General features: G+C 29.7%; 43 protein-coding genes, 1 pseudogene and 1 riboswitch (2 of these 45 running past the window's edge). Of the genes and pseudogenes, 6 read left to right on the forward strand and 38 right to left on the reverse strand.

Going from position 1 to position 57,671, the window contains the following annotated elements; genetic code table 11:
- From EV214_RS02185 to EV214_RS02200, 4 genes are all read right to left on the reverse strand, one after another.
- Positions 1-217: the beginning of an ATP-binding protein gene (locus EV214_RS02185; RefSeq protein ID WP_132242250.1), read on the reverse strand. 1,061 nt of this gene lie to the left of the window's left edge; the window shows 217 of its 1,278 coding nt (coding positions 1-217); it begins with the start codon at positions 215-217; the stop codon falls past the left edge of the window.
- Positions 218-505: 288 nt separating this feature from the next.
- Complete coding sequence (locus EV214_RS02190; RefSeq protein ID WP_132242252.1) at positions 506-1,042, reverse strand: flavin reductase family protein; 537 nt, start codon at positions 1,040-1,042, stop codon at positions 506-508.
- A gap of 175 nt (positions 1,043-1,217) precedes the next feature.
- Positions 1,218-1,946: a YebC/PmpR family DNA-binding transcriptional regulator gene (locus EV214_RS02195; RefSeq protein WP_132242254.1), complete on the reverse strand. Its 729-nt coding sequence runs from the start codon at positions 1,944-1,946 to the stop codon at positions 1,218-1,220.
- 118 nt (positions 1,947-2,064) lie between these two features.
- A complete protein-coding gene (locus EV214_RS02200; RefSeq protein WP_132242256.1) occupies positions 2,065-2,295 on the reverse strand; it encodes a hypothetical protein in 231 nt (76 codons plus the stop codon).
- 400 nt (positions 2,296-2,695) lie between these two features.
- Between EV214_RS02200 and EV214_RS02205 the strand changes: the two genes are divergently transcribed.
- On the forward strand, positions 2,696-3,799 hold the full coding sequence (locus EV214_RS02205; protein ID WP_207669605.1) for a DUF3810 domain-containing protein: 1,104 nt from the start codon (positions 2,696-2,698) through the stop codon (positions 3,797-3,799).
- A gap of 111 nt (positions 3,800-3,910) precedes the next feature.
- Entirely contained in the window at positions 3,911-4,807 is an 897-nt protein-coding gene (locus EV214_RS02210; RefSeq protein ID WP_132242258.1) for a fumarylacetoacetate hydrolase family protein, read from the forward strand.
- A 184-nt stretch (positions 4,808-4,991) separates the two neighbouring features.
- On the opposite strand, the gene EV214_RS02215 is transcribed toward EV214_RS02210, so the two are convergent.
- The 3 genes from EV214_RS02215 to EV214_RS02225 are packed head-to-tail and all read right to left on the reverse strand — an operon-like array spanning position 4,992 to position 8,644.
- The gene (locus EV214_RS02215; RefSeq protein ID WP_132242260.1) at positions 4,992-6,518 is read right to left on the reverse strand and encodes a hypothetical protein; all 1,527 of its coding nucleotides are present in this window, start codon (positions 6,516-6,518) and stop codon (positions 4,992-4,994) included.
- Positions 6,519-6,534: 16 nt separating this feature from the next.
- Positions 6,535-7,926, reverse strand: coding sequence for an ATP-binding protein (locus tag EV214_RS02220; RefSeq protein ID WP_132242262.1), 1,392 nt, complete (start codon positions 7,924-7,926; stop codon positions 6,535-6,537).
- A gap of 19 nt (positions 7,927-7,945) precedes the next feature.
- Positions 7,946-8,644 carry a response regulator transcription factor gene (locus EV214_RS02225; RefSeq protein ID WP_132242264.1) on the reverse strand — a complete coding sequence of 233 codons (699 nt, stop codon included), beginning with the start codon at positions 8,642-8,644 and terminating at the stop codon, positions 7,946-7,948.
- Between the two features lie 910 nt (positions 8,645-9,554).
- Between EV214_RS02225 and EV214_RS02235 the strand changes: the two genes are divergently transcribed.
- Positions 9,555-10,373, forward strand: coding sequence for a purine-nucleoside phosphorylase (locus EV214_RS02235; protein WP_132242266.1), 819 nt, complete (start codon positions 9,555-9,557; stop codon positions 10,371-10,373).
- A gap of 247 nt (positions 10,374-10,620) precedes the next feature.
- On the opposite strand, the gene EV214_RS02240 is transcribed toward EV214_RS02235, so the two are convergent.
- Entirely contained in the window at positions 10,621-11,613 is a 993-nt protein-coding gene (locus tag EV214_RS02240) for a 2-hydroxyacid dehydrogenase (RefSeq protein WP_132242268.1), read from the reverse strand.
- 244 nt (positions 11,614-11,857) lie between these two features.
- Positions 11,858-15,103 (reverse strand): DEAD/DEAH box helicase, encoded by a 3,246-nt coding sequence (locus tag EV214_RS02245; protein WP_132242270.1) that lies wholly within the window; start codon positions 15,101-15,103, stop codon positions 11,858-11,860.
- 278 nt (positions 15,104-15,381) lie between these two features.
- Positions 15,382-15,516: riboswitch (cyclic di-AMP (ydaO/yuaA leader) on the forward strand.
- A gap of 8 nt (positions 15,517-15,524) precedes the next feature.
- Here EV214_RS02245 and EV214_RS02250 point away from each other — a divergent pair.
- Positions 15,525-16,220 carry a cell wall hydrolase gene (locus EV214_RS02250; protein ID WP_132242272.1) on the forward strand — a complete coding sequence of 232 codons (696 nt, stop codon included), beginning with the start codon at positions 15,525-15,527 and terminating at the stop codon, positions 16,218-16,220.
- Between the two features lie 158 nt (positions 16,221-16,378).
- Here the strand turns inward: EV214_RS02250 and EV214_RS02255 are convergent, their stop codons facing one another.
- From EV214_RS02255 to EV214_RS18585, 3 genes are all read right to left on the reverse strand, one after another.
- Positions 16,379-18,031 carry a M20/M25/M40 family metallo-hydrolase gene (locus tag EV214_RS02255; protein ID WP_132242274.1) on the reverse strand — a complete coding sequence of 551 codons (1,653 nt, stop codon included), beginning with the start codon at positions 18,029-18,031 and terminating at the stop codon, positions 16,379-16,381.
- 284 nt (positions 18,032-18,315) lie between these two features.
- The gene (gene topB, locus EV214_RS02260; RefSeq protein ID WP_132242276.1) at positions 18,316-19,998 is read right to left on the reverse strand and encodes a DNA topoisomerase III; all 1,683 of its coding nucleotides are present in this window, start codon (positions 19,996-19,998) and stop codon (positions 18,316-18,318) included.
- 624 nt (positions 19,999-20,622) lie between these two features.
- Entirely contained in the window at positions 20,623-20,796 is a 174-nt protein-coding gene (locus tag EV214_RS18585; RefSeq protein WP_165916182.1) for a hypothetical protein, read from the reverse strand.
- A gap of 215 nt (positions 20,797-21,011) precedes the next feature.
- On the opposite strand from EV214_RS18585, the gene EV214_RS19595 reads away from it, so the two are divergent.
- On the forward strand, positions 21,012-21,323 hold the full coding sequence (locus tag EV214_RS19595) for a DDE-type integrase/transposase/recombinase (RefSeq protein ID WP_279233095.1): 312 nt from the start codon (positions 21,012-21,014) through the stop codon (positions 21,321-21,323).
- Between the two features lie 249 nt (positions 21,324-21,572).
- On the opposite strand, the gene EV214_RS02270 is transcribed toward EV214_RS19595, so the two are convergent.
- From EV214_RS02270 to EV214_RS02305, 8 genes are all read right to left on the reverse strand, one after another.
- Positions 21,573-22,904 (reverse strand): ion channel, encoded by a 1,332-nt coding sequence (locus tag EV214_RS02270; protein ID WP_132242278.1) that lies wholly within the window; start codon positions 22,902-22,904, stop codon positions 21,573-21,575.
- A gap of 913 nt (positions 22,905-23,817) precedes the next feature.
- Entirely contained in the window at positions 23,818-24,999 is a 1,182-nt protein-coding gene (locus EV214_RS02275) for a hypothetical protein (protein WP_132242280.1), read from the reverse strand.
- Between the two features lie 426 nt (positions 25,000-25,425).
- The gene (locus tag EV214_RS02280) at positions 25,426-26,967 is read right to left on the reverse strand and encodes an AAA family ATPase (RefSeq protein ID WP_132242282.1); all 1,542 of its coding nucleotides are present in this window, start codon (positions 26,965-26,967) and stop codon (positions 25,426-25,428) included.
- Positions 26,960-28,246 (reverse strand): hypothetical protein, encoded by a 1,287-nt coding sequence (locus EV214_RS02285; protein WP_132242284.1) that lies wholly within the window; start codon positions 28,244-28,246, stop codon positions 26,960-26,962. The genes EV214_RS02280 and EV214_RS02285 overlap by 8 nt, the downstream gene beginning before the upstream one ends.
- A gap of 56 nt (positions 28,247-28,302) precedes the next feature.
- Positions 28,303-28,701, reverse strand: coding sequence for a hypothetical protein (locus EV214_RS02290; RefSeq protein WP_132242286.1), 399 nt, complete (start codon positions 28,699-28,701; stop codon positions 28,303-28,305).
- 250 nt (positions 28,702-28,951) lie between these two features.
- Positions 28,952-29,404 carry a hypothetical protein gene (locus tag EV214_RS02295; protein ID WP_132242288.1) on the reverse strand — a complete coding sequence of 151 codons (453 nt, stop codon included), beginning with the start codon at positions 29,402-29,404 and terminating at the stop codon, positions 28,952-28,954.
- 75 nt (positions 29,405-29,479) lie between these two features.
- Entirely contained in the window at positions 29,480-30,658 is a 1,179-nt protein-coding gene (locus tag EV214_RS02300) for an SEC-C domain-containing protein (RefSeq protein ID WP_132242290.1), read from the reverse strand.
- Between the two features lie 545 nt (positions 30,659-31,203).
- On the reverse strand, positions 31,204-32,835 hold the full coding sequence (locus tag EV214_RS02305) for an ATP-binding protein (protein WP_132242292.1): 1,632 nt from the start codon (positions 32,833-32,835) through the stop codon (positions 31,204-31,206).
- Between the two features lie 127 nt (positions 32,836-32,962).
- Between EV214_RS02305 and EV214_RS02310 the strand changes: the two genes are divergently transcribed.
- Positions 32,963-33,184, forward strand: a complete 222-nt coding sequence (locus EV214_RS02310) for a helix-turn-helix domain-containing protein (protein ID WP_243116530.1) — start codon at positions 32,963-32,965, stop codon at positions 33,182-33,184.
- A 124-nt stretch (positions 33,185-33,308) separates the two neighbouring features.
- On the opposite strand, the gene EV214_RS02315 is transcribed toward EV214_RS02310, so the two are convergent.
- The 18 genes and pseudogenes from EV214_RS02315 to EV214_RS02400 all read right to left on the reverse strand — a co-directional run.
- Positions 33,309-35,498, reverse strand: coding sequence for a DNA topoisomerase III (locus EV214_RS02315; protein ID WP_132242296.1), 2,190 nt, complete (start codon positions 35,496-35,498; stop codon positions 33,309-33,311).
- A 230-nt stretch (positions 35,499-35,728) separates the two neighbouring features.
- A complete protein-coding gene (locus EV214_RS02320) occupies positions 35,729-36,328 on the reverse strand; it encodes a hypothetical protein (RefSeq protein WP_132242298.1) in 600 nt (199 codons plus the stop codon).
- Positions 36,318-38,045: a site-specific integrase gene (locus EV214_RS02325; RefSeq protein WP_132242300.1), complete on the reverse strand. Its 1,728-nt coding sequence runs from the start codon at positions 38,043-38,045 to the stop codon at positions 36,318-36,320. Before EV214_RS02325 ends, EV214_RS02320 begins: the two co-directional genes overlap by 11 nt.
- A gap of 9 nt (positions 38,046-38,054) precedes the next feature.
- Positions 38,055-42,350, reverse strand: a complete 4,296-nt coding sequence (locus tag EV214_RS02330) for a MerR family transcriptional regulator (RefSeq protein ID WP_132242302.1) — start codon at positions 42,348-42,350, stop codon at positions 38,055-38,057.
- 45 nt (positions 42,351-42,395) lie between these two features.
- Positions 42,396-43,634: a site-specific integrase gene (locus tag EV214_RS02335; RefSeq protein WP_132242304.1), complete on the reverse strand. Its 1,239-nt coding sequence runs from the start codon at positions 43,632-43,634 to the stop codon at positions 42,396-42,398.
- A 155-nt stretch (positions 43,635-43,789) separates the two neighbouring features.
- Positions 43,790-44,302, reverse strand: a pseudogene (locus EV214_RS02340) (toprim domain-containing protein); the annotation flags it as partial.
- Between the two features lie 67 nt (positions 44,303-44,369).
- The gene (locus tag EV214_RS02345; protein ID WP_132242529.1) at positions 44,370-46,052 is read right to left on the reverse strand and encodes an ABC transporter permease; all 1,683 of its coding nucleotides are present in this window, start codon (positions 46,050-46,052) and stop codon (positions 44,370-44,372) included.
- Between the two features lies 1 nt (position 46,053).
- Positions 46,054-46,932 (reverse strand): hypothetical protein, encoded by an 879-nt coding sequence (locus EV214_RS02350; protein WP_165916183.1) that lies wholly within the window; start codon positions 46,930-46,932, stop codon positions 46,054-46,056.
- 82 nt (positions 46,933-47,014) lie between these two features.
- Complete coding sequence (locus EV214_RS02355; RefSeq protein ID WP_132242308.1) at positions 47,015-48,061, reverse strand: ABC transporter ATP-binding protein; 1,047 nt, start codon at positions 48,059-48,061, stop codon at positions 47,015-47,017.
- Positions 48,062-48,137: 76 nt separating this feature from the next.
- Entirely contained in the window at positions 48,138-49,229 is a 1,092-nt protein-coding gene (locus EV214_RS02360) for an extracellular solute-binding protein (RefSeq protein ID WP_132242310.1), read from the reverse strand.
- 130 nt (positions 49,230-49,359) lie between these two features.
- Positions 49,360-50,151, reverse strand: a complete 792-nt coding sequence (locus EV214_RS02365) for a M15 family metallopeptidase (RefSeq protein ID WP_165916184.1) — start codon at positions 50,149-50,151, stop codon at positions 49,360-49,362.
- A gap of 160 nt (positions 50,152-50,311) precedes the next feature.
- Entirely contained in the window at positions 50,312-51,559 is a 1,248-nt protein-coding gene (locus tag EV214_RS02370) for a M16 family metallopeptidase (protein ID WP_132242314.1), read from the reverse strand.
- A gap of 99 nt (positions 51,560-51,658) precedes the next feature.
- Positions 51,659-51,889 (reverse strand): hypothetical protein, encoded by a 231-nt coding sequence (locus EV214_RS02375; protein ID WP_132242316.1) that lies wholly within the window; start codon positions 51,887-51,889, stop codon positions 51,659-51,661.
- Positions 51,890-51,922: 33 nt separating this feature from the next.
- Positions 51,923-52,369: a YaiI/YqxD family protein gene (locus EV214_RS02380; RefSeq protein ID WP_132242318.1), complete on the reverse strand. Its 447-nt coding sequence runs from the start codon at positions 52,367-52,369 to the stop codon at positions 51,923-51,925.
- Positions 52,370-52,398: 29 nt separating this feature from the next.
- Positions 52,399-53,655 carry an amidohydrolase family protein gene (locus EV214_RS02385; protein ID WP_132242320.1) on the reverse strand — a complete coding sequence of 419 codons (1,257 nt, stop codon included), beginning with the start codon at positions 53,653-53,655 and terminating at the stop codon, positions 52,399-52,401.
- Between the two features lie 166 nt (positions 53,656-53,821).
- Positions 53,822-54,898: a CapA family protein gene (locus EV214_RS02390; RefSeq protein WP_132242322.1), complete on the reverse strand. Its 1,077-nt coding sequence runs from the start codon at positions 54,896-54,898 to the stop codon at positions 53,822-53,824.
- 8 nt (positions 54,899-54,906) lie between these two features.
- Positions 54,907-57,195: a DUF3160 domain-containing protein gene (locus EV214_RS02395; protein WP_132242324.1), complete on the reverse strand. Its 2,289-nt coding sequence runs from the start codon at positions 57,193-57,195 to the stop codon at positions 54,907-54,909.
- 18 nt (positions 57,196-57,213) lie between these two features.
- Positions 57,214-57,671, reverse strand: partial view of an FG-GAP repeat domain-containing protein gene (locus EV214_RS02400; protein ID WP_165916185.1) — the final stretch only. It continues 523 nt past the right edge of the window; 458 of the gene's 981 nt are visible here — the last part of the coding sequence; its start codon lies off the right edge, out of view — the gene reads right to left on this strand; its stop codon occupies positions 57,214-57,216.

Consider the following 57,671-nt stretch of genomic DNA (forward strand, 5'->3'; position numbering starts at 1 on the left):
TTACAATTCCATCAGAAACTATTCTACCCAAATAAACCATGCCACCTGCAAGTATACCCGTCGGAATCACGTATAGATCACGAAATATATAAAGGAATATTGGAAATAATATAACAGCAAATGAAATTTTGAAATCTGAAACAAACAAATTTACACTAATTTGCGAAGCAAATGCTACAACAACTGAAACAATCACCATTTTCTTGAAATTTTTCATGACCTTTTATCCTCAACAATCATAATCTTTTCTTATTCTGTATTCTATTCACTATTTTATTAAAAATCATACCATATATGCGCCTATTTGAACAACATAAAATGAATGCTTTAAAGAAACAAATACAAAAGCCAAGCTTTTATGCCATTTTCATATGCAAAAACAGTATCTATACTTACAGATACTGTTTAAAACATATGAAAAGTTTGTGATCTTTTTACACGCTATGACGCTAATGATGATAGCAATAAATTCATTCCTTTTATAATTTTCTACTCTTTTTTAGTACTATTTTTCTGGTATATATCCATACATATCCATAATCTCTCCAAAATAAAATGTATGAGGAACATTTTCAGCATTTACACTTATATCATATTTTTGCTGAATAATAGATTTTTCAAGAAAGTCTAAATTCAGCTCATCCTTATAGATGGTTTTACACTCCATATTAATCATCGCTTCTTTAATTACAGCTGTATCTATGCTTTTACCTTTTACTGGCGTTAAATTGATTTCTTTCCATTTATCATAATCTCGTCCTGATTTCGTTCCACAAAACTTCATCGCTTCACTATGTCTTTTGCCAAAGAAGTTTACTGTAAAGGTATCGCATTCTTCCATTAGTTTATATGTATATCTTGAGTTTCTCACCATCGCAACAAAAATAGGTTTATTCCAAGAAAACATAATACTTCCCCAAGCAATGGTCATAGGGTTAGGCAATCCATCCTTTCCTTGCCCCACTAATAGCACACGTCCCGCCTTTAAAATTTCTATCATTTCTGTAGTATATTGAGGAAATTCTATTTTTTGTTTTTCCATGTCCCCTCACCCTTTCTTAATTATTTACTTCCTATGATAATAGAAGTAAATAAACTTTACAAGGGATATAGCAAAAATCTTCTAATTCTAATCGTATAAAAAAACACACCTTCTGTAGTTTTAAACGAACTACATAAAAGATGTGTTTATCATTTTTAATGAGTTATGGAATATATTATTCCTCTGTGATCTCCCAGTTATGATAAATCTGTTGCACGTCATCATCATCTTCAAGGGCATCAACAAGCTTATTCATTGCTTTTATTTGTCCTTCTTGATCGAGTTGTACCATTGTTTGAGGAATCATAGCTACATCTGCTTCTAGCAATTCATATTCTTTTTCTGATAATGCATTTTTTACATCATAGAAATCTTCTGGTGCTGTAAGGATTTCAAATACTTCTTCATCATCTGTTACAAAATCTTCAGCTCCTGATTCTAATGCTACTTCCATTAGCTCATCTTCGTTATATTCCTCTTTCTTTTCAATAAGAATTTGTCCTTTTCTATCAAACATATATCCTACACATCCTGGTGTTCCTAAATTTCCACCATTTTTATCAAAATAATATCTTACATTACTACCTGTTCTGTTTCTGTTGTCTGTAAGCACTTCAACAATAACAGCTGTACCATTTGGACCATATCCTTCGTATGTAATTCTTTCGAAGTTATCCCCATCTGTTCCACCTGCACCTTTTTTTATGGCTCTATTAATATTGTCATTCGGCATATTAATAGATTTTGCTTTGTCTATTGCATTTTTTAGAGATGCATTATACTCTGGATCTGCGCCACCCTCTTTTGCAGCAACAATAATCAATCTTGCATATTTTGTGAAAATCTGTGCTCTTTTTGAATCTTGTTTATCTTTTCTGTTGGCAATCGTTCCATGTCTACCCATATTTTAATATCACTCCTTAAGCTTTCGTAGCAATTACAACCATAATTTTATCATAAAAAGAAATTTAAGTAAATAAAAGTCAAACTTAATCACAGGGCAATTTCTCCCACAATAACGCTTAAATTATATTAATTACCTTATTGAGATATTCTACATCTAGTACACATTCATACATTTCACCCCAAATACCTCTCTTACAAGTTTTTTCAGCTGTTACATCTTTCATACTATAAATAAAATAGCTATTTTCTAAGCTTGTAATTCCTAAAATTTCACGTTTAGATACAATCACACCAATTCCTGAAATCCCTTTCCAATCTTTTTTTGTGCTAGCAATCAATATCTTCACAAATATAACATTCTCTAGTCTCTATTCTTCCGTAACTTTTCTCTGTCGTTTTAAAGTACTTATTATTTTTTCTTAATTCATTTTCATTTTTTGACATCACAGTATGTCTCGTGTCATAGTAAATAACAATATATCTGTACTATAATAAACATAGCTTTTATGTCTTTTGTCTTTAACATTTTGGGATTAATTTATCTTGAAAAATTTTTACGCGTTAAAACTGATATTCAGAGGCGCTTCTCTTATGATTTGGCTATTGATTTCATGATTTTCCCTCTTTTCAAATATTTTTATGAATATTTCCGTATGTTTTAGACATCATTTTCAAAATATATTACACATTTATTCATATTATGCATATAATAGTAATATCTAATATTTTAGAAAGGAGCAAAAGGTAATGAAAAAGTTCAAAAGTCCTTATAAATTCATGTGTATCTTATTGTTCCCTATTTCCATATTACTATCTTATATCGCTTCTTTTACCCCTCTTTTTATTGAGAAGATATATTCTAATTATCTCTATAGATTCATCGGACAGAGCTTAAGTATTATTTTTGGTTTTTTACCATTTTCAATTTTTGAATTTATGCTCTTATTTCTTCTCTTTTTCATTGTATGGAAGATCATTGGCATCATTTTAAAAATCATCAAAGAAAAATCCCATAGAAAATATTTGGTTATCCATTTTCTCACAAATATCTTTATTTTTATTAGTATTGCTTATTTTTTATTTATTGTTTTATGGGGGCTAAATTATTATCGTCTACCCTTCTCTAAAATTGCTAAACTAGATGTAAAACCAGCTTCCTCTATGGAATTAGAAATTGTATGTGAAGACCTTATAGATCGTACAAATAAACTAAGAAATATGGTACATGAAAATAAAGATGGCATCATGAATCTTTCTACAAGCTATGTGGACATGTTTAATCGTGCTTCTAAGGGATATGAAATAGCTATACATATTTATCCTGAACTTAGTGGCAAATATGGAAACCCGAAAGGGGTTGTATTTTCACAAGCACTATCTTTTGCAGGCATAGGAGGAATTTACTCTCCCTTTACAGGAGAGGCCAATGTAAATATAGCCATGCCTGATTCTATCCTTCCAAGTACAGCATGCCACGAGATGGCCCATCAACGGGGGTTTGCTAGAGAAGATGAAGCCAACTATATTGCTTATCTTGCATGTAATATGCATCCTGATGTGGATTTTCAATATTCAGGAACATTGCTCGCATTAATCCATTCCATGAATGCCCTATTTCGATATGATCCAGAAAAATATATTATACTGCATAAAAGTTATAGTAAAGGTTTACTACAAGATTTATCTGCGATCAAAACCTTTTGGCAGCAATACGAGGGACCTATTGAACGCGCATCTTCTGAAATTAATAACGCTTATCTTAAATCCAACAGACAAAATGATGGTGTGCAAAGTTATGGTAGAATGGTTGATTTATTAATCGCAGAATATCGTTTAAAAATGTCGAAATAAATAAAGGATTTGACTATTCAGTATAGAACTTTACTATAATAAAATCACTTTTTTGAATATTCAAATGGATTTTATTTATGTATAAACAGAAATATAGAAAGGAGCAACCATATGTATTTTGCAACATTTGCTTACAACAATATAGAACAAACTGGTATTTTAAGTAAAGATCAAGAGGTTATCATTCCAATGAAAGAAATCTTTAATAAACTTAATAAAGAAGCCCCACAAACTTTAAAAGAATTTGTAGAAACATCCGATGATCATCTAATACAAAGCATAAAAGATATACTAGAGATTTCTGATTTCGAAGGTATTCCTGTAGATCAAATTAAATTATGTGCACCAATTCCTTATCCTAGCAGAAATTTAATATGCCTAGGAAAAAATTATATAGATCACGCAAAAGAGGTTGTGGGATTGCCAGGGGCAAATGATGAAATTCCTAAGTTTCCAATATACTTTTCAAAAATTGCTCATCCTGCTATAGGCCATCAGGATATGATTAAAAATCATAAAGCATTAACAGACATGATAGATTATGAAGTTGAATTAGCTGTTGTTATAGGACGCGATGGGATCAATATCAAAATAGAAGAGGTAGAAGAATATATCTTTGGCTATACAATCGTAAACGATGTATCTGCAAGAAATCTACAAAGAAAGCATGAACAATGGTTCAGGGGGAAATGTCTTGAAACCTTTTGCCCAATGGGCCCTTATTTAGTACATAAAAGTGAAATTCCATTTCCTGTAACATTGGATCTCAAATGTAGCATAAATGGAGAAATCAGGCAAAATTCTAATACAGAAAATTTAATATTCGATATTCCATACATTATTAGTGACCTTTCAAAAGGCATGTACTTAAGAACAGGAGATATTATTATTACAGGAACCCCTTCAGGAGTCGGTTTAGGATTTAAACCTTTTAAGTTCTTAAAATCAGGTGATGTGGTTGAATGTTATATTGAAAAAATTGGAACTTTGACAAATACAGTTGAATAGTAAGGATTCGTTCTTATAATAAAGTAGCATTAGGTCTATCAGCCTGAAAAGATCGTACAGAGGATAAAAATAAAGGAAAGAATAAATAATCGTACTGAAAATGAACATAAAGATATCGCCTACAGATGGTTAGAAATTCATACTACTTTGACATCATAATAAAGACCAGCTATTTTGCTGGTCTTTATTTGATCATCAAGCCTATATTAGTAATAGTATTGTTCCACCGCTCAACATAGCTTCCAGTTGCCCATTCTGCCATCACCACAGTCTCCCCTTCTTTTAGCTTTATCTTTTTCATGTATTTATGAGAAAGCTGATTACTTCTCAACCCATATATATAGACTTCTTCTTTTGTAACAATAATGGCAAAATCCTTATTAGGTGATGTATATACATCCAATGCTTTTGGTACTTTTGCTTTTACTTCATTCCATGATACATATAATTTATCATACTGAACGATCTTTTTAGGCGGTAGCATACTAATATTGAATTCTAAGAATTCATTTTCCCTATCCGCTTCTTTGTAATATAATCTTCCTTTTATAATCCAATGTCCGTTTCTTCTCGATAATGTAAAGTGCTCTTCTCCCAGTTTATTTAAACTATTTGCTTCACTCTTACTACGGGTCGTAAGATAGCCTTTCGCTGAGTTAAGTAAGGCATCTTTTCCTAACTCCCCTGAAATATCTGAAATCTTTATACCTACATTCTTTCTAATATTATCAATAGGTCGAACCTGTAGTCCCACCAATTCATCTATTTGTGAATTTTCTAATTGTCCATATGCTGTTGCAATATAGTCATTCCCAACAAATAGTATTTTTCTAAGAGTATTTTTATTTGTATCATATGTTATTTTTTCATCTTGACTCTTTTCATACATGTACTCCTGCTCAATACTTCCTTTTTCTATAGTATTTTGTTTATACGGATAAGCAAATAATCGATCCTTTATCTCTCCTTCTTCTATAAACCGATCTTTTCCTACAATCCAAAAGCCACTTTTCCTTGGTACAAATAAATTTCGTTTTTCTAATACGGGATAAAGTATCCTATTTTTTGTTGCAATCCACAAGGTTCTATAGGTTTCACTTTCTTGATTTGTATTATTACCTGAAGAACGCATACCAACTAAAACCCCCGAACGTAGTAAATTGGGTTCCTCTTGATTTTCTGTATTGGCAAACGCCTTACTTTCATTATTTTTTTGCACAATTACACCATCTGTTGTATCAGAAATTTTGCTTAAATAATAAAATACATCATCTATATAAATGATCAATTGGTTCTCTTTTACTTTCATAAAATCATAAAAATGTTTTTCCTTTGAGGTTATTGAAATGACTTCAATACTTTTATTCGTAATCCCTAAATCTTTATAATTTTTTTTATACGTATACAAAAAATAATCTTCCACATGAATGTTTTTCATTTTGTATTCTGGATTTCTACAAATTTCTTCTCCAAAATTAACACATTCTTCATTAAATCTAGCTGTCTTCCCTATCAAATCATTAATTTTTTCTTTTTTCAGTGCATAATTTTTTGTATGATATTTTTCTATTTTCCATGTTCCTTTAATTGGAATCAGCTTATTTTTAGGTGCCGCAATACTTTCTCCAATATCTAATTTTATCTCCACACATCCTTGCAAAAACAATGTACACATCAACAAAATGATCCAAACATGTTTTGTTTTTTTCATATTTTCTCCTAAGCTTTCAGCATTTTTTAATGGGCAATCGAATATTTACAATGGTTCCTTCGTATAAATTGCTCTGTATCGTCAAATCTCCGTCATGTAATTGAACAATTTCATCACAGATGGATAAGCCTATACCATTTTTAGATTTACTATTTTTCCCTTTATAAAATTTCTCTTTTACCTTCGGTAGTTCTTCACTACTGATTCCACATCCATTATCTTTTATAGATAGATAGAGTGCATTTCTTTTGTGTTTTGCATCAAACCATACAATTCCTTCCTTCCCTGTAAATTTAAAAGCATTATCAAGTATATTAATCAGTACCTGCTTCATTCTGTTTTTATCTATATACATGCGCGGTATATTTTTTTCACAGTCCACAATAAACTTTATTTTATCCCTTACCGCGCGCGGACCCATATATTTTTCAATATGATCAACAAAATTCTCAATGGAAATTTCTTCTTTATTTAATATAATTTTTCCAGATACAAACTTTGAAAAATCTAAGAGTTCTTCAACCATAGTTGTTAATCTTTCACTTTCTTTTTCAATAATTTCAAGTCCTTCCCTTAGCGTCTCTTTGTCTTCAAATAATTCTTTATTTAAAACAATCGCCCATCCTTTAATAGCAGTCAGTGGCGTTCTAAGTTCGTGAGAGACAGAAGATATGAACTCATTTTTCAGTTGATCTTTTTTTACAATTTCATCTGCCATAAAATTCAAGGTATCTGATAATTTTCCAATTTCATCATCCAACTTTTTTTTACTTCTTATCTTAAAATTTCCTAATGCCATTTTTTCAGCTACCTGCGTTACTTCTTTTATAGGGCCTGTAATGGTATTCGCTAAAGGAACGCTCACTGCACCCGCTATAAAAATAACCAATGCACCAATACTTAAAAAAATAAATGATATCCTTTCAATGCCGGCATTTACCTCTTTTAAGGATGTAATAAATCTTAAAATCCCAACGATTTTCCCGTTAGATTTCAATGGATAAGCCACCGCCATCACATAATCATCATCATAGTTCACTTTTCCAGTCCATGTTCCCTTTTCTCCCTTTAGGGCTTGTTTTACATCTATACTTTCCATAGGATCTTTCCAAATTATACCAATAGAATCCATTAAAACCTTTCCTGAAAGATCAATAATTTGCACTTGGGAGGGTGTTTGCTTCCAAAATACATCCACATTATCTAATACATTATCTTCCAATGTACTATTAGAAAAGTATCTTGAATAAAATTCTGCTGAGATCCTAATCTGATTTGTTAAAACGTCCTCAACATTCTTATAATAATATTGCTTCACAAAACTAATTAAAAGCATTTCAAAAAATATCACACTGATAAAAATAGCCACCATAAAATTTATTACGAGCCGTCTTTTTATACTTTTCATAGTTTCTCCCAATTTAATTTTATTTGTTTTTTTCTGTCTTTTTCCATCTATACCCTACTCCCCAAACCGTTTCAATAAAAATAGGTTCTGATGCAGACTCTTCAATTTTTGTTCTTAGTCTTCGAATATTCACATCCACAATTTTCGTATCCCCAACAAAATCCCATCCCCAAACCAAATCTAGTAGTTCATCTCTTGTAAATGCCTTTCCTCGATTCTCAATAAATAATTTCATTAATAAATATTCTTTAGGTGTCATTTCAATAACCCTATCTTCTTTGTATATACTATGTGCATCTATATCAATCTTAAATGGATAACTAATAATAATTCCTTCATTTGGCAATACATCATCTATCCGGCGAAGTAGTGCCTGTACACGTAATACCAATTCTGTTGGATTAAAAGGCTTGATTACATAATCATCTGCCCCTAATTTCAACCCAGATATTTTATCTATATCTTGCCCCCGAGCAGTAAGCATGACAATACCCATTTGTAAAAACTCTTTTCTTAGTATTTCACATACACCAAATCCATCCATCTCTGGTAACATGACATCTAAAATCGCTATAGATGGCTTTTCTAATCTTGCCTTTTCTACGCCTTCTTCTCCTGATGCTGCTTCTATGATTATATAATCACTATTTTTAAAGCTAACTTTTAATAAACTTCTTATACTACTTTCATCTTCTACAATTAATATTTTATGCTTCATACGCTAACTCCTTTAGTTAGTTAGTTAGTTTCTTTCTACATATTTAAATATTCTCAGTCTGTCTTTTATGACTTAAATATTTACTTGGTTCTTTTTCATATTGTGTGGATTTAATCATTTGATTAAACATATAATATACCTCAAAAATATAAGTGAACAACTTATAAAAAAGTATATCATAATTGGCGATTAAAAAAACCTTTTCTTGACTCTTAATTATTATGAATCCACACAATATGAGAAAGAACCAATATTATATATCGCTTTCGAATGACCTTCTAAAAATATTAAGTCCCATTGCATACTGCGAATAAAAATATTACTCAAATCATTTTGAAGAAATATAATTTGACAAATCTACAAAAAATCTTTATATTAAAAATATATAGGAAAATACTTAAAATTTAAAATAGTTTCTGGCTTGCCCCTATTGAAAGGTGAATATGGATTAATGATCCATAGCAAAGGGTGATAACACGAAAAAATATTTCGTCCCTTAGATAATTTGTTTTAATTTATCTAAGGGACGTTTTTTAAATTGTCTCAATTGTGAATGATCATAACAAATAAATTTATTTAGGAGACCATCAAATAATTCATCGCGTTATTTGTTTAGAAAGACCTTTTCCAACTTATCCAAATGGATTTCCAAAGAAAATCATTGCAGCTTTTGAGAAAGCCATCCGTACAAAAATAACCGGAAATAAACCTGCTTCTGGAACAGATCACTCAAGAGAATATGTTCCTTTCTTAGCATATGGAAAAGAACTTTAAAAAAATATTGACTCAAACACTAGAAAAACATTTGCAGATATGGGGCAAACTGTTGCTAAAATCTTTCATGTTTCTGCCATTAAAAATGGAGAAAGCTTTTTAAAACATATTATTGGAAAATAAGGAGGAAAAAGAAATGAGTTTACAAATACGCATTCAACAATCAGCAGAGTATATTTTAGATAAAACAAAAGTTCATCCTGAAATCGGTCTTATATTAGGTTCAGGACTTGGTGCCATTGCAGACCAAATAGAAGATAAGGAAATTTATCCTTATCATGAAATCCCAAATTTCCCAGTATCTACCGTAGAAGGCCATGCAGGTCAATTGGTAATTGGAACTTTAGAAGGAAAAAAAGTTATTGCCATGCAAGGCCGTTTCCATTACTATGAAGGCTATCCTATGAAAGAAGTAACTTTTCCAGTTCGTGTAATGAAACGATTAGGCATAGAAACGCTCATTGTTACCAATGCTGCTGGTGCTGTAAATACAGCTTATCAGCCTGGAGATTTAATGCTCATTTCTGATCATTTAAATCTATCAGGAGATCATCCTTTAATTGGTAAAAATTTAGAAGAATTTGGCACACGTTTCCCCGATATGTCTAATGCTTACAATAAAGATTTAAGAATAAAAGTAAAAGAAATTGCAAAATCTTTAAATATTGAGCTACAAGAAGGCGTCTATGCTTGCATGAGTGGTCCTACTTACGAAACCCCTTCGGAGGTTAAAATGGTTCGTGTTCTAGGCGCAGATGCTGTAGGTATGTCTACTGCACCTGAAGTTATTGTAGCTACTCACAGTGGTATGAAAGTAATCGGTGTATCTTGTATGACAAATATGGCTGCTGGTATTCTAGATCAGCCATTGGATCATCGCGAAGTAATGGACACTTCTGAAAAAGCAAGGGCCAAATTTATCACCCTTATGAAACATATTATCAAAGAAATTTAGAAAGGTAATTTTTATGGATATACTTATTAAAAATGCCTGCGTACTATTTTACCGAAAAAAATAGGTCAATATTCTCTTGGCCTATTTTTTATTGCGTTCTTCTAATTTTTAAACAATATCCTTAGCTGTTCCTAATCCTTTTCGATACCAATATTGACTCTCTTTAAAATTCTTTTCTTGATTTCGTTCTTGTTCATTTATTCTACCAATTGAAAAATCTAATTCATCTAGTATAATTTTCGTCTCTTTACTCTTCTTTAGCTCCTGTTATACATTCTCTATTTAGTGTATTTGCAGGAATCTCTCCATTTAAAGCTTGTATAATATTTCTCGCTGCCATCAAACCCATATTATTCCTTGTCTCTATTGTAGCTGATCCTATATGTGGTACAATCACCACATTAGAAAGCTTTTCTAATTCTGGTTCTAAATAAGGCTCATTCTCAAAAACATCCAATCCAGCTCCCCATATTTTTTTCGCTTTAAGGGCTTTTACCAATGCTTTTTCATCTATAACAGGACCCCTTGATGTATTAATTAAAATTGCTGTTTCTTTCATTAAATTAAATTCTGGCTCACTGATGTAATGTTTTGTTGATGGTAGTAAAGGTACATGGATCGAAATAAAGTCTGCCTCTCTTAAGAGCGTATCTTTATCTACAAATCTAGCTTTTGTTTCTTCTTCAAATGCTACTTTACGACTATTTGCTATATAGATTATTTTCATATCAAAAGCTTTTGCTTTTTTTCCAAGATTTCTTCCTATTCGACCTCCCCCTATAATACCTAGGGTCTTTCCTGTTACATCTCTTCCAAGATAGAGATTACTTTTCCATCCTTTAAATTTCCCTTCTCTTGTAAACTGATCTGCCTCTACAATTCTTCTAGATACAGAAAATAACAAAGCCCATGCCAAATCAGCTGTTGCATCATCCAATACGCCTGGGGTGTTCGTTATAAAAATACCTCTTTTGGTAGCCGCCTCCATATCTACATTGTTATATCCTACAGCATAATTTGCAAATATTTTACACTGCTTTCCTGCTGCTTTGAAAACTTCATCATCTATTTTATCTGTTAAAAGGCATAATACAGCGTCCTTTCCTTTTACCCCAGATAATAGCTCATTTCTAGGCATTGCTTTGTCATTAGGATTCATTTCTACTTCACAGTATTCCTTTAGTAATAAAACAGCTGGCTCAGGTATTTTTCTAGTAATTAACACCTTCGGTTTTTTCAATTTGACTCCCCCACTCTATATGCGATCTCTACCCTAGTATAATCATCTTGATTTTATTATAACAAATATAGCTTTCTTACTAAACGATAAAAAATTCGTATGCTACTACACAAATTATTTATTTTACCCATAAAATTCAAAAAATATTGGCTACGCCAGTAATGTTAAGTTGCTTGTATGTTATTAAAACGACCATCAATAAAATTTAAAAATATGAATACGAAGAAGTATATCATTTATAATATCAACCTTCAAAAAGCGCTCTTATATCTTTCTCACTCATTTTTGAAACTAACGTTTGTCCTGGTTGTATTACTGCATCAATCATTTTCTTTTTCTTTTCTTGTAGTTGAAATATTTTTTCCTCAATGGTGCCTTTGGTTATGAGTTTCATCACATGTACCGCATTTTTTTGTCCTATTCTGTAAGCCCGATCTGTCGCTTGTTCTTCAACAGCTGGATTCCACCATGGATCAAAGTGGATAACCGTGTCTGCTCCCGTTAAGTTTAATCCTGTTCCACCCGCTTTTAATGAAATTAAAAATACTTCTCCTTTTCCTTCATTAAAATCTTTTACTAAATTTCCTCTCATCTTCATATCTGTTGATCCATCAAGATATTGATAGGATATCTTTAGCGCTTCAAGCTTTTGTCTAATAATTTTTAGCATACTTGTAAATTGTGAGAATAATAATATGCGATGCCCGCCCTCTATAGCATCATTCAAAATTTCTTCTAAAAGAATAACTTTTCCACTTGTATCTTGATAGTTTTCTATAAACATAGATGGATCACAGCAAATTTGTCTAAGCCTTGTAAGCCCTGAAAGAATTTTAATATGGCTTTTTTCAAATCCTCTATTCTTTATTTCCTCTTCAATTTCTCCTTTTATTTGTTTTAAGTACGCCAAATAAATTTTCTTCTGCTCTTTTGTTAATTCAGCTACAATTTTATGTTCAATCTTTTCTGGTAATTCTTTTAAAACATCTTTTTTTAGCCTTCTTAGTATAAACGGTCGAATATGTTTTCCTAGTATATCTAAAGCGCCTTGATCTTGATCCTTAACGATTGGTTTTTCAAATTTTTTCTTGAATTTTGTGTAAGACAAAAGATATCCTTGCATAGCATAATCAAAAATAGACCAAAGTTCCGCTATAGAATTTTCAATCGGTGTTCCTGTGAGCGCAAAGTAGTTTTTCGCTTTTATCTGCTTTACAGATTTTGCATTTTGTGACATCTGATTTTTTATATGTTGGGCTTCGTCTAAAATACAATATCTAAATGAAATATTCTCATACAACGCAATATCTCTTCTAATTAGGGGATAGGATGTAATCACCACATCATAATCCATCATCTTTTTAATAATCTCATGCCTTTCTATCTTATTTCCTGAAACAATTAATACTTTTAAGTTTGGTGTAAACTTTTCTATTTCTTCAGCCCAATTATAAACTAAGGACGTTGGCGCCACAATAAGAGATGGATATAATCCTTTCTCCTTTTTTTCAGATAAAAGAAAAGCTAATACTTGTAATGTCTTTCCGAGTCCCATATCATCCGCTAAAATACCCCCTAATCCATATTCAGAAAGGGTCTTTAACCACTTAAAACCAAATTTTTGATAATCTCTTAGAATTTCTTCTACCTCTTGTGGAATAGCATAATCAACATCTCCAGGTTCTTTAATATTTTGGACAAATTCCTTGAAAGCTAAATTCCGTTTTATAGATTTTAATTTCGTTTCTTTTAAATGTTCATCTAGATATAATGCCCTAAATTTAGGGATTTCTATAATCTCCTGCTCAAAATCCTTTATGCTTAAGTCTAGATAATCTACAATTTGTTCTACTCTCAGTAATTCTTCCGTATCTAATGGTAAAAATGAGCCGTCCTTCAATCTATAATATTTTTTCTTTTCTTTTAAAGCATGAAAAACTTCTGTTAATTCTGAATTTGTAATTCCCTCGACCCCAAATTGAAATTCTAATAAGTCATTTTTCGTATTCAGTCTAATCCCTCCTGAAAAGGATGAAACATCTTTTATTTCCATATTTTTGAAACTTTCAGAATAGTACACATCTGCAGCATTTTGAAGCTTACTCATTTTTTCATAAACAAATTCAAATATTTTTTCTTCGTCCTTTAAATATACTTGATTGTTTTTCACCTTAAAAGTTGCTTCTTCTAAAAGATTTAGTATTTCTTTTTCTTTCTCAATATCCCTCACAAGGATTCTCTCATTTTCATGTGTTTGCTTTTCGCTAGCTGCAAAAGGGTTGACCATTATATCACCATATAGAAATTTCGTATCTGCTGTAATTTGCTTATCTTTTCGATCAAGATATACTTCCACTTTAATCTTCGGTGCATAAATGGAAGATTTCACCTTTTCTGCTATATGAACTTTTCCCATTTTCCTTACAAAAGGATATACTTCTGATACGAATTTTTCATGATATGCTTCTGGAATTTTTATAATATTATCCTTCTGACTTAACAAAGCATGATAAAAAGGAGCAAAATTTTCCTTCTGCTCTTTTGAAATTTTACAAATTCCTTCTTCTGTAAAAAAATATTCTCCATCCGATACAAGGGGCACTAAGGTTTTTCCATAATGAATTTTTAATAGCAAATCTTTCTTCTCTTTTGCTAACTCAAAACTTAAAGGAATATCTTTTTGTAATATATTTATATCTTTGTAAACGGTATTCATAATCACTGCATGAAATCTTCTATGCTTAACCATTTCAAAAAATCTTTTAAGTGCATTTGTAGTAAGGGTTACTTTCTTCCCTTTAAAAAGACTGCCACTTCTAAAACCATAAGCATAATCATAGATAATTTTTTCATTTTCATAAATTTCTTTTAATAAATTTATAATTGATTGATCTTCTTGTTTAAACGTATGTTTCTTAGGGTCGAGTGTAAATTCCTTTCCAAAATAAAGTTCTTCTTTTTTTTCTATGCTTTCTATGAGCTTTTTTATACTTTTTACCATATAAAGCTTATTTTCACCAATGCGTAAGCTAAAATAGGAAGCCTTTTCTGCATGGTTATATGGATCCCGTTCAAATTCATAGGTTATTTCTAGTGCTACGGGGACTTTTATATCTGATTGCTTATAATGAAAAAAATTCAAAATGCCTTTGGCAACTTCTTGTGACTGTAAAACATTTAAATGTTTAAATCCACCTTGCTTATTTCTTTCTTTTACTTCAAACAAAACTGCTACAATATGTTTGCAATACCCCCAGTACTGGTCATAAGCAGGACAAGTACAAGAAGCATCATCAAAATTTCCATCTGCATCGAAATAAACTTTCACTCTATAATTTCTTGTTCCTAATACCGTTGCATAAAATCCCGACTTTTTTTTATCAAATTCTAATGTTTTTACTTTTTTCGCTAGATAATAGTTTTTTCCTTTTATAAATGTATTTTGATTTGAAGAAATATCCAATATCTCATTATTTGTAATATGAAACATATTTAGCCTCCATTATATATTCACTTATTATAATGATTATCATTTTTTAGAGATTTTAATACTGTCAATACATTTAAATATTATAACATACAATCTTTATACATTCCTATGTTATAGGAATTCAAAACTAAATTGGCTCATTTTTCATCGTATTTTAATAAGTTTACTCATTTCCAGTATATAGATTTATCTCTTTCTTATTCCTTAGTACTTTTTGGTATATACGTTTTTTGGTTGACATAATATATCCTATTTTATATAATATTCACTATGTAATCACATTACATTGGCTGAATCCCGTTTTTTTCGGGTACGGAGGAACCAACTTAGGGGTTAATCCATGTATTTTATGGTAGGGAACCTTCTTTCCCGAACCCGCCAGCTAACTTCGGAAGCAAATTACGGAAGGAGTGTATTGTGCATGAGAACGCATAAGAAAAGAGTTATTGTCATTTTTTTAGTTATTCTTTGCATAGGACTACAAGGAATAAGTGTCTTTGCTAGTGATTATGTTACATTAAAGTACGGGAGTAGAGGAAATGATGTAGTCAATCTACAAAAATGGCTTATCAGCAAGGGTTATTTAAATGATTCTGCTGATGGCATATACGGACCCCTAACAGAAAAAGCGATTATCAAATTTCAAATAGCAAGTCATATCACAGTAGACGGTATAGCAGGAAAACAAACCCAATCAACGCTTTATCAACAGCCTGTTTCAAGAGGGGCAAGCACCTCAAGAAGTGACTACGCAACAAATCTTTATTGGCTCTCTAGAATTATTCATGCAGAATCTGAAGCTGAACCCTATAAAGGAAAATTAGCTGTAGGAAATGTAATCTTAAACAGAGTAAATTCCAATGAATTCCCGAGTACAGTTAAAGGTGTCATATTTGAATATTACAAAGGTATCCCACAATTTAGTCCTGTAGCAGAGGGTACCATTTATACCACCCCATCACAAACAAGTATACAAGCAGCAAAAGATGTATTAAATGGAGACCTTGGAATAAAGTATGCCACATATTTCTTCAATCCTGACAAAGCAAAGGGGTCGTGGATTGTACAAAACAAAACTTATATGACGAGAATAGGTAATCATGTATTTTATCAATAGAAAAAAGGTTGTGATGCATTTATTTTTCATCACGACCTTTTTTCTTATTTCAAATACTTCGTTATGATACAATGAGTTTCATCCATCCCTCAGGAAATTTTCTTTCCATATACTGAAGAAATCCATTGGATGTAAGGGGCTTTCTTTCTACTCTATCTTTATGCAGAAAATATTTCATTGACTAAAAATCTTAGAAGCTTTGGTCCAGTTTCATATGAGTATTTTAACAATATTCTTTCAGTAAACTTATGCGCATCTTTTCCGTGTGGTCCAAAGTTCAATACAGGAAGGTTTAATTTTTTCATTGCTTCTATTGGTAGTTTATATCTAACCCCCCAAGTAGGCGTATTGGGTATAAGATAATCTATAACCACTTCAGCATCTTGAAGTGCAAAATAACTTAAATCACATAAACCCTGGAAATATTTTTGTTTTAATATTTTTTCATCGAAATCTTTTTTAGCCTTTTCAATCAATCGATCCACAATTTCTGCTATTTTATTTTCAAAAGGATTTTTCCCTTTAAAACCAACATGTGGATAATAGGGTGGTGCAAAAAATATAACAATCATAGGTTCTCTGTCAGGGCTAAAACTATGTACCTCAGCAACAAGCTTTGTACTTAAATCTCTTTCATCTAGTGACTTATCTTTTTTCCATTCATTCAAGCATTTTTCTATATGCTGATCAAGTTTTTCTCCATGCTCTTTTTTAGCCATTTCATATAGCTCTGTATATGAAATCACTTTCGGATTATATGCTGGAATTTCTACAGGAAGTCCAGACATATTTTTATATTTTTCACCTTGAACTTTTACTTTTTCTATGGCTGCATAAATCGCTTCCTCCCCTATTTTTTTTAGCTTCTCAAAGGCTTGTTTAGGAGACATTTGCATGGTCTGCAAATTATAATATGCAATGGAAGTTATAGGTGTCTGTGCAGAGTACAATTCCTTTGAATCCTTATATCTTAAACAAGTAGGCGGTACAGTTACTTCTCCCTCTACTTCATCAGATAAATCTGTATTCACTTCTAATCTACTCATGAATTCTGAAGCAATTAAATTTACATTTACACCTGCTAAACATTCGCCAACGTGTGTTTCCTTTCCTACAAAATAAAATCCTGGTAAAAGTTTCCCTACTGTTCCTGAATAAATGTATTTATTATTATCACCAGGATACGCCCCAAAGTTAGGTTCACAATTTAGGGCAGCAATAGGATTTAAATTCTTTTCTTCAACGAGCTTATTGATAAACGGAATTGCTGATAACATTCCTGCTGAATTAGATTCTTCATCTGGCACTGCTAGAAAAAGAAGGTTTCCATCAAAATCATTTATTTCACTATATTCTTCAAGAAGCGCCATTTGCCATGCAACCCCAGTCTTCATGTCTTGGAGCCCTCTCCCAAATAACCATTCACCAGAAAGTAAATCTTCTCTAGCATCCTTATAAAGTTCATCTGGATCTAATTTTTTTGTATATTCAACTGGATCAAATGCATAGTCCTTTAATGGCCCAAAATCTTGAATATCTACTGTATCTAAATGTCCTACTAATACTAAAGTGTCTTTTGATTTCCCTTTTCCTTCCACTAATGCTGCTACAAAGTTTCTCTCTAAAAAATCATCCTCTACTCGTCCTAAAAATAGATTTTGTGAATTCTCCTCAAAGTAAGGAACCCCACTAAGTAGATCATAAATTAACCTAGCCATAGCAACCTCAGTTTTGGTTCCTGATATACTATTTTGACCTACTAGTTTTAATGCCAATCCTTTTAATCCCTCTGCATCTTTCCACTTTAACATAATAACTGATCCCCCTATTTATTTTTTCATATATTTATTATTATTTACAACATCTTTAACATATTCATTATTATTTACAATGATATTAGAGCAACATTTTATGATGCCCTAATATTCATATATATTAAGACTTATAGGATTTACTTTTTGTCCCTAGATACAACTTGAATCCTTAAAAAATTCATTCTTCATTTCTCTTAATTCCTTCGTTTTTAATAGCACCCCAATCATATTAGAAACAACAAAAAGAGTTATACTTAAATTTTAAGCACAACTCCTTTTATTTAATCAAATTTAAATTTAGCCAATGCATCTGCCAATGCAGTATTTACTGATTCATTATTATTTTTTTGTTGATTTTTTAAATACTTTGTCACATCTCTCTTTGATCCTTGGTTTGTTTTTTCTTCTTTTCTCTTTTTAAAAGAAGTCAGTTTTTCTCTATATCCACATTTGCATACAAATATTTGCCCCTCGCCTTCACCACGCAACTCCATACCCACTTTCTTGCAATTTGGACATCTAGCTTTTGTATTTTTAGCAATCCCTTTTTTATAACCACATTCTCGATCCTGACAAACAAGCATTTTCCCTCCTTTTCCATTCACTTCTAATAAATATTTTCCACATTCAGGACATTTACTTCTTGAAAGATTATCATGCTTAAATAATTGTTGGCTATTCTTTATTTCATGAACAATTGCTTTCGTATAACTTCTCATATCGTTAATAAAAATATTTTTATTAAGTTTCCCTTTAGAAATAGATTCTAATTTTTGCTCCCATCTAGCCGTTAGCGCAGGAGACTTTAAGTCCTCAGGAACTAGCTTTAAAAGCTGTTTGCCTTTGGAAGTTATATAAATATCTTTTCCTTTCTTTTCAATCAAATAACTATTAAATAATTTTTCTATAATATCCGCTCTTGTAGCTACCGTTCCGATTCCTCCTGTTTGTCCAATTGTTTTAATTAAATCCTTATTTTCACTTTCCATATACCTTACTGGATTTTCCATAGCTGAAAGCAAACTTCCTTCATTGAAAGGCGCTGGAGGCTTTGTTTCTCCTTTAGTCTGAGAAATATTAGATATTTCAAAAATATCTCCTTTATTTAAATTAGGTAAGGTTTGCTCTGAAATAGATTCATTTTCGTCCTCACCATACTCAAAATGATCTTTATAAACTTCCTTCCACCCTTGGTTGATTACTATTTTTCCTTTCGCGATAAAAATTTCTTCTTCTATTTTAGCTTTTATTGTTGTTTGCTCATACTCAAAAGTAGGATATAAAACAGCTAAAAATCTTTTAATAACTAAATCATATATCTTTCTCTCTTTGTCGCTCAATTCTCTTATAAAAACAGTCTTTTCCGTTGGAATAATCGCATGATGATCTGTTACTTTCGTATCATCAACAAACGATTTGTCTGCTTTTATTAGTTTTCTTAAAATTTTCCCTGCCATAACATTATAAGGGCTCACACCACAGGCTTTGATTCTATCTTTTAGGGTATCTACTATATCTGTCGTAATATATCTTGAATCCGTTCTTGGATAAGTTAAAATCTTATGATGCTCATATAGTTTCTGCATAATAGATAATGTTTCCTTTGCAGAGTAACCAAAGATTTTATTTGCATCTCTTTGTAATTCTGTTAAATCATACAATTTAGGCGCATAGCTTTTTTTATAAGCTTTATTTATATCTATAATCTCGGCATTTTTGTTTTGTATAGATTTTAATATTTTATCGCTTTTATCCTTATCAAAAGTCCTGACATTTTTTGTTTTACTATCTTGCCATGTTAGCTTTAGATTATTCGTAACAGCCGTAATCCCATAGAAAGTCATTGGCTTAAAACTTTGAATCTCATCTTCTTTTTTAGCAATCATCGCAATGGTTGGCGTTTGAACTCTACCACATGAAAGCTGTGCATTATACTTACAAGTTAGTGCACGGGTAGCATTCATACCCACAATTTAAGTACCTAATATTTTTTTCATAAAACCTTTAAAGTTTTTATAATACACGGTTTTTAGTTTTATAAAATTATTATTTCATAAAACTTTATTCACTTGGATTCATCTTATAATTGAAACCGAAACTTTAACCTTGCATTCATTAAATTATTTTTACTTCTCCATTTATTTAACACTCATGAGAATGGTGTAATATGCCAAATTGGCTCATTTTTCATTTGTCATTTTTGACCTTTATTATTTTTCACATAAAAATAAGACCTGCCTAATGACATGTCCTATTTTTATAAATATATAATTTATAATTATTACTAGATTTAAGCTCTATGCTGCGATTACTTTATCACATGCTCTACCAGCTGAGCTAACTCCCCGCAAATACCGCATAGAGCTGTTATTATGAATAAACTATTCACAATACACCACTTCCTTTCGTATCTATCGTTGAGAATTCCAATTAAGTTACCAATGGTAGACCTAACTGTTGATTCTCCTATTAAAATAACTACATAAATACTTATGGTTGTTAGTGTGGGGAGTGTAGGACTCGAACCTACGACCTTGGCAAACAAATTTAATACTATAATTATACAATATTCTTATAGTAATATCTAGTCATTTGAATATTGACTCTGCCATTTCATCTTCAATCTCAATAACTTCCTTCTGCTCTTCTGTAAATGAATATTCAGCGACCAATACTTCTTCATCTTTTTTATTAAGATCTAAAAGTGTATTAAGTTCAAATTGCCTTTCAATCTTGCTTTTTAATTCTTCTTCACATTGCAATGGCTTTTCTAATTCTTTTTAGGTTACTCCATATTCCTTTCGTATTTTTCAACTAATATTCTTGGAAATCATCATAGTCGTTAGCCAGAAAATCTGAAGAACTGATTACATTAAGTTCACCAAATTGAATCGATGTTGCTTCTATTTCAATGGTTTTACTTTGCTCATCATGATTTGTTTTTTCTCATTCTACTTAGTTATAATTTCATACTTATATCCATACAATAAAAGACGGATGTACTTACCTTTCTTCAGTAATGGATATTTATAGTAAGAAGATTATAGAGTATGCTTATGGAAAATCTATGTCAGCAGAATTAGCTGTAAAAGCAGTTAAAAATGATTGTTTAAATGTGAAAAACACAAAAGGTATTCTCCTTCATAGTGATTTAGGTACACAATATACTAGTCAACTATTTGAAGATCATTTATGTAAAAAACATATTAGACTTACCGTTCATATAGTCATAAGCATATCCTGGAAGTCCTTCGGGCATAAATTGAATAGCAAAGCCAAATGCACTTAACAAATAATCAATAGGATTTTTTCTTAGTATACTTATCCTCACACTTTCTCTATATTTTAATTCTTTCAATATCTAACTTTATATATTCAAATGTCATACAACATTATTCTATTTCATATACTATAATATTTCAAAATTTTTTATCGACTTGATCCGGTATTTTGTGCAAAAGAAAAGCACCCTGTAGTGGGTGTAAGTTGGCTCCACAAATACAAATGTGATTGACAGACACCATGCTCTTCTTTAAAATTATCTTAACATTTTTCTTACTATAGAAGATGTCCAAATCGCAATCATAATGACCCCTATTATCATTTCTAATGCACTAAAGAATAGTCCCCAACATTCTGTGGGATATATATTACCGTAACCTACAGTAGTGAATGTAACAATACTAAAATGCAAGCTGACAGCTAAATCATTCAAAAATATTCTTGTATCTACATGTTGACTACCAAAAATATCATAATTAATATCAAAAACACCTGAATATAAATATATAAATGAAAATATAAAGATAATAATGAATGAAGCTATCAAACTATTCCATGGTAACTCTCCATATCCACATACAAAAAATGCCAACAATGAGTAAACCTTATGAAGTCCTCTTTCAGTACCTGATTCTATAAGCTTACCAAGATAAAAGCAATATCCATACTTATCTATATAATTGTTTTTTTGAAACTCATGTGAAAGACTTTTATACAACCTAGAAATATTTTTACAAACTTCCATTTCAAGCTGTGGTTTAATCAAAAAAAATAATTTAGTCAAAGATTTATGATACAAATTAGAAATTTGTTTAAAATAAAAAAACGATTTAGAATCTATCTCAATATTGTTTATATAAATTTCACTCATAATTTCTTCGATTACAAAATCTGTATCCTTTATTTTACAATTCAACATTTTAAGATCAAACATTGTATTAAATAAGAACTTTGAAAAGAATATGTCACTGTGTTCAAATTTGCAATTTTTCACCTTGGTATTACTAGCAACTATTTGATTGAATGTGCAGTTAATAAATCTCACTTCTCTGAACTCACTATGTAAAAAAATAGAATTATTAAATTTACAGTCTACAAATTCGATATTGAAGAACTGTGATGAAAAAAAATCAACATAAGAAAATGAACAACCAACAAACTTCAAAGATATACAGTTTGTTCTAATAAATTTACAGTATGTAAAATCGTCGCGTATTTCTTTTTTTTTCAATTCATCTCCTGTAGAAGTTTGAAAAAATATGGTTTCTACGTACTTAGTATATTCATTATTTAACTTTATATCATTAAAATTATATTGTGTTGACTCATATTCTTTTATAAAGTTTTTTAGTTTATTGTCAAGTTTCTCATCTTGATTTTTTTTATATTCCTCAAGCTTTCTTTTTAAATCTTTTTCAGAAATTGCTGTTTTTTTTAGATTTTCAGCTTCAAATAAAAGCAACTTTGCATCTTGAATTTCGCATTCCATTGTATAGTCTTTATAAGCAGAACTTTCAATATCTCTTTCTATATTTTTATACATTTCATTTATAGCTTTAACTACATTTTTATATAAATCTATTATCATTTAATTGCACTCCTAATTATTACTTGATCTAAAAGTATATCATATAAATCAGATTATTCTTGTCGAAATATCTGGTTTATGCATATTTACATACCAACTAATCACTAATATCGCATTTATGAACTAGGAAGTTTATTCCCTAGCATACAAAATGAACTATACTAATTCATAAAAGACACCACTTTTTAGTGATGCCTCATTAATATTTCAAGTCATCATGTTCCCTCACTCACAAAAACCATGAAAAGAACATATTCTTATTCAAAAGCCCCATAAAATCAAGGTTTCTTATATAGCTTTACAACCATCTGAACATGTGTAGTATGTGGAAATATACCTTCAGAAATATAGTAATTTACAATAGGATTCAGCAATCATACTATAAATTTTAATAAATTACAATAATCTTTAGCTTTTCCACTAAACTAATCATACCCTTAGCTTCCCTATGAAAAGAAATTCATAGGGAAAACTAAAGGAAACTCTCAATTATTTTACTAGGGAATTTTGATTATCATAAACAACTGGTTATCTATAACTCAACCAACATTTCACATAATTTCAAAAACCGTTCAAACATTTGTTTACCATTCCGTGAATCATTTAATTCTATATATGTTTTTATCATTGAAGCTAGTCCAAAATAATAAAAACTTTTATAAAAAAATTTAAAGTATCTATATATTATTTCACATCCTTTTATAAAATGTGAATGGATCAGGTTTGATATCTTTAGTTCACAGAACGTTCCATCTTTCTCCTTATACAAATATAACTTTCAACTATAATTGATCTCAAAGCTTAAAAAACACCAAGTTTTTCACTAGGTATATTTTACCACAATTTGATTTCATTATTTGTTTTTATGTATAATTTTGTAGATATAAAAAAGCAACTACTTTATGTAGATGCTTTAAAATTTTGTTGTTGCAACTTCGTTGTGTATTTTATTTAAATTATTTATTGTTTTATCTGGATTATCATAGTATGTTTTTACAATTTTTTCACTTTCATTAATTATATTTGAAATTTGTTCAATATTTTCCCCTTTTTCTTTTAATCTTTTTATTTGTTTACACAACCTTATCAGTTTATGTTCAATATATCCATTTTCACTAGCCCAATTTTCAAGATATTCAACACGGTTTTTAACTTTTTTATCCTTCGGAAATTTTTCTAATATCCATTGCTGATTTTTTATCCACATCTTAAAACCATCATGTTCAATCTCTCTCTTATTACTTTCCATTATCTGATTATCTATATCTTGTTCAGTCATATTTTTTTTCTTATCTACAATATCCATTATTTTTTGTACATGTTCATCCTCTTTAGAAAGTTTATGAATTTTATTAAAAATTTCACTTCCTATATATTTTTCTATTTTATCCACTTGGAATATTTGAAGAACTCCAAACCAAGGAACATCGATACCAAATTTTTCACTAAAATCATATCGAATAGTACCTAATGGGTACTTAACTAAATGGAGAATAACAACTACTAAAACTACCTCTTTAAATTTCTTATACCACTTAATAAAAGCTTTTTCTTCAAATGTATTCATATTTGATTTTAAAAAACCAACACGATTTGAATAAAAACATCCTTTAGTATGTACAAAATTATGTAAATCATTAAGTTTTAATAATCTATCTTTAATATTATTTTCCTTTTGAAAAGCTTCGAAATTTTTATTCTTAGATATCTTTTTCCAAATTTGCTCTAATCTTGGTGTATCTTCTTTTGAATTCAACCAGTCCTTAATCAGTATATGTCCATCATCATTAATATTCCAATATATAGACAATAAACCTAACTCTAATACACTTCTTAATGAAGTATGAGCTTGTTTATAGTAGCCCAACGAACATAGATTGAAAGATATTTGAAGTTCATCCCATGAATCTTGATATGGAAATGAATGTCCAGATGAAAAATTCTCGTTTGTTTGTGGTATTATATCTATAATACTATAATACACCCAAAATAATTCATTGAGTTCATCAAATAAATTTTTCTCCTTTAAATATACTTTTGTTTTTTTGTATACCTCTACCCCATTTTCTAAATTATATGTTAATGGCATAAACATGTATATTCCTCCAAATTCTTAATTTATAGGTACATACTTTCATATATTTACCTAATAGCATTATATTAGAACTAGTACTTTGTCCAAGTCTTTGACTCAAATCCACTATATTATTAATACTTTTTTAATACCTCAAGCTTGTCTAGTTCTGAATATTTTGCAATTTTATTTTTTAATGACTTAAAATCCTCTTCATGACAATTACGCATTTTTATAACTTCTGAATATTATGCCCTTATATGCTTTTCAATCTCTTTTCGCTCATTAATACAATATTTAATATCATTTTCGGTTCAATTCCCCCCTGTTTTAGCTACATAAACTAGGGATAATAAGAAGCTGATTATTTTACATAACATTTCGAAGTTCCGCCATCCTACATGTTTTTCGTAGCAGGGTGCACAACTCACGTAGCTATCACTTCAACTAAATTAGTGCAATGATATCATCTTCTATTTTTTTCTTTATTTCCCTCAAATTATCAATTTTTGTTAATTCATTATACTTTATAGAAAATTTATCTTCAAAAATATCTCCACCAAATATATTTTTAAAATCTGTAATTAATTCATTGCTATATTTTTGTATAAAACTCTTTTTATCTTGATATGTAAGCTCCTCAAAGACATACCTCATATCAAATCTTGAACTTAGTGGTTCTGGTATAAATTTAATATAGTTTTGTTCATTTAGATTAGAAGTAAAAATAATTATATACTGATTCATATCATGTTCTACACCTAATCTATCTGTATATTTACCATCTTCAAGAAGTTCATAAAAGAAGTTAAATACTTTATTATCAGCTTTTTCAAATTCATCTATCAATATAATTTTTGACTTTGAGCTTTTAATCTTATTTGTCAACTCTCCTCCATCTTCACTACCAACAAATCCTTTTGGAGATCCAATCAAGCTGTTTAATACATCCTTAGTTGAGTAATTTCCAAAATTCAGTTTAATTTGTTTCTCATTTGGAAATATTATGCGATGTAATTGTCTTGCTAATTCTGTTTTTCCAATCCCAGATTTTCCACATACAAAAACCGATAATATTTTTCTTCTTCCTAATGCATTTAAGTATTTGTATTTTATTAGGTTTTTTCTTAAATCATTTTTAAATTTGTCATGTCCATGTAAATTATCATATAGTTTATTTATAATCTCATCTATATTATCTAGATAATTATTAGTAGCTTGTTTTTCTAAATTTTCTTCTTCTATTTTTTTACTAATATCATCTGGTAGATCCTCATAACTAGTAAATAAAAATGGGAAGATTTCGTTACATTGTTCTAGATATTGTTTATTAATCAAATATTTCACATTATTCTTTTTCAACAAATCATTTAATATTAATTCATAGTTAAATATTTGATCAGCTCTAACTTTCAAGTATTCAACAAGAGAAGTTAGCTCAATATAAATTGATTCATTAGTCAGCTTTTCAAAATCAAACTTTACATTTATCCCATCATATGATTTAGCCAAATGAGTAAAACTATATATTAATTCATTATCAATGCCTGCTCTTATATCTCTGATTTTTTCATAACTATAAATATATTTCTTAGAACAGCTTATTGTAGTTTTAGGCTTTGAATCTTCAATATTATCCTCATTATTAACAAAATACTCAACCTTACTTTCTTTAAATAAATATGGAAAAATTTTAAAAAAATTATCCGTTTCTTTACTTAATAATAATAATTTAACATCTGGAAAATGCTCCATTAATTCATATAAATAATTTTCAAAAAAAGTTCTATAATATCTATCATTATTTACATCATAGAAATAACTAGTTATATCTATAGCATGCTTATCAAGCTGTAAATCATCAATATTATTGATATCAGAACATTGTCGATAGATAAAAGAGAATGATACAAACTCATAGTTTACCAATTGTAATTTAATTTTTGATAAACACTCATAGTCATATATAACTAGTCTATACTTACTCATTTGATTCACTCTCCTCAAAACTAATTTCTTGAATAATAGCTATTAAATCAATCAAATGATGTTCACCATCTAACCTTTTATGGCTAAAGTTAAAATATGAAAGTGGATTTTCAATATTCTCTTCACTAGAACTCGATTGTAATAATCCATTTGTAGAACCTTTTTCCTTTTCTTTTTTATAAGATTGTGATAATAGTTCAAGAAATTTCGAGGATATACTATCTATTTTTGCAAAGTTAATTTTACCTCTATATATTCCTATTATGCTAAGCTTTCCTAATTGCAAATCGTTATGAGAATAACTATTTTCAAAATAATTCTTAGATTTATATGGTATCCTAATTATGTATTTTTCACTATTCTCTTCAAAAGTATAATCTATAGTAAAATCATCCAACAATTCATCCATCATTTTGGACATATTTAATTCAATGTTATCATCATTTGAAACATTTTTCATTTCACTGTCTTTTAAAATGTTTAATATCATAACTGTATCATCTGTGTTTTGTTGATTTAAAGTTGTATTTGTAAACATTACTACTTTCCCTAATTCCGTTTTTTTATTTTCTTTAGCATTTTTTGCTACTTTATATATTTTTCTAAGCATTATAGATTTAGTTGTTTTCACATCGAAACTTTCAAAAACACTTTTTTTATTGTTATTCTCTTTTACTTGGTTATGGGATATCCCTCCAAGACCATCTTTAGTAAAATTAAAAGTACTATCATATTTTAGTATCTCTTCAGAAGATTGTTCCATTTCTACAGTTTTCATGATTTTATTATCTAATAACATAGCAATCTCATGAACTTTTGAAGTGTTTATATAGAACAAATTAAATAAATCTTTTTTATTATTTTTCTTAAAGTTAATTTTACTGTCATCATACTTACTACATAAACATATTAAAAACAATAGTCCAAAAAAGAAGATCTGAATTATAATATCTTCAAATTTATTGTAGAAATTATTTATGTATGGAAAATTGATTATCAAAGATATAAATATTGAAGATATTAACGTTATTACAATTAATTCCATATTCTCAAAATATTTTCTCCTAATAATTTTTTGTATAAAATTCAAAAATATAATTATAAAAATAGGAATAAAAACCCAATATTTATCAATCATATTATTTGTATGTAACAAAAAATATATAGTTACAGATATTGTTCCAATAAACATTGCGGTCAAAAAATTTATAATACTCTTTAAGTGTGATGACATCAGTTCTTTTACTTTTTCTTTAAACTTCACTCTATTATCGTTCATAAAACTCCTCCAAATGTTTTTATCGTTTCTCTTTCAGTAGCTTCGCATTATAAACATCATCTATATTTAGATAATTTTATTTTCAATAGTTTTATGTTTAATTCAATTAATTCTCTAAATTCTTCTTCTAATAAATCGTATGTACTTATGCGCCCTTTTGAGTTTTTTTGTCCACTCTTATCAGAAGAATGGCTAGCTTTATCCATCAATTCATCATGTTTCTCTTGTATTATAAGGTGGTTTTCTAAAAGGCTTCTTATTCTTATATATCCACTTTTTAAAACCTTATTTTTGTTTTCATCTGTTTTTATAGGGTATTCAGCACCTACTATTTTATTAGTTCCTTTTAAATAGAAGTTTACGTTTCTACTTTTTTCTTTCATTTCAATCTCATCATAGTCATTATATATATTATATTGTTGTTCCAATTTCAGAAATCGTGGCTTTAAAGACATAATTACCCCTCCTATATTTAGGATTACTTTTCTAGTTTCGTATATATTTTACCATAACATGGAATAATTTCATACTTATTGTATATTGGTGTAATGAAAAAACAGTAGCTTTAACTGACTACTGTTTTTGGTCCTCTAGTTGTTTTTGTATAATTTTCCTACTATTAGTATTTTTAAGAGGATATAAAAACAACCCTTCTGATGTAATTTAGAAGGGTTGTAAACTTCACATGCTATGGATAATGGGCAATTAATCATCATATACTGATGACCACATTTTATTGTTAATATTTCTTATATGTTCAACTTTACCTTTATCAAAAACACTTTCAAGTTGGCATGAACTACATTTATAATATCCTGTATCATCAGTTTCAAAAACCGTTATTATTTCTTTATTTCTATTCCAGCAAACTGTACAAATGTATATATTTCTATCTGCCAAGTAAAGACAAGTTCCCCCTAAAGGACTCCCTTGAATATTATCTTCTACATTTCTAATATATTCTGAATTCGATAACTCTTCCTCTAATTTTTTAATCTTTTTCTTTAATTCATCATTCTCTTGTTTTACTTTATACTTTTTTTCAGTAACTCTTTTTACAAAAAAAACTATAATTCCTCCTATTAAAGTACATAATGTACATAAAGCAATTATCACACCACTATAATTTTTTACTAAGAGCATAATATTTTTGATCATAACTTACCTCCTTAATCTGATCTTAATCCTCTAATTATTAGGAAGTATCCCCCTCTGCTTTTTATACCTACACAGCTAAGGTTTAGGTGTGTAAGGAATAAAGAAATCAAATGGCATATCGGATGTATCTATTTTTATATCTTGTTTCTTGCTAGCTTTTGATATGTTTTGTAGGTGAAACTTAACTGCCATCAATAGTTTAATACTTTGTGGGTCTGCAACTGTAAATTGTACCCCATACTGTCCCATTTCAGACCAACTATCCCATAAAGCCGGACTTATTATCAGATTTTGCGAATACAAGGGTATAAATACATTTATGTAATACTGAATAAGTCCTATCGGAAAGTTCCTTATCTGTTCAAGGTATTCACCATATACATTTAAATCTGATTTTAAAGCACTTACTAGAAAATATGATTTGTTTTCTAAAGGAAAGGTCGTAAAAAAAACAAACCGCATTCTCTTGGTCTTTTTATCAATTGATTTTATCTTTTTACCCCTTAGATCAAATGGAGGCGCTACTGTCATATAATTTGCAAACTGTACTCTGAAAGGTAGTTCTATCACTACTGTCTCTAATCCTGAATAGTCTTTCTGCGCTAGTGCTGTATCAAAGTAGTCTCGATAATACTGTAAATCTTCTATTTTCAGATTAGTATTTCTATACTTTTTAAATGAAGACGAGTCTTTTGTTAACTGGGGAATACCTGCAAACATATGAGACTGAAACTTCTTTGACACTATTTCAGTATACAATTCAAAAGCAAAGGTCTTATAAGCAAAAAGAAAAAGTTGCTCTTCCTCCAAAGTATCAAGTGTATACTGAAATTTTTCTATCTTGGCAAATATTGAATCATCATGTGTTTCACAGAAACAGGTAGCTACTGTGGCATCCTTTATCAGTACTTTATCTAATAAATAGAAAGGTTCTCGTTTACCCTTTTTTATTTCCAGCATTTCAGGAGCTTTTGTGAAGTCTTGCATATACACTTTCTTATTGACTTCTAATTTATTTAGGATTCTATTCTCCTGTAAAGCATGTGCTTTTATTATATTTTTTCCCTTGGCTGTACACCCCTTAACTAAACATGTCCTTATTCGGCTCTTTCTCATTGCTTTCCCCATGTAGTTTAAAAATTCACCTTCAGTATGAAACCCTCTAGCCTTTTTCGTTTTACAACAATTTTTATATAGAGAACCACTCCCACATGGGCATGGTTCTTTTCCATTAAAAATAAAGCTTTTGAACACTTATTTATCACCTCTCAATAATCCAAATTATTTGTTGATATCCTTACCTATTTTGGTACTACATTTGACTTTAAAGCTAGGACTCAATTTCATCGTGCTCTTTTTAATAGATTTAGATTTCATTTGTAATCCTTCAAACTAATTATTAGCATTAAAAAGATTAATTCCCCCGATACTTTTAAAGGTAAAGATTTTTATTGTATAAAAGCTATTACATTAAATTACCCATTTTAAGCATATTGAGAATCTAACCAATATAAGATAGCATTTCATTATTATAATGAATGTTTTTCAAATATACACATATTATAGCATTATTGAGATTATATTTACATTAATTTCAATCTTTATAGTTCAATTTACATAAGCTCACTAAAATATTTATTCATACATAAAAAAAGCAAGAGCCTAAATTGTTAAGCTCCTGTATTAACCACAAATTTAATATCATTTTGATTTCAATTCCCATAGTTTAGCTACACCAACTATGGATAATTAGAAACTATGAATTCTTCTTCTATTTTTTCTAACTCTTCCTTACTAAATTAGCAATTATTTTTAAAATTATTTACTATCATCTTTAGCTCAATTATTGGGATAACTTTTTGTGTTCCATATTTTAATATCCATTCTTCATTTTCCTGTATTAAGCATAAGATATTACCATCCCTTAATTTTTTCTTCTCATTCATATCTAAATCAACCTCCCAGCATACTACATAGTCAAATGTCTCATAAGGGTGGTCGTGCTTAAACAGACTGCTTAATTTATATTCAATTTCTACTAACACCTTCTCATCACTGTAATTTAAACAGATCATATCAGTTGTAGATTGATGGGAGTAGTGCCCTATTTTATTTATATGTTTTACTAAATTTTTTCCCTTTTCATTACCAAGAATTTCTGTAAATAATATAACAACTTGTGATTCATTATCTGGCTTCTTTACTATTGACAATTCATTTATAAGCAAATCATCTATTTTATCAAAACATTCTAATCTCATTTTAAGCCTTCTTCTCTTATCTTTTATCCCATCTTCTTCTTCTTCTTCTTTTCTCAGTTTAAAATATCCTTTTTCCGCCAATGGCATTATATCACCACAAATAATTTTTTTTGCTTCTTCAAATATCCATTTTACTTTTGGATCATCTTCATTAGATATATTATTTCTGTCTGCTGTTAATTCAAAAGCTTGAGAGTTTATAATTAAATGATAATGATGATAATTAGGGTCTGTCATTAAGTTTTGCTTTTTTACAAAAAGTATAAAATCTTTGGCTAAATATATACCAAATCTTGATTTTAATGTTTCACCCTTTCTTAATTTTGCTACCTTTTTCCTGCAATTTATGCCTGAAATCGTACCATACATTTGAAAAGATACATACTCACCATTAATATTAGTGGCTCTGTGAAAGGGTCCAAAATGTCTACAGTAATTAACGGATCTTATATATATCTGTTCACTAATATCCACCTTTGGATTTTCTTGAGGCGGACAGAATTGATGTACTCCTCCTATTTCTTCTTTTATTCCTAACATTCTATCTTCTAAAAATACCCTTGGTGCTATCTGCATATTATGGACATATTTATGTAATTCTGAGTAATTGGCAAAATAAGTTTTAAAACTACCAGCAGCAGTAAACCATAATATATAATCTTTTATAGTATTAAAGTTAAAATATTTTTCTGGATTGTCAATAACATACCCTTCTATTAAAATTATAGTTCCGCCCTTGCCAGATACAGCATCTATTTTTTCTACTGTATATTTAGGTAGTATACCCTTACATAAATTGTCCCACGGCTCATTCATTATGGCTTTATAAGCTTCATTATTTCTTGTTTGTGTGTATAAAGTTATTCCTTCACTTTTAAAAAATGTTTTTGTCCCTAATCCTTTCTCTCCTATACCTAATTTTGTTTTCATGGAATCACCCAAATTAAAGAATTTATGTATATTATCAAAATTCATCCCTTTTCCATCATCTTGAATCTCTAATACAAATTTCCCCTCTTTATTTCTATATATTATTATAGAAATAGTTTTAGCTTCTGCATCATGGCAATTACTTATTGCTTCTCTCAGAACCTCTAAAGGGTTAACAATATTTTTTGCAATTTCTCTAAATAATGATATATCTTTTACTTGTGGTTTATAAAAATTCATCCTATCTACCTCATTCCCTATACAAAAATAATACTTTTTTTCTACATTATGTGAATATCACATAATATAGTATTTTCTTTTAGATAAAATTAATGCATAAAACTTACAATTAGATTGGATGGTTATTATGTATGGAAAGAATGTCATTGGTCATAATGTAAAATATTTTAGAGAATTGAAAAAAATTTCTCAGGAACAATTAACTGCTCGACTAAATATTCAAGGAATAGAAATAGACCAGCCAATGCTTTCTAGAATAGAAAATTGTACACGACAGTTACTTGATTTTGAAATTATTGGTATTGCAAAAGCTTTAAAGATTGGAATAGAAGACTTATTTAAGTTATAATTTACAATTCGTTTTTAATATTTTTTCTATATAATATAAAATCTCCTAAATAGGAGATTTTATATTTATAATAGTATTTTATATTCACCCTTCATGAGCTACAAATAGCATTCTTAGTTCTTTGTTAAAACTTAAATTTAGCCAAAGCATCTGCAAGTGCCGTATTAATTGGCTCATTACTTTCCTTATTTTGATCCTTTAAGTATCTTGCTACATCCTTCTTTGTACCTTTATCTTTGTCCTTTTCTTTTCGTTTCTTAAAGGCAGAAAGTTTTTCTCTATGCCCACAAATACATACAAATATCTGACCGTCTCCTTGACCACGTAATTCCATTTTCTTATGACAATTAGGACATCTCGCATTTGTTTTTTTAGCTATACCTTTTTTGTAACCACATTCTCTATCTTGGCAAATAAGCATTTTCCCTCGTTTACCATTAACCTCAAGTAAAGACTTTCCACATTCAGGGCATTTACTTCTTGTCATGTTATCATGTTTAAATAATTCTTCACTATTCTTTATCTGATTAACAATCACCTTTGCATAATTTCTCATTTCATTAATAAAAGTATTTTTGTTAAGCTTGCCCTCAGCAATAGCCCTTAATTTTTGCTCCCATTGAGCTGTTAATGTAGGCGATTTTAAATCTTCAGGCACTAATTTTAGAAGCTGTTTTCCTTTAGAAGTTATGAAAATATCTTTTCCTTTTTTCTCCATTAAATAGCTATTAAATAATTTTTCTATGATATCAGCTCTAGTAGCAACTGTTCCTATTCCTCCTGTTTCTCCAATGGTTTTAATTAACTCCTTCTTTTCATCGATCATATACTTTCCTGGATTTTCCATAGCAGAAAGTAGAGTTCCTTCGTTGAAATGAGCTGGTGGCTTCGTCTGACCTTTTGTTTGAGAAATAGTAGATATTTTCAAACAATCCCCTTTATTTAAATCAGGTAATGTTTGTTCTGAAATAGAATCATTTCCATTCTCATCATCATCAATATTGTTTTTGTAAATTTCTTTCCATCCTTGATTAATAACGATTTTGCCTTTCGCTATAAAAAATTCATTTTCTATTTTTGCTTTTATTGTAGTTTGCTCATACTCAAAAGGAGGATATAAAACAGCTAAGAATCTTTTAACGACTAAATCATATATTTTTCTTTCTCTATCATTAAAATCACTTAAAAATACGGTTTCTTCCGTTGGAATAATCGCATGATGATCTGAAACTTTCGTATCATCAACAAATGATTTGTTTGCTTTTATTGGTTTTCTTAGAATTTTACCAGCTATCATATTATAGGGTCTAACACCACATGCTTTAATTCTATCTTTTAAAGTATCTACTATATCCGCAGTAATATATCTTGAATCCGTTCTTGGATAAGTCAAAACCTTATGATGCTCATATAGCTTTTGCATAATAGATAATGTTTCTTTTGCAGAGTAACCAAAGATTTTATTTGCATCTCTTTGTAATTCTGTTAAATCATATAATTTAGGAGAATAGCTTTTTTTATAGGCTTTATTTATATCTATAATCTCAGCGTCTTTATTGTGTATAGCTTTTAATATTTTATCGCTTTTATCTTTGTCAAATGTTCTAATATCTTTCGTCTTACTATCTTGCCATGTTAGCTTTAAATTATTAGCTATAGCATTAATTCCATAAAAGGTTCTTGGCTTAAAGTTTTCAATTTCGTTTTCTTTATTAGCTATCATGGCAAGGGCTGGAGTCTGAACCCTGCCACAGGAAAGTTGAGCATTGTATTTACATGTCAGAATTCGCGTGGCATTAATGCCCACAACCCAATCCGCTTCTGCACGTGCTACAGCAGAAGCGTAAAGACTTTCGTAATCCTTACCAGGTCTCAATTTATTGAATCCATCCTTAATAGCCTTATCTGTAACTGAAGAAATCCAAAGACGTTTAATTGGCTTTTTAAAACCTACTTTTTCAACAATCCACCTTGCGACAAGCTCACCTTCTCTACCAGCATCTGTTGCTATGATGAGTTCATCAATATCTTTTCTAGTCATGATCTTCTTGACTTCTTTAAAATGCTTTGCAGTTTTTTCTATAACAGTGAGTTTCATTCTTGCTGGCAGCATCGGAAGTGTTTCCATACTCCACTTTTTAAACTTCTCATCATAAATTTCTGGCGCTGCTAATGTCACTAAGTGTCCCAGTCCCCATGTTATAACATATTTTTTTCCTTCTAAATAGCTTTTCTTGTTTATATCACAGTTTAAAACCCGACCTATATCTCTTGCCACACTAGGTTTTTCTGCTAAAACCAAAATTTTTCCCATATATATTTAACTTCCTCTCATAAATTATTCTCATTAATAACTATAAACATTTTCTACTAATACAATAGCTCTAATACTTTATATTATATATAATCACTTTCTATTTTTTAATTATTTGAACTTCTTCCCTTTAAATCTATATTATAAAATTCATCGTAATTTGTCCAAGATTATCAAGTGATTTATGATCTATCAAATGACCTTGTTAATTTTCAACTGATATATTAGTCCTATAACCATGGAAATTCATTCTTGATATCTTCATCAGTGATTGCAACAGTTTTTTTAACATTTTTTGTATCAATGGATATAATATTATTTTTTAAATTCTTATCCTTTCTCTTCTTTAAAGATGTACTATCGATACAAAGTTCAAGCATAGCTTTTTCTTGATTTTTTAATTGTTCCTGTAAGAGTTTATTTTCATGTTTTAAGTCTTTCATTTGTTTTTCAAGCATACTTATTTTTTTCTCAAACTCATAACTTCCTTTTGCTTTGTCTATTAGATTATTGATAATTCTCATGCAAGCCCCATATACTTCTAGTACTTTCTTAGGATTGGAAGAACTTTGCTCTCTCAAACTCTCAACAGAAGGTAATGTTTTTAGCTCTTCACATACTTCACTTACTGTAATTATGGGATTATTTATCTTTGATATAATCTCTTTTACTTTTTTTGAATAATCCCATCTATGTCTCGGAATTCCAGTTTCCTTCGCAAGTCGTGATAAATTAATTTTTTCATTATTGTGTTTTTTAATATACTGCTCTAAAATTTGCAACAGTTCTTCATCACAATTTGACTTTGGTCTTCCTCCTTTATTTTTCATCAATATTCTCCACCTCTCTTGCATCTAGAATATATGAATCTACAAAAGCCTTATTAACTATAGATTTTTGAATCATTTTAGAACATCTGCCTATTTCTTCCTGCTCTTTAATATCAAAACATTTATTTTTATTTATATTATTTTTATTTAAACTGTTTTTTCTAATAATTTTCATTAAAATTTTTATATGTTTTTCAATATCTTTCCCATATGCTTTAGACTTATCAGTTAATTCTATAATGCCTTTATCCTTATCAAGCGCATATCTAAAATTTTCGCATTCGTCCTCACAATTCCCTACTACACAGTTATTGGGAAAATCCGCATCTATACAGTATCCATTCTCGACGGGTATAACATTTTTATGACTATCAATATTAAAGAATAAACTTTTTTTATAAACATTTTTTGTTTTCATAAAACTAGTTTCTTCATTTTCCATTTTTCTTCTTCTTCTAATTTCATCAGCTAATAATTTTACTTTAGATTTTGCAAAAGTATTCATATGATTAGAATAGCTCAGTTGTGTGTATATTGTAGTATGCCCCGCTAATCTAGCAATCGTTAAGGGGTTTATCCCCTGTAAATACAAATTGCAAATTGCAAAATGTCTTGTGTCTCCTGGCGTTATTCTTTCAACATAAAAACCATCTTTATTCCCTTTGCTTTTTTCTTCACTTGATATAGCGATATATCCATATCTTTTTTCAATAATTTCCAAATAGAATTTATTTAACAAACCATAAAATCTTGCAGTTCCTGCATAATTATCTTCATGAATATCTAAAAACTTATCAAAACTTCTCTTAATCTTATAGTGATTAGCATAAATATCATAATTAAAGAGATATTTTTCATTTCCCTCCTGATTATTATTGTTATTGAATTCATGTATTAAATCAAATAGTTCCTTTGGTATTTCTACATGCCTATATGTTTGTTCTAAAGTATCATTTCCTGAAAATTTCTCTTTAGCGTTCAAAATACTTAATATATATTTTCCATTAACTATCTTTGCTGAATTTGTCTCTAGTGTTGCTAACTCAATTGGTCTCATAGGAATACAACTCGTTATACGCCACCAAATTATAACCGGAAAATATTTTTCTTTCTCTTCTTGAATACAGTGAGACACAAAATCATTCAAAACATCATTAAATAATATCATACTGTATAAATCCGGTATCTCTCTGTTTGTATATTTTTTATAGTTATACTGTTTTATTATATTCCTAAACTGCTCTGAATTTTTGTAATCATAAAAACATAAGAAATCATATCCTGCACCAATGACATCGTTAATAATATAATTATTTTTCTTAGCTTTTAAACGTTCTGCAAAATTTTCTACTGTGCTTATGTCTAAACAGTTAGTATTTTTTATGATATAGTTAATGCCTGATAAGCTCATTATTAGAGTTCTTGGATCTAACTTTTGATCGTATATCTTAACAAGAATAAAAGCCTTCATAGCTAAGTTTAACTTTTTATTGAACTCATAATCAAAATCAAAATATGCTTTTCTCTCTTTCCCTCGTAAAACCCATTTCTCATCTTCAAAGTTCCCTTGTATAACCGTATTATTCTCTTTAAGTTCATTGAATTTACTTCTATATTTCTCAATATCATCTTCCTGAAATTCAAAAAATTTAGTATAACTAACTACGTAATTAATAGCTTCTACTTTTTTAGATTTTTTTATATTAAAGCCACTCATTAGTTTCACCTACTTAAAGTATTTTAACTTTCCTCTGACATCCTGTATTCGGTCTCTTATCACATCAATTTCAATAAAAGAATCTACCAAGTTACTATCATACTCTTCATAGAATAGTTTTGCCTCCGAAACAATTGATAATAGTTTAAATAACACGCTACTATATTTGATAATTTTATAGTGCTCATTTTCATCTGTACAATCTATTATATTTAATAGGTCTATAATTTCCGCATTAAGCGAAGAAAGAAAGTATATATTTTTTACAAAATATTCACAACAACTACATGAACTTCTTTTTGGATATGCACAAACTCGTCCTTTCAAACATCCACCATTTCTTGATTTTGAAGCACTTTCACAAGTTAATATTGATTTTATCCGACTTTTCAATTCAAGCTTGTCCAATCTAGCTAGCTCATTAAATACTTTTATTTGTGATTTTTCATACAATTCGTCAGTCATATGATTCGCAAGGTTCTCCATGCCTAATAAGCTGTAATTCTCTCTTAATTTAACTATTTCATTAGTTAGATTAGACATATATGGCTTACTATCACCGTCTTCATAATTATAAATAATTTGTAATATTTTATATGGTATCCACCCAAAAAACCCTCTTTTTATTAGATTGAATGCAACACTTTTAGCATCTTCTTTATGTAAAATTGGCTTTAAGTATATTTGAGTTGTTCTTGGTAATTGTATTTTCTTATCATTTTTATGCGAGCGCATTGCACCTCCTAACATATAGGAAATACTATGCATCCCTTCCATTGTATTGGCACATTCAAATACATAGGTTAGCAAAGTATTATTAGCCTTCCTATTAGTAAAACCTCGCAATCTTTCATCTTTTAAAAAATTACTCATAGCATTTCTAACCCATGAAGCTGTTTCATTTTCATATCTCTCATCTAATAGCAATGAAAAAATTGTATTATTCGAATTCTTTCGCCTATGTATTTCTGCAACTACGTATGCAATTGCTATTGGTACAGTTAGGTTAAGACTATTAAAGAATCTCAATTGTTGTTCATTTTTATCAGCACATACCCCTGATAACTTCATATCCATTTGGTTTAGTATACTTTGACCCATTGATAAAGTAAATTCATTTCCTTTTTTAAACCATTCAAAATCATATACATCGATAATCGCTAACTCAATATTAGGTATTTTTGTGATTAAATCATTCAATCTCCAAGCTGCTATTAAATGTAATATACATAGAAACCATTCACAAGCGTATCTCTGACTTTCAAAAGCTTTGTTAATATGCAAATTGATATCAGTTAGATATTTTGTATATTGACCCCATAGCTCAAAACTATATATTTCCTCATCATCTATTACACTGACTTTCTTTGGTACTTCTCTACAAGTAAAAGTACTCGTATAATTACAATGGGTGTTATCTTGACAGTATTTTATAAACGCTTTTACTGTTTTTATCAAATTTGTATTATCTATTTCATTTATCAATCGTAATATTTCTTCATTATCATATAAGTAAATTTCCTTATCAAGCTTCTCATTTAAATAAACTAATAATCTTCCACATTTTTTTGCAATATTATATCTTATTTTTTTTCTAGCATCACTATTGCTTAACCTATCATATACAAATGATGTGAATAAATTTTCTGTTTCTCTGAGATATTCTCTTAAAACAATGTTTTTCTTTATTAAATCAAAAACTTCAAATTCATCTTGAGCAGTATCACAAATTTTTTTAAACTTAATCCGTCCCTTACTTTTTTTCACTTCAATTAACTTGCTTATCTTTTTAAGTTGATCCTTTTTAATCCTATAGTACGAAAAGTTTAAAGGACTTTTAATAACTTCAATCTTTTCTTCTAGATACAGCGCCATTATCTTGTGTCTCGATACTCCTAGCATTTCTGCTAACTCTTTCGTACTAATGGTACTCTCCATTATATCCAATATATAATTTATATAATTCTTACTTATATAAATTATATTATTTCTAATAAAAAAATCATTTGTAGAACCCTTTCTAACAATATTTTTCATTGAATTATTTGATACCCCTAACAGATCCGAAGCTTGTCCAATATCTATGTATTTGCTATAATCAATATCTTCATTATCTTCTTTAAAATAGCGCTTTACTTGTTGTAAATATTTAGTGTTAATCCTAAACTTATTACTTCTAAAATCAGCAAATACTACGTCATCTCCTAAAATTGGATGAATTTTTATTATCGTTTGTTTCTTAATTCCTATTTGACTAGCGAAACTTTCTAGGAAATGAGAATTACTATCGACTTTATTTATATGATCTATAAATTGTTCATTTATGTAAATTTTATTATTCATATAGCTGACATAATCTTTAATATCATAAGAATTCTTTTTAATTCTTTTATAAACACTATTTATGTGCATATTTAACGCATCTGCTAGTTTTTCAAGCGAAATTATTTTTTTTTCTTTACCTGCTGAGTTAATTTCATTGTTCATATTCAACGATTTATCTCCTGAATTATTATTAGATTCAAAATAGGCTCTAATTTTTCTTCCATATTCCTTATTTTCATCTTGGTAATAATCTTGTATTTGTTGTATATATGCATTTCTAATTCTGTATTTATTTACTCTAAAATCATGAAATAAAGTATTTTTATTTATCAATAGACAAATTTCTTTTAATTCTTTTTCCTCAACCTTCATTTCTCCAGCTATGAATTTTATTAATTTAGAGTTGTTTTCAATTTCTATCATATGCCTTAAAAATTCTTTTTGAATAAAAATTTTATCCATATCTCTGATTACGTAAGAAGCTATATCATAACAATTTTTTTTAATTCTAGCTCTTAGAATGGTTTGTGTAATATTTAATTCATTTGCTAACTCTTTTACTGACATTAAATTTTGTTCATTGTTTATTATTTTTGACTTGTTTTTTGTATATTCTAAATTATTTTTGGCTTTTTCAGTATGCATATTTAATTTTTTATTGATTTTTAATTCTTTTGATTTGTAATATTGACTTTTTACTATTTCATAGTATTTCATATCTATCTTTAATTTACCTGTAAAAAAATCATTAAATATACTATCACTACTCATGTTTATACATAAAGTTCTTAATCTTTCTTGATTCATCTTAAGCTCTTGAGATGCAAGTTTTAATAACACAGAATTATGTTGTTTCTTTCTTAAATAATAAAAAAATTCTCCTCTTATTAGGATCTTTTTAGAAAATTGTTTTTTATATTTCTGAACATTACAACAATTTCGCCTTATCCTCCTCGCTATTGTTACAGGTGATACCCCAAACATCCTTTTTATATCTTCTAGACTAATATAACTTTTACCGTCTAGCTTTTTAAACTCACTGCTATTGGCATCCTGTGAAACAAAATTAGTATCATTCTTTTTTTCAGCAAAAAATTCATTAAATTTCTCTATAATGATTTGATACCTATTGCTACTAATATATTTTTTGCCGTTTATTATTTTAATTTCCTCATACATATCCAAATTACAGCATGTTAGAATAAAGTCTTTAATTTCTTCTTCTGTCATTACCATTTGCCAAATTAATGATTGAAGTTCTACAAATCCATTGTCACTTTCAAATTCTATATTAACTTCATTATTTCTAATCATATCCATATACATATTTTTCAATTTTAATTTACCTGTTACAAAATCTGTAAAAATACTGTTTTCATCTATATTTGAGCATTTTATATATAAATCATTTTGCTTAATACCTAACTCTTTCGCTGCTTCATCTAAGAACGTAGAATTGCATTGTAATTCTTCATAATTGTCTATAAAAGTTTTTTTTATGTATATTTTTCTAGATGTAGTATCTTTCATAAAGTCTTTTACATCACAATAATTTCGCTTAATCTTTTTTCTTATATTATTATTAGTGATTTTAAATATTTTTCCTAATTGCTCCACTGTATAATAATTTTCTTTTAATAACATAATCTCTTTGATGTTATCTGTATATATCCTATAATTACGGTTATTCCATTGATCTCTAAAATAATCTAACCGCCCTTGCTTAATCATATCTAAAATAGTATCTTTTGAACGATTTAAAGCTACGCAAACTTCTTTGACCGTCATAGAAATTTCTCTACTATACATGATTTTGTCAATAATATCTTTTTTAATATAATATACATTTTCAAACAACAACCATTTACCATAAAATTCTTTTTTACTCTTTATTCTGTTTATCACTGCAATCGTTCTTACTTTAAAAATTTTTGCAACTTCATCGGCTGAATAATATTTTTCAAATTCAAATAAGTCCATTTAGAATACCTTCCTATTGTTTGTTAAAATATCTTTTTACTAAGTTCAATTCACTATTTCACTGTAGAGATTATCCATTATTTTATTAATCGCTTCTTTAACTCCGAAGCTCCCTTGTATATATGTTAATGCAGATTCATATCCACTATCTCCTCGCAAAATTGCTAATTCTGTTGGATTATTTGTATAATCAGCAATTAATTTAGAAAAAGTTCCTCTTCCAATATGAGTACTCCATTTCTTAGATGTTAAATAAAGCGAGTATGTCTTTAAAGTTGGATTATTATTGTTTTCAAGACACTTAATAAAAATTTTTTTTAATCTATTAAATCTTCTCCTATAACTTTTTTCAGTCATTGGATTATTATTTTTATCTACAAATAATGCATCTTTTTTGTTTATCTTCTTATGGTATTCTGCTAAATGTCTTTTGTATAAATATGGAAGCATATCAATGACTGGTATTATTAATTGACTTCTTGGCTTTTTAACCCCACCTTTTCCATTATTATTGGATATATCTTTTCTAAAATGTCTTCTTTTAACATCTATTATCATTCCAGACTGACCATTACCACCTATTAATTCAATAGCATTTATTGATGTATTAATAACTTCTGATACCCTTAAACCCCCAAAAGCCTGAAAATATATTCCTAATGCAATATCTGGAGTTTCTAATACTGCCATTTCTATAAAAGGTAATATAAGATCATATGGAATGCTTTTCAACTGATTATTTCCCTTGTTGTTAGGATATTTCACTCCTTTAAAAGGAGATTTTATGTATTCAATTGTTTTGGAAGTTTTATCAACATAAGTGCTAGTTGAAAACTGTTCTTTTTTTATATTATTTAATAGTCCTTTTTGTGCCAAAAAAAAGTAAAATTCTGTTAATACCCGTTCTGCCCCTTTAACCGTTTTCTTTTTAGGTGCTTTACGACCAATATTTCCTTCAGCATATTCATTTAAATAATCTGTTCCATGTTCAAATGTCAAGTCACTCAAAGTCTTTATACCATATGTATTACGATTATCAAAAATCACATAGTTCAAAAAAGGAACTACAACATATGCTTTTTTTACTATTGAACCATGCCTTAATGAACTAAATGAACTAAAGAATTCAGTTAATGGATGTGGGATTTTTATTCCTGTCTTCTTGTTCTCTAGCATTAATATGACTCTATATTGTTCCGTATTCTCATTCCCTTCCAATACAGACTTATGTATAAATCTAATATTACTTCTACTCTCTTTATAGTTGTCAATATTTATAATCATCCTAGAAACACCCCCTTCTTTTATTCTTTACTCTAATATACTATATTTTATAAAAAATATCAATTATTAATAAAACCTATAATCCAATGGATTACAGGTTTATCAATCATTACATAGATTAACTAATATACTTTTCTTAATTAGTGGGTACTTAACACAATCCAGTCCACTTCGGCTCTTGTAACAGCAGAAGCATACAGATTTTCATATTCTTTTCCATCTCTTAATTTATTAAATCCTTCTCTAATCGCCTTATCTGTAACAGAAGAAATCCAAAGACGTTTTATTGGCTTATTTACATGAACCTTTTCTATAATCCACCTAGCAACAAGTTCACCTTCTCGTCCCGCATCCGTAGCAATAACAATTTCATGAACATCTTTTCTATTCATTTGCTGTTTCACAACATTAAACTGCTTACCCGTTTTCTTTATGACAACAAGTTTTAATGTAGAAGGTAACATTGGTAGATCTTCCATTCTCCATGCCTTATATCTGTCATCATACACCTCTGGATCTGCTAATGTAACTAAGTGCCCTAAAGCCCAAGTAACGATATATTTTTCACCTTCTAAATATCCATTTCCCTTTTTATTACAATTCAAAGCGCTAGCTAAGTCCCTTCCAACGGAAGGTTTTTCGGCTAATACTAGTATTTTATTAGACATATCAACAATCCTTTCGAAATAAATATACCTAATGGTATCATATATCTTATCAGAAAACTACTATCGTTTACAATTGTATCCGACCTATGTTTACAAGTCTTGTAATTACAGATGATACTATTGCAGTTAAAAGAATGATTAAAACCCCATATGCCATGGCAAGCCCTATCTCATATTCAAATAATGCATTTACCATAGCCATTGAAATAGGCTTATTCCATACGTTATATAGATATACGGATGTAGTATATTCTCCAACACATCTTATAAAACCTAATAATATACCCGCCATGATTCCTGGCATAATAATTGGCAGTGTTATTCTTCTAAAGGTATACATCCAGGATGCTCCTAAACTTTTAGAAGCTTCATCATATGTATCACTTAAGTTATATAAAGATATACTCGTAGTTCTAAGGATTAGCGGAAGGATCTTTACGAAATATGCTAAAGGCAAAATGATGTAAGTTCCTACGAGTATTCCTTTAAAAGAAAAAATGGTTGGTTTGTTAAACGCATTAATCATATTAATAGCTATTGCACTAGCAGGCATTGTCCAAGGTAGCATTGCCAAAACTTCTACAATAAATTTAAATTTACACTTCGTCTTGACAATAATATATGAACAGGGCACGGCAACAAATGCGCCCAATAAAGATGCCAGAATAGACATATTTATACTGCTCATAAATGGCGCAAATGCCCTTGACTTTACAAATATCTTCATATAATTATCTAACGAAAATTCCTTTGGATAAATTTCTATCATCCATGTGCCTGATTTTACAAATGAAAGGATTAATATGGTCAAAACAGGTAATATAATAAACAACACCAAAATTGTTGATAACATCATAAATAGCGTTCTCAGCCATTTATTTTCAATATCTATGGGTTTGATTCCTACCCCATTGACAGAAGATGTAAAATGCGTTTTTTTCTCATAATATCTGAATACTTCCAAAAATACGATGGATACAATCATCAATAAGATTACTTGAACAGCTGCCATTTCCATATAATTATTTGCTTTTGCTAAAAGAATTTGCGTAGTAAGTACTTTATAGTGATCCCCTATTAGACTTGGTGCTGTGAATGAGCCTATCCCCGTCATAAAAGTAATAATACTTGAAGCAATTATAGCTGGTGTTATAAAGGGTATAATAATCGTAGTAAATATTTTCAACTTGGACGCGCCAAGATTCTTTGCCGCTTCTATTACAGAATAATCTATATGTTTAATTGCAACAGATACATTCATAAAGAAATATACATATTGTGTGTATGCATGGACAAAAATAATTCCCCAAAACCCTGAAAAAACGTAAGGTACCCTGTCTAATCCAAATAATATTTCTATGGTTTTCGTGATCATTCCACTTTCTCCATAAAGCTGTATAAATGCGATCACAATAATTATGCCTGGTAGCATTAGAGGTGTAAGTAAGAGTTTATATGTAAAATCCTTAAAAGGGAAATTGAAATAACTTACATAAAAAGCTAACGCCGTTCCTATGATCCCACAAACTATAACAGTAGAAAAACCAAGTACCAGAGTATTTCCTAACGCTTCCACATTTCCTTTTATTACAAAAAATTGTTTGTAAAATAAGAGCGTAAACCCTTGTTTTCCAGTGAAACTCATCCCAATTGTTTTTAATGTAGGATATAGTATATATCCACCTAAAATCCACATTACGGTTAAAAAGCCTACCATTTTTATGATGTTTCGTCTTTTGTGTGTAATCATCCTATACAAAAATCTCTACCTCCCTTTCACTCACAGTTATTTTCAAATGTGAGATAAATGGCTGAGGCATCATCGTTTTTTTGAATCGAGGAAAAAGTTGCCCTTCAGAATCTTTTTCTTCTATGTCTCTAAGTATATGATAAAGTTTATCTACCCCTGTCTTTTCGATCTCTGGAATAAATTCACTTATGTTTAAATAGTTATATTTATCAGCAAGTGCTGTGAACCCATCACTTGCTATAAAAACTTTTGTATTATTGCCCAATTTTATCGTTCCATACAACCCATTCTTGGCAGCTGTTTCATTAAATCCCAGTATCCAATACCCATTTTCCGTATTTTTTAAAAGTCGATTGCTAACAATTAGATCCATCACGTCTTCTTTCGCCTCTATCATATTCTTTTTTTCTTTTTCCATTAAATGCTCCATCGCTTTAAAGACTTTATGATCTAGTTTTGTTATGTTATGATCTATGATCATTTGGATTTTATCTTCATTTTGAAGCATCAAAAGAACATCTCCTAGTGAAAAATATTCTAAGCACGATTTTTCCCATTTGATCACTACAATGGAACTAGAAGGAAAATCTATTTTAGATAGATTTTGATCCTTCGCACGATTAAAAAATTCTTCTTTGATTAATTTAATGCCTTTTTCAATGATTTTTTGCAGATTTTCATCCTTATATATGTTATTAGATAGATATGTATCCCACCACGTAACAAACCATTTTGCATCACTTTCTCCATCCACTATATTTTCCCCATTTAATCCAGTGGCCCCATCTAGTACCCACGCCCCATATTCATTCATATTCGCCACATCTTCATTAATTTTCGTACCAGCTTTACATAATATTTGTTTGTTTAAAATTTTCATCATCCATGCTGCATAAAAGCAGCTTTCCCTCCCCCATTTAGAGATAATAAATTTATTTTTCATATTCCCTATTCGTTTTTTCTTATGCATTATTCAAAACATTAATCGTATTTTTATGAATAAGTATGGAAACTTCATCCCCTACATTTATCTCCGTGTCTATATATATATTATTTAATGCGCTGACTTTAAACTTTGTTCGGACTACATCTACTATATACTCAACAACAACCCCATTAAACTGTATCTTTTCTACTTTCCCTTTAAATGTATTTCGCATATTTTTAAACTCTTTTGATATTTTTATATCTTGTGGTCTAATGGAGAGATAACTCCCTGTAGAAGATTTCTTAATATCCATCATAATCCCATTATTTAATTTCGCCTCATCATCTATGATTTCTGCTTCAAATAGATTCGTCTCCCCTACAAAGGTAGCCACAAAAGTATTGGTTGGGGCTGCATAGATTTCTCTTGGTGTTCCTATTTGTATACATTTTCCCTTATTAAATACTGCTATTTTATCTGACATAGTCAAAGCCTCTGTTTGGTCATGGGTAACAAATATCGTGGTGATTCCAAGTTCTTTTTGTAAATCGCGTATTTCTATTCTCATCTTATCCCTAAGTTTTGCATCTAAATTGGATAATGGTTCATCTAACAAAAGCACTTTTGGTTCTACAACAAGTGACCTTGCGAGTGCTACCCTTTGTTGCTCTCCTCCTGAAAGCTCAGTAATTTTTCGATTTTCATAACCCTCTAGACGCACAAGATTAAGATATTTCTCAACCTTATTTCCTATTTCTTTTTTAGTTATTCTTTTTATTTTTAGACCATAAGCAATATTTTCATAAACATTCAGGTGGGGAAATAATGCATAATTTTGAAAGACCATGCCTATTTCTCTATTTTCTGATGGTATATGGGTAATATCTTTATTCCGTAGAAGAATTCTTCCTGTATCCGGCTTAATAAATCCTGCGATCATTCTTAATAGGGTAGTCTTTCCACAACCTGATGGTCCTAAAAAAGTAAAAAAACTCCCCTCATCTATAGAAAAATCTACATAATCTACAGCAGTTGTATCTTCAAATTTCTTTGATATGTCTCTCAATACTAACTTGACCATGCTTTCCTCCTGTATAAATAGTTTTCTTACATAAAAATATAATGAGGAAAAAATTTCCTCATTATATTATACATTACTATTTTTCATCTTTTTTAGCATCTTTTATTTCTGTATCCCACTTTTGCATCCATTCTGACTGTTTTTCTGATAGTACAGCCCAATCTACATCCATGACTTTATATTCTTTCTCCTTCATCCAATCTGGAGAATTTTTTATAGCTTCAGGATGCGTTGGCATACGATTAAATTCATTGGCAAGTTTTGCTTGAATATCCGGTCTTCCAGCAAACTCTATAAAGCCTTTCGCTGCATTTGGGTTTTTCGCTCCTTTTATCATAGCTATACTATCTGTGATTACTGGTGAACCACTTTGCGCGTCTATGATTGTAAGAGGTAAATTGTTTTTAACCTTATTATCAACAATTGCATTTAATGGGGCATAACTTATCGCTGCTTCTTTACGTCCTATCGCTTGGAATTGCAACGAACCACTACCATAATATTTCTTTGTATTCATGTCTAAATCGCTCATATATTTCCAACCATCATCTATTTTTTCTTCTTTACTAAATTGATATAAAAGGCTTGCAAATGTAGCTCTTGCTGATGATGATAGCGCATTTCTAAATACTAATTGGTCTTTATATTCAGGCTTTATAAGATCCAACCAATCCTCTGGTGCTTGTTCTTCACTTAATACTTCATTATTATAAAATAGCATTACTGGTGTTTGCATCGTTCCAAACCAATACCCTTCTGAATCTTTAAATAATGGTTTTAATCCTTCTGCCCATGTAGGTACATATTGATCAAACAGATCTTCTTTTTTTAGTTCAATAAATACAGAAGATGCAGCACCATACATTACATCTGCTTGAGGATTTGCCTTTTCTGCACGTACGCGATCAGGTAACTCTCCTTTGAAATTTAAAAATTCTACTTTTACCCCTGTTTCTTTTTCAAATTCTGTAGCAACATATTCTAATAACGCTTCTGGGTGTGTAGAATAAATAACCACTTTCTCTTCTAATTCCACTTCTTTTTCACGAGCATTTTGTTCTTCAGCTTGCATGTTTTCATTTTCCGTTGATTTGCCGCTTGTACATGCTGCTAAGCTAAAAACAAATAATAATATTAAAATAATGCTTACGATTCTTTTCAAGTCCATACATCTCCTCTCTGTTGCTGTATCGACCTTGATAATACCAAATATCTCTATAGATTTCAATGTTTATATAAAACTTCTATATAATCGAAGAATGTTATAATATTTTTCTATCGCAACTAATAAGATATTTTTATTTCAAAACTATATTTTTCTGGAAATGTTGATAGTCTTTCATGGTCTTCCATTCTCCTCCCCATATCCATCCGCGACTTTTAAAAGCTTTATAGCAAACATCATCTTTCACAATCATTCCTTTTTTAATATCTAATCTATCCCTATAAGGTTCCCCTTCACTAGGTGATATTTTTTTCTTTCGAATATAGGGATTTTGAACAGGATTAATATCTATTGCAATACCAAAACTATGTTTTGATAATTTTCCGTCACTCCCTTCCACTTCTCTAAAACAAAATGATGAAGTATTATTATCTGCCATGGATAAATCATCATTTGCACCATATTCGTCAATCAATTTTATTTTTTCAATAGGAAATTTAGCCGCATACAATTCTTTAAAAATGCCTGTTACTTCTTGCGCAATTTCTTTATGTACAATCAGCTCTCCTTGATGTATTTTGTCATCAAATCCAAAGTAAGAAACTTTTACATAAGCTAATGATTCTAATGTTGCGGGTGCACCTTTTTTCCAAGATATTCCCTTTATTTTATCAATAATATTCTGTGGCAATGGTTGATATGTAAATATACTTTTTTGATAGAGAAGTTCATGCTGTTTTGTATCCGCTAACCTATCATTTACTTCATTTCCATCCATTTCTACAGCTGCTTGATCTTTTTCATCAATATACCTTTTTGTTTTTCCTTCAATCATTTTAGGATCGATAGAACTTACAACAATAAGACCTAAAATAATCATTAAAGATATTTTAAAGAAAAATTTTATAAGTTTTTTAAATAACATATTCACAACTCCTTTTAAAATCAATATTTCTATATTTTCCTGTATATACAGAATTTTATTCTTCTTCATTTATAATAACATATTTCTATATATTTTCCTTTTTAATCCATTCAGAAACCCTTTAAGAAAGTTTATTTTTCTTAAAGGGTTTCTATTTATCCTATTCATTTTTACTCAATAAAATATGAATTGTTGGCTCACAAAACACCCTATTTGCTACCTTGTAAATATCATCACTTTGAATATTATCCAATTCTTCCATATCATCAATAAATGCATTGATCTTTTTATCCATCATCTTTTGATGTAGTACATAATTTCCCAACCCTTCTACATCTTCTAGCATTAACACAACAGCAGTTTTTACAACTTTTTTCATATGTATAATATTTTTATCATCAAAATATATTTCCTGTGCTTTTATTTTTTCAATACACGCTTCAATAACCTTTTTAGCCTCTCTTATTTCATTTTCTTCTGCTGTCGTATAAATATATAGTGTTTTTATAAATGGTGTTGTGTCGATTTCAGCATAAGCATCATAAGAAAAGCCTTTTTCTTCTCGAAGCGCACGAAATAGAATTGAATTAGCACTTTGCCCTAATTTATGATTTAACACTTGTAAAGCTAATTCTTCCTTGTGTGTTAGTTCATGGAATGTATATAAGAAAAGGATTGTATTTTGTTCTATATTATTTTTATAGGATATTCTTTCCACATTTTTATTTTTTTCTATACGAATTAAAATAGTTTCTTCTTTTCCCTTCTCCCATTTTTTAAAATATTTTTCTATCATTTCTTTTACTAAGTTATGATCAAAAGGAGAAACGATACTAATAACACATTTATTAGGAATATAATGTTTTTTATAAAACCTTTTTAGTTGGTCTCGAGTAAAACCATTGATTGTTTTTTTTCTTCCCAAAATATCATATCGTAGTGGACTTTTTTTAAAGGCTATTTCATTGATTTTTAAAAAGCTATACTGTTCTACATCATCCATATCTGATTTGAATTCTGCTAAAATCACCTTTCTTTCCTTTTCAATTTCTTCTTCTGGAAAAGTAGCGTTCATCATCATATCCGATAAAAGATCTGTGGATGTTTCTAGTTCTTCAGCTAATGCAGTGATAGAAAACACCGTAGCAGTATAATCTGTATAAGCATCGTAGGAACCTGCTCTCTCTTCAAAATCTTGATTAATTCTATGATTATCTCTTTTACCTGTCCCTTTAAACAACATATGTTCAATAAAATGGCTCATCCCTTTTTCATCCATATTTTCATACATGGCACCTATTTTCATACCTATATGTATGGATGCAATATGGGTCTCTTTTTTTATTGTAATCAGCTGTATACCATTTTCTAATTCATATTCATTACTATTAAAAAATTGTTTTCCCATCATACACTCCTACCCTACTTATTATTTTTTATTCTAAGTTTTCTTTCTCTATTATAGCAGTATCTTCTTTCGCAATATGGTTTTAAAAAATTATCATTTCTATTTCATAAGCATAAAACAATCTAATGCATCCTGTGCTACTATCTCTTCATCAGAAAATAAATATAAAAATTCAAGCAAGGTTTTTTTATTATAAGGAATACCCCAAACCTTTTTCTTTGAATCCCAATAGCTTCCCTTAATTGATTTGATCCTCCTTACTCTTTCTACATCATAATTAAAACTTATGTAAAGATTTTCATCATTTTCTTTTTCAATCTGAATAGTCATCTTTATACTCCTCTTTCTTCATTATTTTTTTCATCATTCATTCGTTATTCTGCTCATCACCAATTCTCTAAATTTTCTTTCAAACTTTAAGTTATCCTCTTTTGTTCTTTTTGCTATTTTTGTATACTTTTTATGTTTCCTTCTCATCTGCTGGTTTATATGTCTTTTGCTTAGTAACTCATCAATATTTTCATTTGTATATAACCAACCGTTTTGATTAATTACTAAAGCTTTTCTTGCAAGTGCTAGTGCTGCTACCCCATAATCTTGTGTAACTACAATATCATCTTTTTCTGTATTATTAATCAGTACCATATCTGCCATATCTCTTCCTTTATCAACGGTAATAATTTTTGCATAATCATCATATAGTTCATGACAAATATTTTTAATCATTACCAATGCTACTTTATATTCTTTTGCAACTTCTAATATAATCTCCTTCACAGGACATGCATCCGCATCAATCAATATTTTCATACCCCTCGCCACCTTCCATATTTATGATCCTAAATCTCACAGCCTTCTACATAGCGTGCACAAATATTCCGATCATCTCCTATGTACAAAAAACTTTCTAATCTATCTTCTAAACCATAACGATTTGCTATCCATTCATCATCTTCAATAACTAATGCATCAAAAAGATATCCTTTCTCAAAACTCCCAGTCTTTCCAAAAAATGACCCTCCACCTTTTGTTCCTAAATAAAATGCCTCTGAAGCACTAAGTATTTCATACTCTGGTTTACGCATATTTACCAGCTTTGATAATTGAATAGCTCTAACCATTGCTTCATTTAAAGCAATTTTGTGACCTCCTGCTATATCACTACCTAATCCAATTTGAAGTCCCATATTTAGATATTTTCTCAAAGGCATAATCCCACTTCTCACATTTACATTGGAATCAGGACAATGCGTTAATGTTACCTTATTTCTTTTCACCCTATTCAGTTCATCTTTATCTAAATAAATGCCATGTGCCATAACCGTGGGTGTTTGTCCAAATAAACCATGTTTATCATAAACATCTACATAATTTTTTGAATCAGGAAAAAGCGCTCCTACCCAATTGATTTCATCAATATTTTCACTCACATGCGATTGTACAGGAATATTGTATTTTTCAGCCAATTCTCCTAACCTCTGTAGCAAATCCTCTGTACTCGTAGGTGCAAATCTTGGTGTAATAATAGGTCTTACGCGTTTTTCATCCTTATATTTCTCTATAAGATATTTTGTTCCTTTTATTGATTCTTCTGTAGTTTCAATTATAAAATCCGGCGCATTCCTATCCATGTTCACTTTTCCTACATAAGCACCTATCCCTTTTTCTTTCAATACTTCAAACAATATTTCTGTACCTTTTGTAGATGTAGATCCAAAAATGCATGCTCTAAGGGTACCTTTTGCAACCAGTTGATCTGCAAATCGTTTATATACTTCTTTAGCAAACGATACATCTTGAAATTGCTTTTCCAAATCAAATGTGTAATCATTTAACCAGTCAAGCAATTTCTTTGTCATTCCCATGCCACATTGAAGAAACTGTGCTGCATGTAAATGTAAATCAACAAACCCAGGGATAATAAATCTTTCACCATAATCTTTCACAGTACAATTTTCATATTTTTGAGGTAATACCTTATAAATGCCCTCTATAATTCCGTTAATTGATATAATATAGTGATCCTCATAGCACTCAAATCTATTAGATACTTTTGTAAATATAATATTTCCTTTCACTATTAATATCTTTTCCATTTCTCCAATCCCTTGTACATTTCATATTCTTTAGTATACCAATTTTTATTTATAAACGAAAACTTTATTTAGATCGTTAAAGCTAAAACTAAAATGACCGTACTGGATTGATCCAATACGGTCACGCGTCTCACTGGTAGAAGTAAGGGATACATGGTACACTTCTTCAGTATATATATCCAAATCCATTCTTTATTTCAATTGCATCAATCAATCCATCAGAATACGTTTGCAATCTCTTTAAAATATATTCTGCATCCTTCCCTTCGGCTAGATTTGGTTGACAATCTATGATTCTTATCGGAATGCATCTTATTTCCTTATACCCATTCTTATTGATATACAAATCTACAATCACCGTTTCATCTACTCCATTTTGTATTTGTCTGTCAAATATGAAATTTCCTAGACTATAAAAAATCAGTTTATCCTTATATTTTTCAACCCCTTGAAGTACATGAGGATGATGTCCAATCACAAGATCAGCACCACAATCTATTGCTTTATGCGCCATCTCTTTTTGATGATCACTTGGAAAAACTTCATATTCTTTCCCCCAATGAAATGAAACTACTAAAAAGTCACACGCCTTCTTGGCTCTTTTGATTTCATTCCCAAAAGCATTATTATCTACTCTTAAAATATCCGCACGATCTCTTGAGTAGATATATCCTTCAGGAGGAAAAATACTATATCCTAAAAAACCCAAATGCACACCTTTTTTTTGAATCATCAAAGGTTTTATCTTTTGACTAGGTTTTACTACCCCTAATGGCTTTATATCAACTTTTTTCAAATGATTAATTGTATCATCTATTCCTGTGCTTCTATAATCCATAGCATGGTTATTTGTAAGGTTTAATATATCAAAACCCGCTTCCTTAAGAAACTTTGCATTCTGATTATCTCCTCGGAAAATCAAATCTCTTCTTTTATATACTGCTGTTCCTCTATTTGTAATAGGATTTTCTAAATTCCCAAAAGTGACGTCTGCTTCATTTAGTATCTTTTTTACCTTTAAATATGGATAATCATATCCTTTTTCATTTAATTTTTTTCTAACTCCCCGATCTAGTAAAATATCTCCTACAAAACATACTTCTACATTCCTTGAATTTTTTGAAATTGATTTGCTAAATGAAAATGTAGAAACTTTAAGTGAAGCATCTACTCCACCCAAAGTGAAAATTTTCATGCAAGTGAATATCAATAGCAGCATTCCTATTACATATACTTTTTTCATAAAATCAATTAGCACCCTGAACTATATGGTTTTACTGGTTCAGGAATTTCCTCTTTTCCTTTTTCTATAAAGCTTTTCATAAAGCTTCTGTGTGGAGATGTTTTATTTTCCTTGATCATCTGCTGCCACTCTTCATCTGTAAGTCGTTTATTCTTTTGCAAGAATTCATGATAACTAAAAACAGATCCTCTTGTCATATATAATTTTCCATTAATAGGTACTATTACATACATTTCATATGCTGGACCTACACCTACTTCAAAATATCCACCATCACTATATTCATTCGGTGCTACTGTATGAATATCAGCAATCACTGCCATATTTTTATCCGTTTCTGATGTGATTTCAAACCACCTTGGATTGCCCTCAGCAAAAGAGCTTGTTAAGTACTCTAAAAATCCTCCATAAGTTAAAAGTTGGTCATACTCACTTGCTTCTAACGCTTCATTTCTTAATTCTTTTACAGAACAATTGATTAAAAAGCTCAATAAATCTTCAAAGCTCTGCATTTTACTTTCTATACTTCCTGTAAGGATCTCTTTTTGTTTTAGATTTTCTCTTGAATATTTCGTTAGCCATAATAATTTCTCATATACTTCAATACTAGGCTCTACGTATCCTTTTACTTGTGGGGGCTCTTCTCCTCCACCACATTCAGCACCACTTTGTTTTCCATAAAGTACTGTATCATGCTTTAATTCTGACCAGCTTCCTAAAGCTGTGCTTAAAGATTTATCCTTCCATGCATCACTAAGCATAAAAGATGGATATCCTTCATCGATTGGTTTTATTAGCCCTTTTAATACCCAAAGCCATCCATAATACATATTAGATTTCCATTTTTCTTCCTCTAAATGATCAAATTTATAGCGCATCTTCTGAAAAGCTCCTACATAGCCTGCCCATTTTTCATCTTCATGATAAGTATTTATCTGCAAATCATAGGCTCTATCAGATCCTAATACACCCATTACGTCAAGTCCTGATGGGATGGGTCTTTCTAAAGGCATTACTAATTTTTGTATGATCTCTGAATCTGGAATATATCTTTGTCCCATAAACCGAAACTGTTTCCCTACAGGCGTTGTTACACCCGTATATTCTGCTTTTATGATAGGCTCAGGCAGTTTATCTGCCTCTATATAAAATCTTTCTAATTTCTCCTTTTCATTCAATTTTTCTACATTCGGATTTTCTCCATATACAGATATAAAAAGCTTCTTATAATGATAAAAGTTCAAATCATCTGCATTTCCTACATAAAATACAGTAGGATCATAAATTTTTTCCCATCTGTTTATATCTTCAATGCCATCATTTCCAAGCAATAAGCTGTAAGTAATAAGTAATGCCTGAAGGGTTTGTTCTACGTCCTTTATTTTTTCACCCTCCTTCATAACATATAATGGGAAAGGTGCTTGCCCATACCACATCATCGTTTTAAAATATCTTTTTAAATCATCACTTCTTGTATAATGCCCTCTTGGTCTGTATTGACTATAATCTAATTGAAAAGGAAATATTGACGATTCGCTAAATCCTTCTTTTTTATGAATCAATGTATATTCTTTATCAATCATAGTTTTTACATCTTTCGGAATCATATCTGGTAATTCTTTTCCTAAAGTCTTCCAAGCCACACCAAAATAGGCAATATTTTTTAACTGTGCTTTTTTTACTTCTTCATTTTCTATTTTTTCATATAAGAAAATTGATTTATCAAGCATACTTTCTGTAAGCTTTTCCAAAACATCTATAAGCTTTTCTTGTTCTAATGTTCTTAAGGAATAATCATAAAAAATATGATATACCTGAAGGACTGAATCTGTTGTGATAAAAGAAGGAATTCTTTTATATTCGTTATCTTCATAAATATAGAACAGTTGTTCTTGTTTTGTAGGGTTTACAAAAAAACTGTTCTTTTCAAGAAGCTTTTTCTGTGCTTCTGTAAATTCTCCAAACTGCCCTATATTTTCAACATTTGACAAATCAGCATCTACACAATATGGATTTACTTTTGCCTCTGTTTTCACAAACTCAAAAGGAACATTTATATATCCTCTTCTATTTTCTAAAGCAAACAAGCTTTCATCTAGCTTATACTTTTCTTCAGATTGATCTGTTTTAATTAATTCCTTTTCGCTGGCTTCATCTTTCTCTGTAGATATTTTTGCTACATCATTTTCTTTTTTATGATCTTCTGTTTTTACAGAAGAACAACCTATAGTTGAAAAAATGGTTGCCGCTAAATAAATCAAGCAAAATAAAATAATCCTCATTCTTCTTTTAAACATCTTTTTTCCTCCATTTTTTCATTTCATATAAACAATAGGTACATAATCACATACCTTATCTTGAAGCATCCACCTTCCATCTTTATATATCAAAACTACCCATATAATATTCTCTTGATCTTTTACCTTTGCATAGATTTTATTATTTTCATCTTCTTTTAGGATCTTATAGATTTGTTCATAGCCTCCACTTTCCCCTATTCCTTCAAATCCAAACCCTTTCCACTTATATGCATTTATAGTTTTTCTACCGTCTTTCAAGACCTCTATAGCTATAATTTCGTCCATTTTATCTTCATCAATATCTAAAAATATATAATCATCAAAGGGTTTAGATAACCTTGAGCCCCTCCACTTCGGAAAAATCCTTCCATCCCTCCATTCATAAATAAATGGTCTTTTCTCCATAATCGGATAAAATTTTGTTTTTTTATAAACACCAATAGCTATTTCTTTTTTTCCATCTCCATCTACAT

It is taken from the genome of Marinisporobacter balticus (genome assembly GCF_004345705.1).
GTDB lineage: Bacteria > Bacillota > Clostridia > Peptostreptococcales > Thermotaleaceae > Marinisporobacter > Marinisporobacter balticus.

Excerpts from the sequence above, each read along its gene's own strand:
- EV214_RS02250 (WP_132242272.1), top strand. The coding sequence starts at position 15,525 with ATGAGAACGCATAAGAAAAGAGTTATTGTCATTTTTTTAGTTATTCTT.
- EV214_RS02225 (WP_132242264.1), bottom strand. The coding sequence starts at position 8,644 with ATGAAGCATAAAATATTAATTGTAGAAGATGAAAGTAGTATAAGAAGT.
- EV214_RS02320 (WP_132242298.1), bottom strand. The coding sequence starts at position 36,328 with ATGAAAAATAAAGGAGGAAGACCAAAGTCAAATTGTGATGAAGAACTG.
- EV214_RS02390 (WP_132242322.1), bottom strand. The coding sequence starts at position 54,898 with ATGAAAAAAGTATATGTAATAGGAATGCTGCTATTGATATTCACTTGC.
- EV214_RS02310 (WP_243116530.1), top strand. The coding sequence starts at position 32,963 with ATGTATGGAAAGAATGTCATTGGTCATAATGTAAAATATTTTAGAGAA.
- EV214_RS02290 (WP_132242286.1), bottom strand. The coding sequence starts at position 28,701 with ATGTCTTTAAAGCCACGATTTCTGAAATTGGAACAACAATATAATATA.
- EV214_RS02295 (WP_132242288.1), bottom strand. The coding sequence starts at position 29,404 with ATGATCAAAAATATTATGCTCTTAGTAAAAAATTATAGTGGTGTGATA.
- EV214_RS02350 (WP_165916183.1), bottom strand. The coding sequence starts at position 46,932 with ATGAAAATTTTAAACAAACAAATATTATGTAAAGCTGGTACGAAAATT.
- EV214_RS02375 (WP_132242316.1), bottom strand. The coding sequence starts at position 51,889 with ATGACTATTCAGATTGAAAAAGAAAATGATGAAAATCTTTACATAAGT.
- EV214_RS02365 (WP_165916184.1), bottom strand. The coding sequence starts at position 50,151 with ATGTTATTTAAAAAACTTATAAAATTTTTCTTTAAAATATCTTTAATG.
- EV214_RS02235 (WP_132242266.1), top strand. The coding sequence starts at position 9,555 with ATGAGTTTACAAATACGCATTCAACAATCAGCAGAGTATATTTTAGAT.
- EV214_RS02345 (WP_132242529.1), bottom strand. The coding sequence starts at position 46,052 with ATGATTACACACAAAAGACGAAACATCATAAAAATGGTAGGCTTTTTA.
- EV214_RS02205 (WP_207669605.1), top strand. The coding sequence starts at position 2,696 with ATGAAAAAGTTCAAAAGTCCTTATAAATTCATGTGTATCTTATTGTTC.
- EV214_RS02280 (WP_132242282.1), bottom strand. The coding sequence starts at position 26,967 with ATGAGTAAGTATAGACTAGTTATATATGACTATGAGTGTTTATCAAAA.
- EV214_RS02275 (WP_132242280.1), bottom strand. The coding sequence starts at position 24,999 with ATGTTTATGCCATTAACATATAATTTAGAAAATGGGGTAGAGGTATAC.
- EV214_RS02190 (WP_132242252.1), bottom strand. The coding sequence starts at position 1,042 with ATGGAAAAACAAAAAATAGAATTTCCTCAATATACTACAGAAATGATA.
- EV214_RS02255 (WP_132242274.1), bottom strand. The coding sequence starts at position 18,031 with ATGTTAAAGTGGAAAGATGCAGAGGGATTAAAAGGATTGGCATTAAAA.
- EV214_RS02210 (WP_132242258.1), top strand. The coding sequence starts at position 3,911 with ATGTATTTTGCAACATTTGCTTACAACAATATAGAACAAACTGGTATT.
- EV214_RS02395 (WP_132242324.1), bottom strand. The coding sequence starts at position 57,195 with ATGTTTAAAAGAAGAATGAGGATTATTTTATTTTGCTTGATTTATTTA.
- EV214_RS02270 (WP_132242278.1), bottom strand. The coding sequence starts at position 22,904 with ATGATAATAGATTTATATAAAAATGTAGTTAAAGCTATAAATGAAATG.
- EV214_RS02325 (WP_132242300.1), bottom strand. The coding sequence starts at position 38,045 with ATGAGTGGCTTTAATATAAAAAAATCTAAAAAAGTAGAAGCTATTAAT.
- EV214_RS02285 (WP_132242284.1), bottom strand. The coding sequence starts at position 28,246 with ATGAACGATAATAGAGTGAAGTTTAAAGAAAAAGTAAAAGAACTGATG.
- EV214_RS02370 (WP_132242314.1), bottom strand. The coding sequence starts at position 51,559 with ATGGGAAAACAATTTTTTAATAGTAATGAATATGAATTAGAAAATGGT.
- EV214_RS02305 (WP_132242292.1), bottom strand. The coding sequence starts at position 32,835 with ATGAATTTTTATAAACCACAAGTAAAAGATATATCATTATTTAGAGAA.
- EV214_RS02195 (WP_132242254.1), bottom strand. The coding sequence starts at position 1,946 with ATGGGTAGACATGGAACGATTGCCAACAGAAAAGATAAACAAGATTCA.
- EV214_RS02330 (WP_132242302.1), bottom strand. The coding sequence starts at position 42,350 with ATGGACTTATTTGAATTTGAAAAATATTATTCAGCCGATGAAGTTGCA.
- EV214_RS02335 (WP_132242304.1), bottom strand. The coding sequence starts at position 43,634 with ATGATTATAAATATTGACAACTATAAAGAGAGTAGAAGTAATATTAGA.
- EV214_RS02315 (WP_132242296.1), bottom strand. The coding sequence starts at position 35,498 with ATGGGAAAAATTTTGGTTTTAGCAGAAAAACCTAGTGTGGCAAGAGAT.
- EV214_RS02355 (WP_132242308.1), bottom strand. The coding sequence starts at position 48,061 with ATGGTCAAGTTAGTATTGAGAGACATATCAAAGAAATTTGAAGATACA.
- EV214_RS02380 (WP_132242318.1), bottom strand. The coding sequence starts at position 52,369 with ATGAAAATATTGATTGATGCGGATGCATGTCCTGTGAAGGAGATTATA.
- EV214_RS02245 (WP_132242270.1), bottom strand. The coding sequence starts at position 15,103 with ATGTTTCATATTACAAATAATGAGATATTGGATATTTCTTCAAATCAA.
- EV214_RS02385 (WP_132242320.1), bottom strand. The coding sequence starts at position 53,655 with ATGGAAAAGATATTAATAGTGAAAGGAAATATTATATTTACAAAAGTA.
- EV214_RS02220 (WP_132242262.1), bottom strand. The coding sequence starts at position 7,926 with ATGAAAAGTATAAAAAGACGGCTCGTAATAAATTTTATGGTGGCTATT.
- topB (WP_132242276.1), bottom strand. The coding sequence starts at position 19,998 with ATGAATGCTACCCGTGCACTAACTTGTAAGTATAATGCACAGCTTTCA.
- EV214_RS02215 (WP_132242260.1), bottom strand. The coding sequence starts at position 6,518 with ATGAAAAAAACAAAACATGTTTGGATCATTTTGTTGATGTGTACATTG.
- EV214_RS02360 (WP_132242310.1), bottom strand. The coding sequence starts at position 49,229 with ATGGACTTGAAAAGAATCGTAAGCATTATTTTAATATTATTATTTGTT.